Origin of the sequence: Mesorhizobium sp. M0051, assembly GCF_040323235.1 — a bacterium.
Lineage (GTDB): Bacteria > Pseudomonadota > Alphaproteobacteria > Rhizobiales > Rhizobiaceae > Mesorhizobium.
The window spans coordinates 1-46,256 of the sequence record NZ_JAMYUT010000041.1; the positions used below are offsets into that span (position 1 = coordinate 1).

The 46,256-nt window shown below is 61.1% G+C and carries 42 protein-coding genes and 3 pseudogenes; 35 read left to right on the forward strand and 10 right to left on the reverse strand.

Annotated elements, in window-relative coordinates; translation table 11 throughout:
• The 5 genes from bioB to NKJ90_RS29740 form a co-directional block, all read right to left on the reverse strand.
• Positions 1–814 (reverse strand): biotin synthase BioB (bioB, locus tag NKJ90_RS29720; RefSeq protein WP_352487493.1); only part of this gene is annotated, 814 nt, incomplete at its 3' end.
• A 94-nt stretch (positions 815–908) separates the two neighbouring features.
• Positions 909–1,763, reverse strand: coding sequence for a carboxylating nicotinate-nucleotide diphosphorylase (gene nadC / locus NKJ90_RS29725; protein WP_352487469.1), 855 nt, complete (start codon positions 1,761–1,763; stop codon positions 909–911).
• A complete protein-coding gene (locus NKJ90_RS29730; RefSeq protein ID WP_352487470.1) occupies positions 1,763–3,304 on the reverse strand; it encodes an L-aspartate oxidase in 1,542 nt (513 codons plus the stop codon). The genes nadC and NKJ90_RS29730 overlap by 1 nt, the downstream gene beginning before the upstream one ends.
• Entirely contained in the window at positions 3,301–4,275 is a 975-nt protein-coding gene (gene nadA, locus NKJ90_RS29735; protein WP_352487471.1) for a quinolinate synthase NadA, read from the reverse strand. The genes NKJ90_RS29730 and nadA overlap by 4 nt, the downstream gene beginning before the upstream one ends.
• A gap of 67 nt (positions 4,276–4,342) precedes the next feature.
• On the reverse strand, positions 4,343–5,311 hold the full coding sequence (locus NKJ90_RS29740; RefSeq protein ID WP_023762816.1) for an NUDIX hydrolase: 969 nt from the start codon (positions 5,309–5,311) through the stop codon (positions 4,343–4,345).
• Positions 5,312–5,481: 170 nt separating this feature from the next.
• Here NKJ90_RS29740 and panB point away from each other — a divergent pair, with 170 nt between their 5' ends.
• The 7 genes and pseudogenes from panB to NKJ90_RS29775 all read left to right on the forward strand — a co-directional run bounded on the left by panB (position 5,482) and on the right by NKJ90_RS29775 (position 10,728).
• Positions 5,482–6,342, forward strand: a complete 861-nt coding sequence (gene panB, locus NKJ90_RS29745; protein WP_352487472.1) for a 3-methyl-2-oxobutanoate hydroxymethyltransferase — start codon at positions 5,482–5,484, stop codon at positions 6,340–6,342.
• A complete protein-coding gene (gene panC, locus NKJ90_RS29750) occupies positions 6,339–7,202 on the forward strand; it encodes a pantoate--beta-alanine ligase (RefSeq protein ID WP_023795254.1) in 864 nt (287 codons plus the stop codon). Before panB ends, panC begins: the two co-directional genes overlap by 4 nt.
• Before the next feature lie 92 nt (positions 7,203–7,294).
• Positions 7,295–8,020: a LuxR family transcriptional regulator gene (locus NKJ90_RS29755; RefSeq protein WP_023776416.1), complete on the forward strand. Its 726-nt coding sequence runs from the start codon at positions 7,295–7,297 to the stop codon at positions 8,018–8,020.
• A 93-nt stretch (positions 8,021–8,113) separates the two neighbouring features.
• Positions 8,114–8,746, forward strand: coding sequence for an acyl-homoserine-lactone synthase (locus NKJ90_RS29760; protein ID WP_352487473.1), 633 nt, complete (start codon positions 8,114–8,116; stop codon positions 8,744–8,746).
• Positions 8,747–8,768: 22 nt separating this feature from the next.
• Positions 8,769–9,143 carry a transcriptional regulator domain-containing protein gene (locus NKJ90_RS29765; protein WP_352487474.1) on the forward strand — a complete coding sequence of 125 codons (375 nt, stop codon included), beginning with the start codon at positions 8,769–8,771 and terminating at the stop codon, positions 9,141–9,143.
• 67 nt (positions 9,144–9,210) lie between these two features.
• Entirely contained in the window at positions 9,211–9,612 is a 402-nt protein-coding gene (locus NKJ90_RS29770) for a DUF2285 domain-containing protein (protein WP_352487475.1), read from the forward strand.
• Positions 9,613–9,784: 172 nt separating this feature from the next.
• A pseudogene (locus NKJ90_RS29775) lies at positions 9,785–10,728 on the forward strand (hypothetical protein).
• A 491-nt stretch (positions 10,729–11,219) separates the two neighbouring features.
• Here the strand turns inward: NKJ90_RS29775 and NKJ90_RS29780 are convergent.
• Positions 11,220–11,999, reverse strand: coding sequence for a Crp/Fnr family transcriptional regulator (locus NKJ90_RS29780; RefSeq protein WP_352487476.1), 780 nt, complete (start codon positions 11,997–11,999; stop codon positions 11,220–11,222).
• A 1,180-nt stretch (positions 12,000–13,179) separates the two neighbouring features.
• Between NKJ90_RS29780 and bluB the strand changes: the two are divergent.
• The 4 genes and pseudogenes from bluB to NKJ90_RS29800 all read left to right on the forward strand — a co-directional run bounded on the left by bluB (position 13,180) and on the right by NKJ90_RS29800 (position 17,322).
• Positions 13,180–13,813, forward strand: a pseudogene (bluB, locus tag NKJ90_RS29785) (5,6-dimethylbenzimidazole synthase).
• Positions 13,814–14,129: 316 nt separating this feature from the next.
• Positions 14,130–14,306 carry a methyltransferase domain-containing protein gene (locus NKJ90_RS29790; RefSeq protein ID WP_352487477.1) on the forward strand — a complete coding sequence of 59 codons (177 nt, stop codon included), beginning with the start codon at positions 14,130–14,132 and terminating at the stop codon, positions 14,304–14,306.
• Between the two features lie 421 nt (positions 14,307–14,727).
• Positions 14,728–16,548 carry a glutamine--fructose-6-phosphate transaminase (isomerizing) gene (gene glmS, locus NKJ90_RS29795; protein ID WP_352487478.1) on the forward strand — a complete coding sequence of 607 codons (1,821 nt, stop codon included), beginning with the start codon at positions 14,728–14,730 and terminating at the stop codon, positions 16,546–16,548.
• A gap of 519 nt (positions 16,549–17,067) precedes the next feature.
• Entirely contained in the window at positions 17,068–17,322 is a 255-nt protein-coding gene (locus tag NKJ90_RS29800) for a helix-turn-helix domain-containing protein (RefSeq protein ID WP_023735822.1), read from the forward strand.
• A gap of 926 nt (positions 17,323–18,248) precedes the next feature.
• Here NKJ90_RS29800 and NKJ90_RS29805 read toward each other — a convergent pair.
• Positions 18,249–18,638 (reverse strand): hypothetical protein, encoded by a 390-nt coding sequence (locus NKJ90_RS29805; RefSeq protein ID WP_352487479.1) that lies wholly within the window; start codon positions 18,636–18,638, stop codon positions 18,249–18,251.
• 403 nt (positions 18,639–19,041) lie between these two features.
• Between NKJ90_RS29805 and queC the strand changes: the two genes are divergently transcribed.
• The 4 genes and pseudogenes from queC (at position 19,042) to NKJ90_RS29825 (ending at position 21,633) form a co-directional block, all read left to right on the forward strand.
• The gene (gene queC, locus NKJ90_RS29810) at positions 19,042–19,740 is read left to right on the forward strand and encodes a 7-cyano-7-deazaguanine synthase QueC (protein WP_023809316.1); all 699 of its coding nucleotides are present in this window, start codon (positions 19,042–19,044) and stop codon (positions 19,738–19,740) included.
• The gene (gene queD / locus NKJ90_RS29815) at positions 19,740–20,096 is read left to right on the forward strand and encodes a 6-carboxytetrahydropterin synthase QueD (protein WP_023673552.1); all 357 of its coding nucleotides are present in this window, start codon (positions 19,740–19,742) and stop codon (positions 20,094–20,096) included. The genes queC and queD overlap by 1 nt, the downstream gene beginning before the upstream one ends.
• The gene (queE, locus tag NKJ90_RS29820) at positions 20,093–20,827 is read left to right on the forward strand and encodes a 7-carboxy-7-deazaguanine synthase QueE (RefSeq protein WP_023735817.1); all 735 of its coding nucleotides are present in this window, start codon (positions 20,093–20,095) and stop codon (positions 20,825–20,827) included. The genes queD and queE overlap by 4 nt, the downstream gene beginning before the upstream one ends.
• Before the next feature lie 93 nt (positions 20,828–20,920).
• Positions 20,921–21,633: pseudogene (locus NKJ90_RS29825) on the forward strand (IS5 family transposase).
• Positions 21,634–21,986: 353 nt separating this feature from the next.
• Here the strand turns inward: NKJ90_RS29825 and hemN are convergent.
• Complete coding sequence (gene hemN / locus NKJ90_RS29830; protein ID WP_352487494.1) at positions 21,987–23,336, reverse strand: oxygen-independent coproporphyrinogen III oxidase; 1,350 nt, start codon at positions 23,334–23,336, stop codon at positions 21,987–21,989.
• A 154-nt stretch (positions 23,337–23,490) separates the two neighbouring features.
• On the opposite strand from hemN, the gene NKJ90_RS29835 reads away from it, so the two are divergent.
• From NKJ90_RS29835 to NKJ90_RS29895, 13 genes are all read left to right on the forward strand, one after another.
• A complete protein-coding gene (locus NKJ90_RS29835) occupies positions 23,491–24,237 on the forward strand; it encodes a Crp/Fnr family transcriptional regulator (protein WP_023766606.1) in 747 nt (248 codons plus the stop codon).
• 548 nt (positions 24,238–24,785) lie between these two features.
• The gene (ccoN, locus tag NKJ90_RS29840; RefSeq protein WP_352487480.1) at positions 24,786–26,396 is read left to right on the forward strand and encodes a cytochrome-c oxidase, cbb3-type subunit I; all 1,611 of its coding nucleotides are present in this window, start codon (positions 24,786–24,788) and stop codon (positions 26,394–26,396) included.
• 11 nt (positions 26,397–26,407) lie between these two features.
• Positions 26,408–27,139: a cytochrome-c oxidase, cbb3-type subunit II gene (ccoO, locus tag NKJ90_RS29845; protein WP_023766609.1), complete on the forward strand. Its 732-nt coding sequence runs from the start codon at positions 26,408–26,410 to the stop codon at positions 27,137–27,139.
• 11 nt (positions 27,140–27,150) lie between these two features.
• A complete protein-coding gene (locus NKJ90_RS29850; RefSeq protein WP_023766610.1) occupies positions 27,151–27,300 on the forward strand; it encodes a CcoQ/FixQ family Cbb3-type cytochrome c oxidase assembly chaperone in 150 nt (49 codons plus the stop codon).
• Positions 27,301–27,302: 2 nt separating this feature from the next.
• A complete protein-coding gene (ccoP, locus tag NKJ90_RS29855; RefSeq protein ID WP_352487481.1) occupies positions 27,303–28,166 on the forward strand; it encodes a cytochrome-c oxidase, cbb3-type subunit III in 864 nt (287 codons plus the stop codon).
• A gap of 129 nt (positions 28,167–28,295) precedes the next feature.
• Positions 28,296–29,855 (forward strand): cytochrome c oxidase accessory protein CcoG, encoded by a 1,560-nt coding sequence (ccoG, locus tag NKJ90_RS29860; RefSeq protein ID WP_352487482.1) that lies wholly within the window; start codon positions 28,296–28,298, stop codon positions 29,853–29,855.
• A complete protein-coding gene (locus NKJ90_RS29865; RefSeq protein WP_352487483.1) occupies positions 29,852–30,349 on the forward strand; it encodes a FixH family protein in 498 nt (165 codons plus the stop codon). Before ccoG ends, NKJ90_RS29865 begins: the two co-directional genes overlap by 4 nt.
• Positions 30,346–32,628, forward strand: a complete 2,283-nt coding sequence (locus NKJ90_RS29870) for a cation-translocating P-type ATPase (RefSeq protein ID WP_352487484.1) — start codon at positions 30,346–30,348, stop codon at positions 32,626–32,628. The genes NKJ90_RS29865 and NKJ90_RS29870 overlap by 4 nt, the downstream gene beginning before the upstream one ends.
• Entirely contained in the window at positions 32,625–32,795 is a 171-nt protein-coding gene (ccoS, locus tag NKJ90_RS29875) for a cbb3-type cytochrome oxidase assembly protein CcoS (protein ID WP_023762793.1), read from the forward strand. Before NKJ90_RS29870 ends, ccoS (NKJ90_RS29875) begins: the two co-directional genes overlap by 4 nt.
• Positions 32,796–32,861: 66 nt before the next feature.
• Complete coding sequence (locus NKJ90_RS29880; RefSeq protein ID WP_352487485.1) at positions 32,862–33,560, forward strand: CBS domain-containing protein; 699 nt, start codon at positions 32,862–32,864, stop codon at positions 33,558–33,560.
• A 170-nt stretch (positions 33,561–33,730) separates the two neighbouring features.
• Complete coding sequence (gene ccoS, locus NKJ90_RS29885; RefSeq protein WP_352487495.1) at positions 33,731–33,847, forward strand: cbb3-type cytochrome oxidase assembly protein CcoS; 117 nt, start codon at positions 33,731–33,733, stop codon at positions 33,845–33,847.
• A gap of 418 nt (positions 33,848–34,265) precedes the next feature.
• Entirely contained in the window at positions 34,266–35,447 is a 1,182-nt protein-coding gene (gene ubiM / locus NKJ90_RS29890; RefSeq protein WP_352487496.1) for a 5-demethoxyubiquinol-8 5-hydroxylase UbiM, read from the forward strand.
• 293 nt (positions 35,448–35,740) lie between these two features.
• Positions 35,741–37,651 (forward strand): putative bifunctional diguanylate cyclase/phosphodiesterase, encoded by a 1,911-nt coding sequence (locus NKJ90_RS29895; protein WP_352487486.1) that lies wholly within the window; start codon positions 35,741–35,743, stop codon positions 37,649–37,651.
• Positions 37,652–37,745: 94 nt separating this feature from the next.
• On the opposite strand, the gene NKJ90_RS29900 is transcribed toward NKJ90_RS29895, so the two are convergent.
• Positions 37,746–38,027, reverse strand: coding sequence for a DNA -binding domain-containing protein (locus tag NKJ90_RS29900; RefSeq protein WP_081731037.1), 282 nt, complete (start codon positions 38,025–38,027; stop codon positions 37,746–37,748).
• A gap of 104 nt (positions 38,028–38,131) precedes the next feature.
• On the opposite strand from NKJ90_RS29900, the gene NKJ90_RS29905 reads away from it, so the two are divergent.
• From NKJ90_RS29905 to rlxS, 7 genes are all read left to right on the forward strand, one after another.
• Positions 38,132–38,365 carry a helix-turn-helix domain-containing protein gene (locus NKJ90_RS29905; protein ID WP_023735803.1) on the forward strand — a complete coding sequence of 78 codons (234 nt, stop codon included), beginning with the start codon at positions 38,132–38,134 and terminating at the stop codon, positions 38,363–38,365.
• Positions 38,366–38,882: 517 nt separating this feature from the next.
• Positions 38,883–39,845, forward strand: coding sequence for an ArdC family protein (locus tag NKJ90_RS29910; RefSeq protein ID WP_352487487.1), 963 nt, complete (start codon positions 38,883–38,885; stop codon positions 39,843–39,845).
• Positions 39,846–41,022: 1,177 nt separating this feature from the next.
• Positions 41,023–41,346, forward strand: a complete 324-nt coding sequence (locus tag NKJ90_RS29915; RefSeq protein ID WP_023735798.1) for a DUF736 domain-containing protein — start codon at positions 41,023–41,025, stop codon at positions 41,344–41,346.
• Between the two features lie 169 nt (positions 41,347–41,515).
• Positions 41,516–41,785: a helix-turn-helix transcriptional regulator gene (locus tag NKJ90_RS29920; protein ID WP_023735797.1), complete on the forward strand. Its 270-nt coding sequence runs from the start codon at positions 41,516–41,518 to the stop codon at positions 41,783–41,785.
• The gene (locus tag NKJ90_RS29925) at positions 41,782–42,330 is read left to right on the forward strand and encodes a S26 family signal peptidase (RefSeq protein WP_352487488.1); all 549 of its coding nucleotides are present in this window, start codon (positions 41,782–41,784) and stop codon (positions 42,328–42,330) included. The genes NKJ90_RS29920 and NKJ90_RS29925 overlap by 4 nt, the downstream gene beginning before the upstream one ends.
• Positions 42,331–42,347: 17 nt before the next feature.
• Positions 42,348–43,004, forward strand: coding sequence for a lytic transglycosylase domain-containing protein (locus NKJ90_RS29930; RefSeq protein WP_502904954.1), 657 nt, complete (start codon positions 42,348–42,350; stop codon positions 43,002–43,004).
• A 187-nt stretch (positions 43,005–43,191) separates the two neighbouring features.
• Entirely contained in the window at positions 43,192–45,162 is a 1,971-nt protein-coding gene (gene rlxS, locus NKJ90_RS29935; RefSeq protein ID WP_352487490.1) for a relaxase/mobilization nuclease RlxS, read from the forward strand.
• A gap of 749 nt (positions 45,163–45,911) precedes the next feature.
• Here rlxS and NKJ90_RS29940 read toward each other — a convergent pair.
• The coding region (locus NKJ90_RS29940; RefSeq protein WP_352487492.1) for an MFS transporter at positions 45,912–46,256 on the reverse strand (345 nt) is incomplete at its 5' end.

The following is a 46,256-nucleotide window of genomic DNA, read 5'->3' on the forward strand; positions in this document are numbered from 1 at the left end:
GCGATTTCGGCATCATGATGCGCGCCAGTGCGATCACGCGCACGAATTCGATCGGCTCGATCGGCCTGGCGTCGGCAAGCGGGGTGCCGGCGATCGGGATCAGCATGTTGATCGGAACGCTCTGCGGATGTTCCGGCAGATTGGCCAGCGTCACCAGCATGTCGATCCGGTCCACCGGCTCCTCGCCCATGCCGACAATGCCGCCGCAGCAGACCTTGATGCCGGATTGGCGAACTTGTTCGAGCGTATCGAGCCGGTCGGCAAAGCTGCGCGTGCTGATGATCTCGCTGTAGTAGCGCTCCGACGTATCGATGTTGTGGTTGTAGTAGTCGAGACCAGCCTGTTTCAGTTGAGCGGTCTGCTCAAGATCGAGCATGCCGAGCGTCATGCAGGTCTCCATGCCCAGCGCCTTGACGCCTTCGACCATCGCCACGACCGCATCCATGTCGCGCGCCTTGGGATTGCGCCACGCGGCTCCCATGCAGTAGCGGGTGGCGCCGGCGTCACGCGCCTTGGTCGCTTCGGCGATGACGCGCCGGACCTCCATCAGCTTCGACGCCTTCAGGCCGGTTTCGTGACGCGCCGACTGGCTGCAATAGCCACAATCCTCCGGGCATCCTCCCGTCTTGATGCTGAGCAGCCGGCTGAGCTGGACCTTGTTTGGATCGAAATTCTGGCGGTGCACGGTTTGCGCCAGGAAGAGGAGATTGTTGAAGGGGGCATGGTAAAGTGCCTGAGCCTTCTCCAGGGTCCACGCTCCGGGGTCAGGGGATTGAGCCTGTGGCGATGTCTGCGTTGAACTTGCCGTTTGCATGTCCATGCTGTTCCTCCGGTCTGTCTTGCGGGGTCTTTGCTATCTGACTGTTGACGATCGGAGAGGACAGTTGACCCAATCCTGACTCAGACAATCATGAGCCCCGATGGTCGAGGCCGATATCCAGGATCGGCGCGCTGTGGATGAGTCGGCCGACCGAAATCAGATCAACGCCGGTCGCGGCAATCGCTCGCGCTGTATCGGATGTGATCCCGCCAGAAGCCTCGGTGATAGCACGGCCGCCAACGATTGCGACGGCGCGGCGAAGATCGGCGAGGGACATGTTGTCGAGCAGAACCGCATCGGGAGCGAAGCCAAGCACCTCCTCCAACTGGGCCAGAGTATCGACCTCGACTTCGATCTTGACGAGATGACCGGCCCCTCTTCGTGCGCGCTCGAGCGCCGGGCGAACGCCGCCTGCGATGGCGATGTGGTTGTCCTTGATCAGAATTGCGTCGTCGAGGCCGAAGCGGTGATTGGATCCGCCACCCGCGCGCACCGCATACTTTTCGACTGCCCGCAATCCAGGCGTCGTCTTGCGCGTGCAGACGATCTTCGCGCCATATCCACGAACCGCAGCGACGATCGATGCCGTTGCTGTCGCGATGCCGCTCAGATGGCACAAAAAATTGAGTGCCGTCCTTTCGGCTGTGAGAATGGCCCGGGCCGGGCCAACCACTGATGCAATGATCTCTCCATCCACGACATTGCAGCCGTCTGCGCGCTCCACCGAGATTTCGACAGCAGGATCAATCAAGCCGAAAGCGAGCATCGCCAGATCGAGGCCGGCGACAACTCCGGACTGTCGCGCCACCAGCACGGTTCCCGCTTGGTATTCCTTCGGGACGATGGCCTGCGTGGTCAAGTCGCCGGCTCTGCCAAGATCTTCAAGAAGAGCTGCCCGTACAAGCGGCTCAAGCACGACCGTGGGTAGCGGTGAAAGTGTCATCACTTTGCCCCTTCCAAGTTTGGCGAGTGTCCGAGTTCGCGCGCAGCGTCCAAGGCGGCTTCGAGCGTGATTTCGGACCGTCGGGCGGCAGTCGCATGATGGGGAAAATCTGTCCGGTAATGAGCGCCGCGGCTTTCTTCGCGCAACAAGGCGGCAACCGCGATCATTAGCCCGACAGCCGCCGGATCCGAGACCGCATCCTTGCTCTCGGCGAGCGGCAATAAGGCACGCGCGGCTGCTTTCAACCCTTCACCGTCCCGGACGATGCCGAGTGCGCGCGACAGGAAAACACGCACGGGTATCGGGGCGGGCGGTGGGTAAACGTTCGCAAACGCAGGTCTTGTTCTGCGAGCAGGCGTTCCGGCGACACTTTCAGCGACCCAGCGGGCGCACACGATTGCCTCGGTCAAGGAATTGCTGGCGAGCCTGTTGGCGCCATGCAGTCCTGTCGAAGCGACTTCGCCGCAGGCCCACAGCCCCTCGACGGAGGTCCTGCCAAAGCTGTCCACGGCAACGCCACCCATGTGGTAGTGTTGGGCCGGACGAATGGGGATGAGATCGCGCGCGGGATTGATGCCCGCTCCACGACAGGCTGATGCGATTGTCGGGAAATGTCGAGCGAATGCCGGGCCAGGCCGTTGTCGGGCGTCGAGAAAAACACGGTGGCCGTTCGCAAGATGGTTCCACACGGCGCGGGCCAAGACATCGCGAGGCGCAAGTTCCGCCCCCGGCACGCTTTGAAGAAAAGCCTGGCCGGTTTCATCGATCAGGGCAGCACCTTCGCCTCGGACAGCCTCGCTGACCAGGGCCATAGGGCGTTCTGGGCCGTCAAGCGCGGTCGGGTGGAACTGGATGAATTCGAGGTCGGCTAGGACAGCTCCAGCGCGGGCCGCAAGTGCAAGGCCTTGTCCGCAACTGCCACAAGGGTTCGTGGTGTCGAGAAACAGTCCCCCGATGCCACCGGTGGCGAGGACGACCCGCCGTGAGCCGAAGAAGAAAGGTCCGATCGAACAGCTCGCCCAGACGCCCCGGATCGCATTCTCTCGCACGGCCAGCCGGCGCGCTTCCACGCCCTCCACGACAACTATCGACGGAGTGGAACGCACAGCCGCGATCAGGGCACGCATGATCTCACGCCCGGTGCCGTCCCCATGCGCATGAACGATGCGACGTCGACTGTGTGCGGCCTCCAATCCGAGGCACAGTGATCCTTTCGGCGTGCGGTCAAAGGGAACCCCAAAGGCCGCAAGCCCCTCTATGGCCTTGGGCGCGGCTTGGAGGATGCGGCTCGCCACTTCTCTGTCGCAGAGACCATCCCCGGCAGCAAGCGTATCGGCCAGGTGCATTGCCGGATCGTCGTCTTCGCCGAAACTTGCAGCCAGACCCCCCTGTGCCCAGGTGCTCGAATTGTCAGCTCCCAGCAGCGACCTTGACAGAAGAAGCACCGGCTCCGGCGACAGTTGAAGCGCGGTCATCAGTCCGGCGATGCCGCCGCCGATGATGATGGGCCGCCCGAAGAAGCTGCGGAGGTCGGCGCTCAAACTGCCAGCATCCGTTCGACCGCAAGCCGCGCGCGCCCGGCGATCCCGGGTTCGATGGTTACGACATGGTGGTTCTGCTCGAGCGCCGTGCGGATGTTGGCAAGCGTGATCCGCTTCATGTGCGGGCACAAATTGCAGGGCCGGATGAACTCGACCTCTGGGTGCGCTAACGCGACGTTGTCGCTCATCGAGCATTCCGTCATCAGCACGACACGTGGCGGCCTTTGCCTGTCGACATAGTCGGACATGGCAGCCGTCGAGCCGGAAAAATCTGCTTCAGCCACGACGCCGGGCGGGCATTCGGGATGGGCGAGCACGACCACGCCGGGATGGCTTTCGCGCAACTCGCGGATGTCGGCCGGTGTAAAGCGCTCATGCACCTCGCAATGCCCTTTCCAGGCGACGATCTGCACATCTGTCTGGGCGGCGATATTCTGGGCCAGATATTCGTCCGGCAACATGATCACCCGGAGAACCCCCAGGGATTCGACGACCGCCTTGGCGTTGCCGGATGTACAGCAGATATCCGACTCGGCTTTCACTTCGGCCGACGTGTTTACATAAGTAATGATCGGAACGCCGGGATAACGCTGGCGCATCAGGCGCACGTCTTCTGCCGTGACTGATTCCGCCAACGAGCAACCGGCGCTGAGATCCGGAATGAGCACCGTCTTGTCCGGATTAAGGAGCTTGGCCGTTTCGGCCATGAAATGGACGCCGGCCAGCACGATGACTTGCGCCTCGATCGTCGCAGCCGTGCGGGCTAATGCCAAGCTGTCGCCGACGATGTCGGCCACGCCATGGAAAATCTCGGGCGTCTGATAGTTGTGCGCCAGGATGATGGCGTTGCGCTCGCGCTTCAGTGCAAGGATCGCCTCGATATCGTCGACGAAAGCCGGCCATTCGATCGGCGGGATCACTCGCCGGACGCGCTCGTAGAGCAACGCGGCCGCAGGCAGCATGGCGCTCATCAACCCCCTCCCGCTTATACTCTAATTGAAAATAACCAGCATATACTTGCTGTGAGTATAAGGGATGTCAACCCCGCGCCAGCGGCAATTTTGTCCCGGAGATGAGCCTATCGTCGAGAACGGCGTGGCGGAAACGGAAAAGCTTCGCTGGCCGGCCGCCGGTCTCAGCGGTGGCCTCTCCGGTTTCCTCGACCAGCTCCTGCTGTTCGATCAGTCGGCGAAAGTTCGGCTTGTGGATGAGCCTGCCGGCGAGCGCCTCGACGGTTCGCTGCAGCTGCAAAAGCGTGAAGACCGGCGGCATCAGCTCAAAGACGACCGGCCGGTATTTGATCTTGGAGCGCAGCCGCGCAATGCCGGTCGCCACGATGCGGCGATGATCGGCGACCATGGACTTGCTGGGCACCAGCGGAGGGGGCGCCGCGTCCCGCCCTCTTACGGCCTCTTGGACCAGGCCTGCTTCGTAGACTAACTCATAGCGTTGAAGCGTGAGTTCCTCGTTCCAAAGGCGGTCGTCGAAGCCGAAGGCTATCGTCGCCCGCTGCCAGCGTTCACGTCGCGTGGCCGCATCGCGGACGCCGTTTGCCCATTCAATCAAGCGTGGTCGCAGAACGTCCAGCACGACCGGAGGCGTGCCGGAGCGGTGGTCCTCCCATGGAAAATATTCATACCAACTCTGCCATCCGCACTTGGGCGAGCCCGCTGCCTGTTCCTTGCGGGTCAATGCAAGATAGCTGATGGAGATGACGCGCTGCTGGCGCTCGGCACCGATGCGATCCCGATCAGCGAACGTGTAAAGTTGCTCAATGTACCCCAGCCGATGGCCGGTCTGCTGCTCGACCCACCCCCTCAAGCCGGATTGCAGCGATCGGTGCTCAAGCGCAAAGGGACCGGAGGGCAAGGTGTCTGCCTGGCCGATGGTGAGGACACAGGGTTCACTGTCGTTTACGGCGACGACAAGGGCGATCAGGTCCACTTTGACGTCGTCGGCCTTGAAGGCGGCTCTGTCTTTCCTGAGTCGTATTGCCTGATCGTCCATGTTCGCGAATTACTTGGCCAGCTCGGGGGACCTTAATCGATTTAGTGTAAGCGCGCCTGTCGGCACGTCAACACCCCACAGCTGCACGGGCATTTTTAGCTCTTCGCACCTGCACAAAAATGTGCCAAAGGCGACACCCGCGGTTGGTAACGTAGGGGAAGGAGGATCCATTGAGCGCGTTTGGTGACACCAAGGCGATCACACCGCCGGATATTCGTTCGCGCAAAGGTGGGACGCCGCTCGTCTGCCTTACCGCCTACACCACCCCAGTCGCCCGGCTTGTCGATCCCCATTGTGATGTGGTGCTCGTCGGCGACAGCGTCGGCATGGTTCTCCACGGCCTGCCCTCGACGCTCGGTGTCACGCTGGAGATGATGATCACGCACGGCCAGGCGGTGCGCCGTGGCATCAAGCAGGCGCTGATGGTGGTCGACCTGCCGTTCGGTTCCTACGAGGAAAGCCCAGAGCAGGCTTTCCGAAATGCTGCGCGCGTCATGTCGGAGACCGGCTGCACGGCCGTCAAGCTCGAAGGCGGCGAAACGATGGCAGAGACGATCGGCTTCCTCGCCGCACGCGGCGTGCCCGTCATGGCTCATGTCGGCTTGACGCCGCAGGCCATCAACGCCATCGGTGGCTACCGCGTGCAGGGCAGGGGCGGGGATGCCGAGCGCATCAGGCGCGACGCAATTGCGGTGAGCGAAGCGGGCGCCTTTGCGGTCGTCCTGGAAAAGGTTCCTGAAGCGCTCGCCCGCCGGATCACCGGGGAGGTGGCGGCCCCGACCATTGGCATCGGTGCCTCGGCAGCCTGTGACGGCCAGATTCTCGTCGTCGACGACATGCTGGGCCTCTTCGGCGACTTCCGACCCAAATTCGTCAAGCGCTATGCTGAACTGGGGGAGGCGGCTGCGGCTGCGATCGCTTCCTATGCGCACGAGGTGAAGGAGCGCCAGTTTCCGGCCGCCAAGCACGTGTTTGCCGATGCGCCCAAGCCCGCCGACACGGACGCCACCAAGAGCGGAGAAGCAGCGTGAGCGTGCCGATCGTCAGGAGCGTTGACCAGCTTCGCGAAATCGTCGCCGCATGGCGCCGCGAGGGCGTGAGGATTGCCGTGGTGCCAACCATGGGCGTCCTGCATGAGGGCCATCTCAGCCTGGTGCGCGCTGCACTCGAGAAGGCAGACCGTGTGATCGTGACGCTCTTCGTCAACCCGAAGCAATTCAACAGCCAGGCCGATCTTGCCGCGTATCCGCGCACCGAGGACGAGGATGCCGCCAAGCTGGCACCGGTTGGCGCGCACCTGCTTTATGCGCCAGATGCAGAGGAGATGTATCCGGCGGGCTTCGCCACCACCGTTTCGGTGTCCGGTGTCAGCGAGGGCCTGTGCGGTGCCTTCCGGCCGGGACATTTCGATGGCGTGGCGACCGTCGTCGCCAAGCTCTTCCTGCAGACTAGCGCTGACTTCGGCTTCTTTGGCGAAAAGGACTTTCAGCAAATTCACCTGGTCAGGCGCATGGCCCGGGATCTGGATATTCCAATCACCATTGTTGCCTGTCCGACAGTCCGCGAAGCCGACGGTCTTGCGCTATCATCGCGCAATGTGCGGCTCTCGCCAGCGCAACGCGCTGTTGCTCCCAAGCTATCATCGGTCCTGCTCAAGACGGCTGAGCGGCTTGGGCGCGGCTCACCCGTCCTGCCAACGCTTGCAGAATCTCGCGCAGCAATTCTGGCTGCAGGCTATCGCGAGGTCGAATACCTGGAACTTCGCGAAGAGGCAGATCTGCACCCGATGACAAGCCTTGATCGACCGGCACGGTTGCTTGCCGCGGCCTGGCTCGGCGGCACACGTCTCATAGACAACGTCAGACTATTTCGGATTGGTTCAACAGATTAGCCACGTTCTCGGCACGCGCTGTATCCGTCCGGGATCGTTTAAAACAAGGTCTCTGCCTGGCATTGAGCGAACGGAGGTTACGCACAGGGCAAATGCATCGCGTGTTTGAGAACTTCGTCGAGCAACTGTCTGCAAGTGTTGATGCTGCCGATCTCTGTGAGGCAATGGCCTCCGCTGCAGCCGGCTTCGACTTCCCGCTATTCGCCTATTTCACTTACCCGTCGGCCTCCGGCGACGCCCCCCAATTGATTTCAAACTATCCTTCATCCTGGACATCACGTTATCTGCAACAGCGGTACCACAGTCTTGATCCGGTCATCCTGCGCGGGCTGCAAGGCTGGGATACATTCGATTGGGGTGTGGACCGCGCTCGACACTGTCTGCCGAATTCGCAGCAACAAATTCTGGAGAGTGCGGCTGAGTTTGGCATCTGCGGCGGCCTGACGATGTCCATGCATGATCATCTCGGCCGGTTTGCAGCCCTGACCTTTGCTTCCGACGAGTCCCGTCCGCCTCTTTTACGGTCACTGGCACGTTACGAAAAAGCATTGCAGCTGGTGGCCATCAACTTTCATATCCATGTCCGGCGCAGGCTCGCCGATGATCGCGTGGTGGATGGTGTAACGCTCACCCCGCGGGAGTTCGAGTGCCTGAAATGGGCGGCGCGCGGCAAGTCGGCTTGGGATATCAGCCAGCTTCTCGGCGTCTCAAAGCGCACCGTGACTTTTCACTTGGAAAACGCCAAGGCAAAGTTCGGCGTCCGAACGATCAACCAGGCCGTTGCACGAATGGCTGCCTCCGGCCAGACGAGATCCTGATTCTTCAGCCACGATACCTGTAAACCTCTACAGGCTGCATCGCTGTCAGCTTTGCCCTTCGATGGCGGGAACACATCCCACATGGAGGCGACCATGATGCAACTGATAACACCAGACTTTTACAACGAGTTTGCAGGCGAACTCAAAGAGATGCACGGGCTCAGGTTTCGGGTGTTCAAGGAAAGGCTCGATTGGGAAGTTGATACCGAAGACCAGATGGAATCCGATCCGTTTGATGCTCTGAACCCCGTCTATCTGCTCCTCAAAGGATCCGACTGGCGAATTCGCGGTTGCGTGCGTCTTCTGCCCAGCACCGGACCCACAATGTTGCGCGACACCTTCCCGGTGCTGCTGGGTGCTGACGTCGTGCCCTCGACCACCGACATATGGGAGAGCAGTCGTTTCGCGCTCGATCTTCCTCCGTCGGCGCCCAAGGCTGCGGGCGGGCTGGCCCAGGCGACCTACGAGCTCTTCGCGGGCATGATCGAATTCGGCTTGGCCAAGGATCTGACCCGGATAGTAACGGTGACGGATACGCGCATGGAGCGGATCCTCCGCCTGGCTACGTGGCCATTGTCGCGCATCGGAGAACCCAAATGCGTCGGCAAAACGGAGGCGGTGGCTGGGTTTCTCGAGATTTCCCACGCGAGCCTTTTGCGCATCCGCAGCAGGGGACGTCTGATTGGACCGGTACTGTGGCAACCGGTTCTAGGCCCGTCGGCATAGCGCCATAGTGGACACCTGAGCCATGAAGGATGCTGGTCTGTCCAAGGAAGCGACGGTCGGCCTTGTATGCTGGCCGGACTGGCGTCGCCACGACGCTTACCACTATGCCAGACGATTGCCACGCACCGGCTGGGCCTGGGAGTTTCTTCGGCGCAATCCACAATTCCAGCGCGACCACGCCAAGATGGCACCGTCCGCCTGCATTGTCGGACCCCAAGGCGACATGCAGATAATCGAGTTGACGACAGGATCAGCTCTCCTAAGACAATGGAGCCTTCTTTTTCGCCGACGCGCCACTTTCGGACGCTACATCGGCAAGGGTCTTTTGGGATCCGCGCGATTGCGCCTGTATTCTACGAGCGGCCGCGGAGCCGCTTGGGCTCGACCACGATTTTGAACCGCTTCACCTTTCTTCGCTCTCATGCTGCAAGGACATCCTGCTGACAGCTGCGGGCGTGCAGCACGTGCTGCTGAGGGAGAACTGCCGGAGTCTGCAGATCGCCGTTTCCGGTGCGTCCGTCCTCCGCCCGTTGCGGCTATATGTCGACGCGATCGTTCAGCCGCAGCACCTCAAGTTCCATGTCGCTGCCCTTCAGTTCTTGAACCACGTCAATGGTTGCGCCCGCCTGTCAGCTGCTTGCTTTCCGCCGGAACACCGCGGAGCGCGTCTGCGTATCGTACTCCAGGCTTTGGATGGCTCGCTCGCGGGAGCATCTCATCAGGAGGTCGCCATTGCCTTGTTCGGCAGACGCCGTGTCGAAGAAGATTGGCGTCATCCAGGTGGCCATCTTCGCGATCAGGTACGTCGCGCCATCCAACGTGGCCGCTACCTGATGGGCGGCGGCTACAGACAGTTCCTGAGGTAATTGGGGTGGTTGTGATTGTCTTATTCGAACGCGCAACCTCCATTTTCTCACTGCAATTGTGCGTTGCGCAAAACGTGGCAAGCGCCTAGTTCTTCCCGCGGCGAATCCGGTTTCGGCGAAGCACTGAGACCCAACCTTCGTCGATAAGTGCCTTCATGCCCTGAGAATCCCGATGACCGTTAGGAACCCCGACAAAGCCGGCGCTGCAAGCCTTGAGACAATCGCGCGAAACGGCAGCATGCTGCGTCGCATAGCCGTACGCATTCCGACCTACCTGTCGGATATTCGCGAGAACCCGGCGTGGCTGCCCATGTTCATGTTGGCGCGCACCATGCCGGCACGGAGAATGCACTGGCGTGGTGCAAAGCCGGTCCGAAGGTCAAAGAGCCCAGGACACAATGTTTGCCGGTGTCAATTGCCACGACGTCGTCGACGCGCTGCAGATGGATGGGCTTTTTCCCGGCCTAGTCCTGCCAACAATGGTGGCTGAAAATGTAGCCGCATTCGCCAGGTGCACACCTTGTTTCGGCAATTTCGACCGCCGACTCGAATTCATGCCGGCGGAGCATGTGGAGGCTGAGGCGCGGTTTGGCCGTCCGTTGCTCAGCGGCCATTATTTCGAGCGCATTCTGGGCTGTAACTCGGCCGTTGCCATCCAAAACGATCCGCTGCTCGTGGATATCGGGGCGCACTATCTCGGCGGCCAGGCGACGCTGATCACAACGCGCGTCTGGTGGAGCTTCCCGACCGGCCAGGCGTCGGACGCCGACAAGAACCTGGCTTCGCTCGGCAAATACCACTTCGACCTGGATGATTGGCGGATGCTGAAGTTCTTTTTCTATCTGGTGCCTGTCGACGAGGGGACCGGTCCGCATGTCTATGTCCGCGGCAGCCATAATCGTCGTCGGCCATCCCGCGCAAGAGATTCTGGGCGTCTACGGCAAGCAGAGCCCGGTCACGCTGACCGGCGAGGCCGGTTTCGGTTTCGTCGAGGATCCGTTCGGGTTCCATATGGGCACCGTGCCGGCGCACAGGCCACGGCTAATGATGGAAGTTGGCTTCGGGGTTTCTCCTCCATCACGCCGCCGCTTCCATGGCGAGCCTGTGATCCGCTGATTTCGAAAAGTCCCGAAACAGCCTTCCCGGACCACAAGTCTTGTGAGGCAAGATAAGGCTATGCCGCCAATCGATCTGTTCGGCGCCCAAAGCGGTTGTCCGCACATGCCTTGAACTGGGCTGGTGCAACGAGTCTCGCCATTGCTCCAACCAGCGCATGAATGCCTGCTTAATCGAAGTTAGATGGCAGTGCGCCCCAAGATCCTCCTCGATATCGCCTCAGATGCTCTTCGAAAACCTCCTCTACGGACCGAGTCATCTCCGGTCCCCTTTGCAGTGGCCGGAAGGTGGTGCACAGCCGTATCGTGCTTCGGAATCCTGAATGGATGCGAGGGGCGGTTTTCCTCGGGCGGCGCATGCAACGGTGCCGGCATGACAGCTTCGTCTTGGATCTGATGCTCGGCAACGTCGGCGGTGAAGGCTCTGTTTAGGCGGCTTACCCGGACATGGCCTCAATGCAGGAGATCGGCCATCTCCCTGTTCGAGCACATTCATTGGGGATCGGGCGCCTGCGGCCAAGGCAGTTGGCTGATTAGCCGAGCGTATTCGGCTTCAGCCCTGCCATACGACCCGTCAGCCAGCGCAATCAGACGCGTGCGATCAAGGATAACGACCTCTCCTCGCATCGATCGTATCAGACCTTGCCCCTCTAACATTTGCAGCGCTATGGTGACGCCGGGCCGCCTGACACCGAGCATGACTGATAAGAACTCGTGCGTAATCGCCAAGCGGTTTCCGTCGACGCGATCATCACACATCACCAGCCATCTTGAGAGCCTATCGACGATGTTCATCCGGGCATTGCTGAGCGCGGTGAAGCTTGCCTGGAGGTGAAAGTAGTGAACGTAGCGGAGCAGAAAAGTTCGCAGGGTTGGGCTTGTCAAAAGCGCCTTGGTGAAGAGGCCCGCGTCGATAACAAAGGCGCGGGCTTCTAATTGCACGTAACAATCGTGCGTTGATCGGTCATCGCCCATGATAAGCGCTGAGCCGGTCATGCCCTCACAACCAATGATTCCGATCTCAGCTTCAATACCAGGCCGCAGTTCGCCCACCACTGACCCGAGACCGCTCTCGAAGAAGTACACGGTTCTGATTGGTGACCCCGCCACTTCGAGATGCGTCTTCAGTCCAAGGGAGACGCTTTCCAAGTGAGGTTGCAGCAATGCCAAATCTGCCGAGCACATTCGAAGCAGCAGCGAATTGCGATAGATGGAATTTTGGCGGGTGTCGCGTTGCGCGGCAGTGTGAGTTTGTGAACTGGAGTCTGTCATAGCTCCCTCTCCCTATTGGGGCGGAAGCATGTTGATCGCTCACAGCCGACGGACGCCCTTAGAGTTGCCGTCGATGGCACACTGTATGCCTGCGAACCCCGGATGTCCCATTTTTTTGATTAACTGCGTTGATCGGCGCGAGCCAAGGTTTGGCGCGCCCGCGCTAACACGGCATTCAGATACTCCAGGAATTCGTCATCGCTTTTCGTTGACAAGCCGACTTGTCGACTTGTCGAGCGCGAGTCACAATGCGCTCCTGGAGTGAACCGCTGCCTCATAGTGGTCCACGACCAGCTGATATGAAGCGCCTACTGATCCGATACCATTCTTTGGACCGCCGGAAGGTGGAGTTTTCCGGCTGTTTCACGATGGCGGTGACGACCCGCTGGCGTGTGCCGGCGTATTGCGGGAGAGCGTCCTTTCCGAAGATCATTCCCTCTACAAGCCGCCGCGATAGCCGCAGAGGTTCGCTGTTCTCCGGGAACATGTAGTGACGACTGGACACCCGGCTTCGCTCCTTCGATCGCCGAAACGCGATGGCACATTCATGGTAGGCGGCTGTCTAAAGATTGCAGTATCAAAACTCATTGGCAGCATTTGATCAACTATCGCTCACGCTGCTGGATACGAGCAGCTGTCGCACTTCGCCGGAGACAAATAAGTCAACCGCGAATTGACTGTGAGAGGGATGAGTCCCAATTGGGTGATGCCTGACACTGGTGGAAGGCGAAACTGCGGGCGACTGGAAGCTCAGCAATGCCCATGAAATTGGGCAGCTGGTGCTGGTCCGGCGCTATGACGTCAGACGATGGTATCTGCCGAATGACCTGGGGAATCTTCGGGGACGTCGAGGCCGACGTGGTCGGAAGCAAAATGAGTTACAGGCGGTGCGGCAGGAACGAGTATATGCAAGCTGAGAGGCCTGGTGAGCGATACGGGTGCGCCTGAGTGTCAATGGCGCATTTAGCAAAGGCCCTGGCACATGATTCACCGCCGTGCGAGCTGATCGAAACTGGTTTGCTGGATTGCATCGTAATAGCGCCGCCCACCAGGTTTCTATCGTTTGCGGTTAGGGCCGCATGGCGCGCTTGTCGGACGCAACAAGCCAGCTTGGGCAATAGGCAGCAGGCAGTCCACACTGTACTCCCTACTGCAATCCCTAGCCCCGAACGAGACCGCCATGCCGTCACCTCCCGATTTCACCGACGATTTTCGCGCCGGGCTGATCACGCTGCTGCGCTGGCGCAGGAATGTGCGGCGCTTCGAGCCGACGGCTCTGCCGGAGGGCAAGCTGGAACGGCTGCTCGAGCTCGCCAGCATTGCGCCCTCCGTTGGCCTCAGCCAGCCCTAGCGCTTCGTAGTGGTCGACAACCTCGAGCGGCGCACCGCCGGTGAGAGACTGCTTCGAACGCTGCAATGCCGAGGCGCTCACGTGCTTTTCGGGAGAGCGCGCTGCACTCTATGCCCGGCTGAAGCTTGCGGTCTCAACGAGGCGCCCTGTCAGTTCGCGGTTTTCGCCGACCGCACGACCGGACAAGGCCTTGGGCTCGGTCGCATAACAATGCCGGCGACCATCGACTATCGGCCGTCATGGCGGTGCACACACTGTGGCTAGCGGCGCGGGCGGAAGGCATCGGCATGGGCAGGGTGTCGATCCTCGATGCGACCGAGATGGCCGAGATTCTCGACACGCCGCCCGAGTGGACGCCGATCGGTTATTTCTGCCTCGGCTAGCCTGCGAGGAGCACGACATGCCCACCTTGGAACGCGAAGGCTGGGAACATCGGCGGCCGCCGGTGGTGATCAGGCGGTAGGGCGGGTGCCCATCACTTCGTCTCTTCCCCGGCGATGAGCTTGACGCAGATCGGGTCGCCCTTCGCCATCGGGGTACATTGCCATTCCGGACCGAAGCCGAAGTTCGTGTTCTTGCCAAGGCCAGGAAAGAGCACTGACAAACCGGACCGCAGCGAAGATGGCGCTGGCGGCAACCGGGCTGAAGCCGGGCATGGAGGTGGTCGACCTCTGCTGCGGCGACGGCTGTGCCGATCGCCACGGTCGCCCGCCATGTCGTCGCCATAGACATCGACGCCGACCAGCTGGAGGCCACGCAGCGCCGCTACCGGCGCCGGCGTGACCAATTGCGAATTCGTCGCCGGCGACGCCTATGAACTCGCTACTCTGGTGTCACGCCCAGTCGACCTCGTCTTCATGGCCAACGCTTTCCATGGCGTCCTGGACCGACCGCGGCTGGCACGTGCCGTGCGCGAGGCGCTCGCCCCCGGCGGGCATTATGCCATCGTCAACTGACACCGGCGCCGCGCGAGACGACGACGGTCCTGGGCGAGCCGCGCGGCCCGCGAAGCAAACTCAGGCTGTCGCCGAGACAGACCATCGCCGATGCCGAAGTCGGCGGCACAATGCTTCTACATGCCGGACTGCCTGACTAGGGCTCGCAGGCCGGTCGTCCGTCCACTGTCCAAGGCCTGCTGGCCTTTCTGAGGCCATGATCCTGCCGCGGGTGAGTCTGCGATTCTCATAAGAGCGTCAGGCGCGAATAGAACTTTAGGTCCCCACAGCAGCCGACCTATCCATGGGGTGGATGGTAGTGATCACTACAATCAATTGTACCAATATCATGGAATACTACTACAAGGCCGCCACTTAAAGCGGCCGGATGGGTATCCGTCTCGTGTGGGCTGATGCTGCCCGCAAAAATGCGGAGACGAACATGTGCGGGATTGTTGGCATCGTTGGGCAACAGCCGGTGTCGGATCGGTTGATCGGCGCGTTGAAGGGTTTGGAATATCGCGGCTATGATTCCGCCGGCGTTGCGACGATCATCGACGGTGCCTTGCACCGCCGGCGCGCCGAGGGCAAGCTCGTCAATCTCGAGAGGCGACTGAAGGAAGAGCCGCTGAGCGGCAAAGTCGGCATCGGCCACACGCGTTGGGCAACCCACGGGGCCTCGACGGAACGCAATGCGCACCCGCACTTTGCCGACGGTGTCGCCGTCGTCCATAACGGCATCATCGAGAATTTCACCGAGCTGAAGGACGAATTGGCGGCGGATGGCGCCGAGTTCCAGACCGACACCGACACCGAGGTCGTTGGGCATCTCTTGGCAAGATACCGCCGCGAGGGCATGAGGCCGCAAGAGGCCACGCGTGCCATGCTGAAACGCGTCAGGGGCGCCTATGCGCTTGCCATCCTCTTCGAAGATGAACCGTCGACCATCACGGCGGCGCGCAACGGACCACCGCTGGCGATCGGTCACGGCGACGGCGAGATGTTCCTGGGCTCCGACGCGATCGCTCTTGCGCCCTTCACCAATGAAATTACCTATCTCATGGACGGCGACTGGGCCATTGTCGGCAATTCGGGCGCCCATATCTTCGATATCGACGGCCATCCCGTCGAGCGTCCGCGCCATATCTCCACGGCCGCGGCCGATCTGGCCAACAAGGGCAGCCATCGCCACTTCATGGAGAAGGAAATATACGAGCAGCCCGAGGTCATCGCCCATGCTCTTCGTCATTACATCAACATCATAGAGGGTCGCGACATGGTTCCTGGCATCGATTTCGCCAAGGTTCCGAGCTTGGCGATCTCTGCCTGCGGGACCGCCTATCTCGCCGGACTGATCGGAAAATACTGGTTCGAGCGCTATGCGCGCCTGACGGTTGAAATCGACGTTGCGTCTGAATTCCGTTACCGCGAGATCCCTTTGCCGCCGCAGTCCGCGGCTCTTTTCATTTCGCAGTCCGGCGAAACCGCCGATACGCTTGCATCGTTGAGGTACTGCAAGGAGCGTGGGCTGAAAATTGGCGCTATCGTCAATGCCTGCGAATCGACCATCGCTCGGGAGGCCGATACGGTCTTCCCGATCCTTGCCGGACCGGAGATCGGCGTCGCCTCTACCAAGGCTTTTACCTGCCAGCTTGCCGTTCTAGCCGCACTCGCCATCAGCGCCGCCAGAGCCCGCGGGACCGTCCCCGAAGGCGAGCTGCAGGCACTCGTCAGGAGCCTCGCCGAATTGCCGCGCGTCATGGGCCAGGTACTCAACAGCATCCAGCCGGAGATCGAGTTCTTGTCGCGCGAACTGTCAAAGTGTCGTGACGTCCTGTATCTCGGCCGTGGCACCAGTTTCCCGCTAGCGATGGAAGGAGCGCTGAAGCTCAAGGAGATTTCCTACATCCATGCCGAAGGCTATGCAGCGGGTGAATTGAAGCACGGGCCAATCGCATTGATAGACGAGAACATGCCGGTGATCGTCATCGCGCCCCATGACCGCTTTTTCGACAAGACCGTCTCCAACATGCAGGAAGTGGCTGCCCGTGGAGGGCGGATTATCCTCATCACCGATAGAAATGGGGCAGCCGCATCGAAACTCGACACCATGCACACGCTCGTGCTGCCGGTAGTCGACGAGATTATCGCGCCAATGATCTTCTCGCTGCCGATACAGCTTCTTGCCTACCACACGGCGCTCTTCATGGGGACAGATGTAGACCAGCCGCGCAATCTCGCAAAATCGGTCACGGTCGAATGATTGTGAACCTGTACAGATGGCGAAGCTCTCGATGGAAAGCTACCCTTTGTCCGGATCCGGATGAAAACCAGATGACCAGTGTTTGCTGGAATTTGGAATCCCTTTTTTCGGCCGGTCGATCGGGGCACAGGGCGATCGAGCTTCCTAGAGCCGACGTCAGCACGCAGCCGGGGGCTTTCAAGAGTGGGTCTTTCGCTCCCCCGCCGGTGGAGATTGGCCGAAGGAAGCAGTGTCCGTACCGGGAGTTCGAGTTGGTGTTCAGAGTTCCAGGGCCCCCTCCTGAGATGGCCTGATCGGCTGTAGCGCATCGGACCTGCGATCCTTCGCGAATAATTCTCGCCGTTGGCTTTCTTGATTAGAAGGAGGTGAGCCGCCATATTCCGACCCAGCTCCTAATTCAGGCGGCCCATTCCATGGATGAGGCCGGTCCGACTGAATGGACGTCCATTTTTTGATTTGCTTGGTCTGCGCCGCCGGGGGGTATCTCCCGAGGGAGCTCCCATGTTCTTGGAGATGTTTATGAACGATTCGCGCATTCCCGAACCAGTCTTGACGGCTATGTCGCAGGGGACCCACATCGTCCGCGCTTATCGTGAGCACCTTGGGTATTCGATCGAGGACCTGACGGTCGCGAGCGGGCTTGCCGCTGAGGAAATTCAAAACATCGAGCGAGGTCTGAGGTACAACAAGGGATATCGGGATCGGATTGCGAGATCGCTTTCCATACCTGTGGGAATCCTTGAGGCAGAGTCGCACATTTCGGACGCCGCCTGATCAGTCGGATGATCCGCAATGGGTGGACTACCGCTCTTGTGATGTGAAGCTTGCGGCTGATTGTAGACGCTGATTCCGTTGGGATGCCTCTGGCGCAGTACCGCCAAGAGAATCTCGTCAACTTTCCGATGCAGGAACCCTTCACATGGGCTCGCGAACAACAAGGCGATATAGCCGCCCGGAGTGCTACGAAACGTGCACGAGGGCATCGGCTCGCGACGAAGGATTGTAACGGCGAACTCTTGGTAGTTCGGCGAGGCGATGCTGGCGCTTGAGCATCAACTCGGCCTACGAGAGTGGCTACTCCTAGGCTGAATCGGCCAACATGGCCGGCATCGCGCCGCTCTGAAAATAACATGGCGGGCATCCTGACGTTTCCGGGTTGACTATGGGTGTTCGAACCACGAAAAGGGGCCGCTCTTCGTGAGTGGCGTGCGCCGGCAGTCTAACCCCAAGCCCCCCGCCCAGGCTGCCGGCGCGCTTCTAGAAAGATCGAGGTAGGCACTCGCTGCGCTCTGCCCGCCGACACCTTGTGCTTCCTCCAGCGAGTCCAGCGGACCACCATGGGTGGTGCCAGTTCTGGTGCTTACCCACGTCCATTTGCGATCTCGGGTCATTGAGAGTACCGCAAGCACCCTCTCTGCTGGATGGCAACGCGGCTCGCGCCGCCCGTATGCAGCGCAAGCTCCATGCATGAGGTCGTCCCTTCAAAATACTTGATGCAGTTGCGCTTGCGTAGCTCCTTGCATGCGCTCGATGCCAGGAGGAGACCTCTGTCTAAACGCTCGCATCGATGCAACGCCGTTGATCACCATCATCGCGGCGACCGCTTCGCGGGGGCCGCAGCCGTTTTGGAGCATGACGATCATGCCGGCGCCATCGCAGTGACGCACATGCAAAATTCACAGTTGCATTCTCGCCCAATGCTAGGTGCCCAGCATATGTCCGGCATCCCGCAACGCGGCTACGAAGAGACGGGCATTGCCGTTGGCATCCATCTTGGCCTGCATTGACAGGGGCGTCCTGTGCCAGCTCTCCAAGGACGCAATGTAATGTGAGAACATACCGTTAACGATGCAATAGTGGGTAACTAGGCCGTGTACATCCAACGCCAGCACGCCGAATTGGCCGCCGTGATATCGGATGGCTGCGACCCGCTGGACCTGCGCGTCACCGTCGATCCGCACGTCGAAAAGCAGGATGCCGCGGCTCCTGGTGGCTATCTCGGCGGCTTTTTCAGCGAAGCTCAACGAGAGCGAGCGGACGCTTTCGACTGCCATCTGTAAAACCATCAAGTTCAGTTCATCCACTGACATAAGGTACCTGTGCGCAAGACATGGGTGATTGCAATCGACCACACCGCTTGTTCACAGATGTCGGCTCATCACCGGTTATTCAGGGTTTGCCGGTCATCTTTGCGGCAAGCCATCCGGGCTCCTTGTACCCTGCAACCGTTGCAGTGGCGTCCCTCGGCGCTCGGAACCGCCAGGCTCTGCTCGTCGAGAACTTTGTCCGCGAGCAGCGTTCGCTTGAGCATTCCGCTGAAGCGTGACGTCTCACCAGTCCGTGTCCTTCCAGCTCACCGCGAGGGCGTTTTGCGCACCGCACGCAAGCGCACGAAACTGGTCTCCGTTCACTTCACAAAATGGTTTTCCTGAAGTACTGGAGCGCAGAGAAATCTCCGGTCGCAGCCTACCCGGTTAAAACAAGGACCCAACGATGAAGACTCTCGTCGTCTGCTCCGGCGGATTGGATTCCGTTACTCTTGCTCACAAGGTGGCAGCGGAGCACCAGCTTACCGGCCTGCTATCGTTCGATTACGGCCAACGGCATAGGAAGGAATTGGGCTTCGCCACCCTTTGCGCGGAGCGCCTGGGCGTCCCGCAGCGAATCATCGATATCCACGAGATCGGCGGCGGCCTTTCCGGCTCCGCGCTGACCGACAATGTGGACGTGCCCGACGGGCACTATGCCGAAGATACGATGAAGGTAACGGTGGTGCCCAACCGGAACGCCATCATGTTGGCCATTGCCTTCGGCCTCGCCGCAGCGCAAGACGCTGACGCGGTGGCGACGGCCGTGCATGGTGGGGATCATATTGTCTATCCCGATTGCCGTCCGGCCTTCATCGATGCTTTCCAGATGATGCAGGACCACGCGCTCGACGGCTACGCGCAGATTCGCCTTTATGCACCCTATGTGAACCTGACGAAGGCGGACATTGTTAGGGATGGAGCCACATACGGCACGCCGTTTGCGCAGACCTGGTCCTGTTACAGGGGCGCCGAGCGTCATTGCGGGAGGTGCGGGACCTGCGTCGAGCGGCGTGAGGCGTTTCACATCGCCGGGCACCCGGACCCAACCGAGTACGAGGACTCCGACTTCTGGCTCGGAGCGCTGCGAAGGACCACCGCGTAATGTTCCGCATCACCAAGGAATTCCACTTCTCAGCCTCGCATCAGCTCACCTCATTGCCACCCGATCACCAATGCGCGCGCCTGCACGGACATAACTACATCGTCGAAGTGGAGCTTTCAGCGGATGGACTGGACGATCACGGCTTCGTGCGCGACTACCACGATTTGGCGCCATTCAAACGCTACATCGACGAGAGCTTCGACCACCGACATCTCAACGACGTGCTGGGACACGAGCAAGTCACGGCGGAATATCTGGCCAGACATTTCTACGACTGGTGCAAGGCACGCCTGAGCGAAACCGCGGCCGTGCGGGTGAGCGAAACGCCGAAAACCTGGGCGGAATACCGGCCATGACCAATACTCATCCCGCAATCCGCGTTAGCGAGATTTTCGGGCCGACGATCCAGGGCGAGGGCGTGCTCATAGGTTTGCCGACGATCTTCGTCAGAACCGGCGGGTGTGACTTTCGCTGTTCCTGGTGCGACAGCCTGCATGCTGTGGACAATCAATTCCGCCATGAATGGGAGATGATGTCCGTCGGCGCGGTGTGGAAAAATGTGCTTGCGCTTTCCGGTGGCCGCCCGCTTATGGTGTCGCTGTCAGGCGGCAATCCGGCCATCCAGCCGCTCGGCGCGCTCATCGACCGAGGCCATGGTGACGGTTACCGTTTTGCGCTCGAAACCCAAGGTTCGCTTGCCAGGGACTGGTTTGCGCACCTTGACGTGCTGATCCTCAGCCCAAAGCCGCCGTCAAGCCAAATGACGACAGATTGGGCCGCTGTCGAGGCGTGCCTCCAGGCGGCACAAGGCAAGCCCCAAATCGTGCTCAAGCTCATTGTTTTCGACGAAAGGGACTACGCCTACGCGAAAGACGCCGCTGCGCAATTTCCGCAACTTCCGATCTATCTGCAACCCGGCAATCACACGCCGCCACACCCGGCAAATGATGACGCGCCCGTCGACCTTGACGGAATATTGAAGCGCATGGAGTGGCTGGTTGACAGCGTGACCCGCGACAAATGGTTCGAAGCCCGCGTGCTACCGCAGCTGCACGTTATGCTCTGGGGTAACAAGAGAGCCGTCTAGGGCCTGTTGAGATTCAGGATTCCACTTTGAGCCTGATTATGATTCAAGCTTTGAATGGCGCGATTTGTACTGACGGACGCCCAGTGGGCGAAGATGGAACCGCATTGTCTGGGCAAGCCGACGGACCCCGGACGAAGCGGAAGCGACAACCGCCGCTTCATCGAGGCGGTGCTTTGGATCGTGCGGACAGGAAGCCCTTGGCGTGATCTTCCGGCCTTTTTCGGCAACTGGAACACCGTCTTCAAGCGATACCGCGACTGGGTCAAAGCCGATGTTTTCATTCGGCTTTTCGAAGCCTGCTCGGACCATCCGGATATGGAATACGCCATGGTCGACGCCACCATCGTCAAGGTCCACCGCCACGGACAGGGCGCAAAAGGGGGACTCAAAGCCAGGCCATAGGCCGCTCCAAGGGAGGTATGACGACCAAGATTCTTGCTCTCACCGACGCGCTCGGCAATCTCGTGCGCTTCGTCCTGCTGCCCGGCCAGAGGTTCGACACGGTGGGCGTCGCCCCGCTTATCGACGGTCTCTCTTTCGATGCGCTGCTCGCCGATAAGGCCTTCGACAGCAACGCTATCATCGCTGACCTCAACGAGCGCGGCACCAAGATCGTTATCTCCCAGCATCCCCGTCGCACCGTTCCCCTTCTGGTCGACGAAGAGATGTACAAATGGCGTCATCTGATCGAAAACTTCTTCTGCAAACTCAAAGAGTTCAAACGTATCGCCATGCGCGCCGACAAAACCGACCAGAGCTTCAACGCCATCATCCATCTCGCCGCCGCCGTGATAAACTCCAGATGAATCTCAACAGACCCTAGGCCAGGCCCTTTCCACCTGAACTGCACCGGCATATTCGGGTGAACGGGTGGTTCAACGTTGACCGCGCTGCCGGGGTGCTTGCGGACTTCTGCCACGGGCCCGAGTGTTGTCAGCCGCTTGCACGACACCTTGCATTCTCCTTGCAAGGTCGAAGGGAGCTGTCGCCGACAACCATGATCTGACAGGCAGGGCATGAGCGGGCGAGATCGTCGCTATGCCAAGACGCGTCTGGTCCGCTCCGAACCGTCTCGGCAGGACGGTCGCCGGTCGACAGTGGAAAACGATCGCAATCGGTTCACGATCGAGTGAGAGCCATGACCGTTCCTCTGCGGTGCTCACACTGCCGCCGAGTGCCTGGCCGTTCCAGTTTCGAAATATTTGTCGAACCTGGCCGCGATGCTTCGGACGAAAGGGCGACTTTCAGCCGGCACAACGAATCTGTCGCCATCAAGTTCAAGCAATCGAACCGGATCGTGTAGGGCCATGGAACTCGACTGAAGGAGGAGCCTCTGGCCGGCTTCGCCGAAGCGTTCCACCAGATCGATGGCCGAGAAGGCGAAGTCGCACATCAGCCGCTCGATGATCCAGCCGCGAACGCGGTCGTCGTCGGAAAGTGCGATACCGCGGACGGCGGCCAGCCCGCCATCATCAACCATGCGTCGATATTCGCTGGTCGAAGGCATGTTCTGCGCATAGCCCCGCCGAAACTGACTGATGGATGACGGACCGAGACCGATCAATGTCTCGCAGCGATCCTCTGTATAGCCCTGGAAATTGCGATGCAAAGCCCCCGCGCGAGCCGCTACTGCCAACGCATCGCCCGGTTTGGCGAAATGATCGAGCCCGATTGCTTCGTATCCTCGGTCAAGAATAGCGTGGGCTGCCAGTTGTGATTGGGCAAACCGCTCCTCCGGCCCTGGCAACCAGGCCTCATCAATCATGGTCTGATGTTTCTTGAACCACGGCACATGGGCGTAGCCAAAAAGCGCTATCCTGTCGGGTTCCAAGGTCAGCGCCTGCGCGACGGTGGAGGAGACGCTCTCCCTCGTCTGGTGCGGCAAGCCGTAGAGCAGGTCTAGATTGACCGATTCGACGCCGCGCGAACGAACACCGTCGACTACCGCTTTGGTCTGCAAAAAGCTCTGCTCGCGGTTGATTGCCTTCTGCACCTTCGGATCGAAATCCTGGACGCCGAGGCTCGCGCGGGTCATGCCGATTTCGGCAAGCGCGTCGAGGCGGGCATCGTCCATATCGTTGGGTTCGATTTCCACGCTGATTTTGGCGTCGGGAAGAAATTCGAAGCTGTTGCGCAGGACGCTTCCCAGCGCCACTATATCCTCAGGTTCCAGCATCGTCGGGGAACCGCCGCCGAAATGAACCGTGCGAACTCGGCCCTTGCCGGTAACAAGGCCGCCAACCGTGGCGATCTCCGCATACAGCGAGCGCAGATAAGCGGCCACCGGCTCGTAGTGGCGCGTCTGTTTGGTATGGCACGCGCAGAACCAGCAGAGCCTGTCGCAATAGGGAATATGCAGGTAAAGCGATATCTCGTCACCACCTTCGAGCGCCTCCAACCAGCCTCGGTAAACGACGGCATCGACGCCCGCATGGAAATGGGGCGCAGTCGGATAACTGGTATAGCGCGGGACGTTCTCGCCAAGTCTGGCAGCTAGGTTTTGTCGCATGTCGTGGTCCACCGTGTTTGCGTCGCCCGAACTGTGGATGCTTGGATGAGCCTAAGCCCTGATTTCGATCAACCTTCAGCACGGACAAACTGCCGCAAGGATTTTTCTACCGTGGATTGCTATCCTGCCCGCACTGGACCGGTAGAGCGATCGAATGACATTACGGCAGGATATTCACAGTTCCGGCATTCCCGTTCTTTGCCTGCCTTGCGAGGCACGGCGCCGCGGTGTCTGTGGCGCGCTCGAGCCAGACGATTTGGCTCAGCTCGCCAAGACGTCGTCGCGGCACAATATCGAGCCGGGGGTCGAACTGATCGGCGACGCCGAGGCGGTCGACTGTTATTCAAACGTGCTTTCAGGCGTGGTGAAGCTCACGAAGAGCCTTTCGGACGGCCGCCAGCAGATCGTCGGTCTCCAGTTCGCGCCGGATTTTCTGGGACGGCCCTTCAAGATGAAAAGTGCGATCAATGCGGAAGCGGCAACAGCTGTCTCGCTATGCTCGTTTCCGAGAGCGGCCATCGAACGGATGATGAAGCAGTCACCCGAATTTGTGCATCGCCTGCTCAAGCAGGCGCTGAACGAACTTGACGAGGCCCGCGAATGGATGGTGACTCTGGGGCGCAAGACCGCACCAGAGAAGGTGGCGAGCTTTCTCCTCATGATTGCCCGGAACATCGACTCCAATGTTGACCCGGCGGCTAGGTCGGCGTGCTTCGAGCTGCCGATGACGCGTGCCGACATCTCTGATTTCCTTGGAATCACAAACGAGACCGTGAGCCGTCAGCTGACCAGCCTGAGAATGGACGGCGTGATTCGGATCGAGAACAACCGCCGCGTCACCGTGGACAGCATGAGCCGGCTGGAACGGCGCTGCGGCGGCCGAGGCGCAATAGCCGTTTGAATGACACGAAGCTGCATGGCCCACGCCACTTACTTCATTCGGGGCAGGGCATGCTCGCGTTGGGGTCAGAAGACATCGCGTAGCGACAGCCCGTTCTAATTCCGATCGTATACGCCAGTTGCGTTTGGGCTCGTCGGCGAAGCATCCACACTTGGCCGAAGTCAATATGCCTCATACGCAGGCGAAAATCGCCGTCCAAACCATAAATGTAACGAAGGCAGCGCAACGCTGGCGCTGGCTGTTCCAAGGCATTGAAACGATCGACGTTCGGTAAGGCATCGGCCTGCTTACCAGCGTCACAGAAGGTGCGCTTGCCCACACGCCCGCGATCGCCTCCATACCCGGGCCCCAACTGGGGACGCCGGGCCTGTCCATAAACCGGCGGCCGCTGCTGCACTTCCACATTCGACACAGTCTGATCGCACCGAACTCGATGCTGCTCGAAGCAAAATGGTGCGGCTCTGACATGGATCAGGGCGAGCGGGCGACGGCTGCGCAATAAGGCACCGCGGTTTGGCATCCGCCGGAATTGGAAATCGGGGCTTGCGATGAAATTCGGCAAAGAAATCGTGCTTCTAAGCCTGTTCGCATTCGCGGCTTTGGTGGCCGCTGGCGCTGGGGTGGATGAACCCTTTCGCCAGCATATGTGGGTCTTGTTCTTCGCCTTGGCTGGCTTCACTGCGATCCTGTTGCGCAACACTGAGTTCAAGCCTGCCGCGCCGATCGACCCGTCCGCTTACATGGACGGGCCAATCCGCTATGGCGCCATCGCCACCATGTTCTGGGGTGTCATCGGCATGCTTGTCGGCGTGGTCATCGCGCTGCAGCTTGCCTATCCCGATCTCAACATCCAGCCCTGGTTCAACTTTGGCCGTTTACGGCCACTGCATACGTCGGGAGTCGTCTTCGCCTTCGGCGGCAACGCGCTGCTTTGCACGTCTCTCTATGTCGTGCAACGCACCTGCCGCGCCCGGCTGTTCGGTGGCGATCTCGCCTGGTTCGTGTTCTGGGGTTACCAGCTCTTCATCGTGATGGCAGCGACAGGCTATCTGCTCGGCATCACCGAGAGCCGCGAATATGCGGAACCCGAATGGTATGTGGACATTTGGCTGACCATCGTCTGGGTCGCCTATCTCATCCTGTTCCTCGGCACGATCCTGAAGCGCAAGGAACCCCACATCTACGTCGCCAACTGGTTCTACCTGTCCTTCATCGTCACCATCGCGATGCTGCATGTGGTCAACAACCTCTCCATGCCCGCCTCCTTCCTGGGCTCGAAGAGCTATTCGGCTTTCTCCGGGGTCCAGGACGCTCTGACGCAATGGTGGTATGGCCACAACGCCGTGGGCTTCTTTCTGACCGCCGGCTTTCTCGGCATGATGTATTATTTCGTACCCAAGCAGGCGAACCGGCCGGTCTATTCCTACCGGCTGTCGATCGTCCATTTCTGGGCAATCATCTTTCTCTACATCTGGGCTGGACCCCATCACCTGCACTACACCGCCTTGCCCGATTGGGCGCAGACGCTCGGCATGGTGTTCTCGATCATGCTGTGGATGCCGTCATGGGGCGGCATGATCAATGGCCTGATGACGCTGTCGGGCGCCTGGGACAAGCTCCGCACCGATCCGATCATCCGCATGATGGTGATGGCCATTGCCTTCTACGGCATGTCCACCTTCGAGGGTCCGATGATGTCGATCAAGACGGTCAACTCGCTGTCGCACTATACCGACTGGACCATAGGACACGTCCATTCGGGCGCACTCGGCTGGGTCGGCATGATCTCGTTCGGCGCGATCTACTTTATGGTGCCGAAGCTGTGGAACCGTGAACGACTCTATTCGCTGCGCCTCGTTACCTGGCACTTCTGGCTGGCGACGCTTGGCATCGTTGTCTACGCCGCGGTCATGTGGGTGTCCGGCATCATGCAGGGCTTGATGTGGCGCGAATACGACGAGCAGGGCTTCCTGGTCTATTCCTTCGCCGAAACCGTGGCCGCCATGCACCCCTACTATGTGATGCGCGCCATCGGTGGGGCCATGTACCTCTCCGGCGCCCTGATCATGGCCTGGAACATCGCCATGACCATCCTGGGCTACCGGCGCGAGGAGGATCCGATGCCGCGCTCGACCCCCGCCCTCCAGCTTGCGCGATGATGAGACAGAAAATGAGGTTGATGAACAGACACGCGGTCATCGAGAAGAACGCTACACTTCTTCTCCTCGGGTCGCTGCTGGTCGTGACAATCGGCGGCATCGTCGAGATCGCGCCGCTCTTCTACCTCGACAACACGATCGAGAAAGTCGAAGGCATGCGCCCCTACTCGCCGCTCGAACTTGCCGGGCGCAACATCTATGTGCGCGAGGGCTGCTATCTCTGCCACAGCCAGATGATCCGCCCGTTCCGTGACGAGGTTGAGCGCTACGGCCATTACAGCCTGGCGGCCGAGTCGATGTATGACCACCCCTTCCAGTGGGGATCGAAGCGCACCGGACCGGACCTCGCCCGGGTGGGCGACCGCTATTCGAATCTGTGGCAGGTCGAACACCTGACGGATCCACGGAACGTGGTGCCGGAATCGATCATGCCGAGCTATGGCTTTCTGAAGGACACGCCGATCGCGGTGAAGGACTTCTCGACGCATCTGGTCGCAAACAGGCGTGTCGGTGTCCCTTACACCGATGACATGATCGCTAACGCCAATGCCGATCTGATGGCGCAGGCCGATCCCAACGCTGACACGTCCGGCCTCGAGGCCCGCTACCCCAAGGCCAGGATAGGCGATTTCGACGGTGATCCGCAGCAAGTCACCGAAATGGACGCCCTGGTTTCTTATCTCCAGATGCTCGGCACGCTTGTCGATTTCAAGAACTACGATGAGACCGCCGGCTACCGCTGAGGACAATGGCGATGACGTACAATTTCATGCGGGAGTTTGCCGACAGCTGGGGCCTGCTTGCCATGGCTCTTTTCTTCATCGGATCCGTTGCCTTTGCACTTCGCCCCGGCAGCCGCAGGCAAGCCGGCGAAGCAGCTCAAATTCCTCTGAAGGAGGACTGATCATGAGCAGCGATCACATTGACGAGGTTTCCGGCATCTCGACGACCGGCCATGAATGGGATGGTATCCGCGAGCTGAACAATCCGCTCCCGCGCTGGTGGGTCATCACCTTCTACATCACCATTGTCTGGGCGATCGGTTACACAATTGCCTACCCGGCATGGCCGCTGTTGCACTCCGCGACAAAGGGCGTACTTGGCTATTCCAGCCGCAACGAAGTCAAGAACGAGTTGTCCGCGGCCGAAGCGGCAAAGGGCAAATATGTCGCCGCAATAGAGTCGAAAAGTGTTTCGGAGATTGCTGCGGATAACACGCTGCGCGAATTCGCCGTCGCTGCCGGCGCCGCCGCGTTCAAGGTCAATTGCGTGCAGTGCCACGGTTCCGGCGCCCAGGGGTCCAAGGGCTTCCCCAACCTCAACGATGACGACTGGCTGTGGGGCGGCGAGGTGGACCAGATCCAGCAGACAATCACGCATGGCATCCGCTTCGCCTCCGACCCGGCTACGCGCCTGTCGGAAATGCCGGCCTTTGGCGACATCATCACCGCCGATCAGATCAAACAGGTCAGCACCTACGTTGCCAGCCTGTCCGGCACTGTCGGCGATCAATCGTTGGTCGCGCCCGGCGCCAAGGTCTTCGCCGAAAATTGCGTGGCCTGTCACGGCGACAATGCAAAAGGCAACAAGGAACTCGGCGCTCCAGATCTGACCGACGCCATCTGGCTCTACGGGTCAGGCGAAGCGGCCATCGCCGCCCAGGTCACCGCGCCGAAACAGGGCGTGATGCCGGCCTGGGGCGCGCGCCTCGGCGAGACCAAGGTCAAGGAACTGGCGGTCTACATCCATTCGCTTGGCGGCGGAGAATAGGAGCAGAAGCCTATTCTCGTCCTCCCCCTCCCGCCAAGCGACGAGGCCCGGCGCAAGCCGGGCCTCGGCATCATCCAGAACCGATGAGTCGGCTTCCGGCGAAATCGTCGCTGGTGACTGGAGCTTCTCGTGCTCGATAACACGCAAATAGAAAGGATCGAACCCACGCCGGTCAACTCCGCCAAGGTGCGTCAGCCAATGTACGCCGCGCGCAAGAAGATCTTCCCGAAGCGGGCCTCGGGCAGCTTTCGCCAGTTCAAATGGCTGGTGATGGCGGTCACGCTCGGCATCTACTATCTGACGCCGTGGCTGCGCTGGGATCGGGGCTCGTTTAGCCCGGACCAGGCCGTGCTGCTCGATGTCGCCAACCGGCGTTTCTATTTCTTCTTCATCGAGATATGGCCGCAGGAATTCTACTATGTCGCCGGCCTTCTGGTCATGGCCGGCGTCGGTCTTTTCCTGATCACGTCGACTGTCGGCCGTGCCTGGTGTGGCTACACATGCCCGCAGACCGTATGGGTCGATCTGTTCCTGGTCGTCGAGCGCGCGATCGAGGGTGACCGCAATGCGCGCATAAAGCTCGACGCCGGTCCCTGGACCAGCCGCAAGCTCGTGCTGCGGGCATCGAAACACGTCATCTGGCTGGTCATAGGGGTGCTGACCGGCGGCGCCTGGATCTTCTATTTCGCCGATGCACCGACGCTGCTCGGCGAACTCTTCACCGGCACGGCAGCGCCTGTCGCCTACATCACCGTCGCGGTTCTGACGGCGACGACCTACACGTTTGGCGGGCTGATGCGCGAACAGGTCTGCACCTATATGTGCCCATGGCCGCGCATCCAGGCAGCCATGCTCGATGAAAGTTCGCTCACCGTCACCTACAATGACTGGCGCGGCGAACCGCGCACGCGTCACGCCAAGAAGGTTCTTGCCGCAGGGCATCCCGTCGGCGATTGCGTCGACTGCAATGCCTGTGTCGCTGTCTGTCCGATGGGGATCGACATTCGCGATGGCCAGCAGCTCGAATGCATAACCTGCGCGCTCTGCATCGACGCCTGCGACGGCGTCATGGATAAGCTCGGCAAAGAGCGCGGGTTGATCTCCTACGCGACACTCTCGGACTACAACGCCAACATGATGCTGGCGACCGCGGGCGGCGCCGGCTCGGTCAATCCGGCGCTGGTCAGGACGGATGACGGCCTGTTTTCGGACAGAGTGGCGCATTTCCACATCCGCAAGATCTTTCGGCCACGCACCTATGTCTACATGGCTATGTGGTCGCTGATCGGCCTGGGCCTCCTCTACTCGCTGCTGACGCGCGACCGGCTCGAAATCAATGTCCTGCACGACCGCAATCCACAATTCGTCACGCTCTCCGACGGCTCGATCCGCAACGGCTACACCGTCAAGCTGCTGAACATGATCCCCGAACCAAGAACCGTTATCGTCACACTTGGGGGGTTGCCGGGCGCAGAGATGAGGATTGTCGGGGTCGACCTCCCCGCCGGTCGCTCTTTTGCGGTCCAGGTCGAACCAGACCGGCTCAAGGTGTTGAAGGTTTTTGTGCGCCTGCCTGCCGAGCAGATCCATGGCGAAGCGCAGACCTTCACCTTTCAGGTCGAGGACAAAGTGAGTTTCGAGTCGAACGAATACACCGCCACCTTCAACGCGCCGGAGATCGCCAGATGAACGCCACCACGCGAAAATCCCGCGAATTCACCGGCAGGCACGTGTTGGCGATTATCCTTGCCTTCTTCGGGGTGGTCATCGCGGTCAATCTGACGATGGCGACGCTTGCCAACACGAGCTGGACCGGCCTGGTCGTCGAAAACACCTATGTGGCGAGTCAGGAATTCAACAGGAAGGCCGAGCAAGGACGCGTGCAGGCAGCCCTCGGCTGGACCGGCAAGCTGACCATGGCATCGGGTGAAGTCCGCTACGGCCTCATCGACGCCGCCGGCACGCCGGTTCCCTTGCACGGCGTCAAGGTGCTGTTTCGCCATCCGGCTTACGAGAAAGAGGATGAGTCCATCCAGCTCGCCCTCGCCTCGGGTCAGGAATTCGCCGCCCAGCATATGCCGAAGGACGGTGTCTGGATCGTCGAAATCGACGCCGATGCCGGCCTGAAGGAACCTTTTCGCGACGTGCGCAGGATCATGATTTCCCATGGAGCGCTGAAATGAGCTGCTGCGCGCCGGGCGCCGAAATGGCGCTGGATCTGGTCGGCGCCACCTCGGTCCTGCCATCCAGCCAGGAAATCAGGCTGGCGAGCCGATCGCTTGGCGATGATCTTCGTCAGACCGACCTTTCCGTACCGACTGTTCACTGCGGCGCCTGCATCCAGACCATAGAGACGGCGTTGGGGAAACTCGATCACGTCGAGGCCGCTCGCGTCAACCTGTCGACGAAGCGCGTGTCGATCCGGTGGCGCGGGGACGAGGTTCCACCGTTCGTCACCGTGCTGGAGCGGCTAGGTTATCAGGCTCATCTGTTCGAAGCCGAGATCGATGCAAAGGACAAGACGCTCTCGGAGCTCATCCGGGCCGTCGCTGTTGCGGGCTTTGCGGCGGGTAACATCATGCTGCTTTCGGTCTCGGTCTGGTCCGGTGCCGAAGGCGCGACACGCGACCTGTTCCACTGGGTCTCAGCGCTGATTGCCATCCCCGCGCTCGCGTTTGCCGGCGGCATCTTCTTCCGGTCGGCCTGGAATGCGTTGCGCCATGGCCGCATGAACATGGACGTGCCGATCGCGGTCGGCGTCTCGCTCGCTTACGCAATGAGCCTCTACGAGACGATCACCCATGGCGACCACGCCTATTTCGACGCGTCGGTGTCGCTGCTGTTCTTCCTGTTGATCGGCCGGACGCTGGATCACGTCATGCGGGAGCGCGCCCGCACCGCCGTGAAGGGCCTGTCGCAGCTGGCCGCGCGTGGGGCCATGGTGCTGCGCGCCGACGGCGCGCGCGACTACCTGCCGGTTGGCGAGATCGAACCGGAAATGCTCCTGCTGATCGCGGCAGGCGATAGGATACCCGTCGACGGCGAGATCATCCAAGGGGCGTCGGATCTCGACTGCTCGCTGGTTTCCGGCGAGAGCACGCCCCGAAGCGTAGCGCCAGGCGAACCCGTGCAGGCTGGCGTACTCAACCTTACCGGCTCGCTGACGATCAGGGCGACAGCCGCCGCGAAGGATTCGTTCCTGGCGGAAATGGTTCGGCTGATGGAAGCTGCCGAGGGCGGCCGGGCACATTATCGCCGGATCGCCGATCGCGTTTCAGCGCTTTATGCCCCGGTGGTTCATCTTACCGCCTTCGTGACGTTCCTCGGCTGGATGGCGGCGACTGGCGACTGGCATCGGGCGATGACCATCGCCATTGCCGTTCTCATCATCACATGCCCATGCGCGCTCGGCCTCGCCGTGCCGATCGTTCAAGTGGTCGCCGCGCGACGCCTGTTCGAGCACGGCATCATGGTCAAGGACGGTTCGGCCATGGAGCGCCTGGCGACGATCGATGCCGCGGTCTTCGACAAGACCGGAACGCTCACGCTCGGACAGCCTCGGCTGGTCAATGCGCCCTCGATCGATCCGGCCGTGCTGGCAATCGCTGCAGACATGGCCGTGCATTCCCGCCATCCGTTTTCAAAGGCCATAGCCGGCTTTGCCGCGCCTGGCGGGCAGCATAAATTCGATGCGGTAACCGAGCAGCCGGGATTCGGCATCGAAGCCGCTGCCGCCGGTAGCACCTGGCGGCTGGGTCGACGCGGAGGATGGAAAGCCCGCACCGGCCGCGAAGGCAGACATGGCTATGGCGGGACGGTTCTGACGAAAGACGGGATCATTGTCGCGACCTTCGATTTCGAGGATGCGCTGCGCGTCGACGCCAGGGCAGCCATCGATCAACTGCACAACGCTGGTATGTGCGTGGAGATGCTGTCGGGCGACACCGCGAAAGCCTGCGCCGAGGTTGCGGACGGGCTTGGTGTCGATGATTTCGTTCCCTGCCTGCTGCCGTCCGGCAAGGTTGAACGCATCGAGAGGCTGGCGAGGGACGGGCACAAGGTTCTGATGGTTGGCGACGGGCTCAACGATACGCCGGCGCTGAGCGCTGCGCATGTCTCGATCGCACCCGCCACCGCCGCCGACATTGGCCGCAATGCAGCCGACTTCGTTTTCCTGCGCGAAAGCCTCTTGGCGGTCCCGCTGGCTGTTGACGTATCGCGCAAGGCGGGAAGCCTGATCCGACAGAACATAACAATTGCGATCGTTTATAATGCTGTTGCCGTGCCGATCGCCATTCTGGGCCATGTTACACCTCTTATCGCCGCGGTCGCGATGTCAGCCTCGTCATTGCTCGTGGTTGGAAATGCCATGCGTCTGCAAGGCTTCGCAACGGGTGCGTCGTCCGCAATTGCGCGGCAAGACAGGCCCGCGCGGGCCGGCGCCTTGGCTCAATCGTCATGACGACGCTCGTCTACCTCATCCCCGTAGCGCTATTCCTTGGCGCACTCGGCCTGTCCGGCTTCCTTTGGGCGTTGAGAAGCGGCCAGTACGAGGATCTCGATGGCGCGGCGGAGCGCATTCTCATCGACAGCGACGACGGCGCGGAGAATGCCACTCGTTCCAAGTGACTCAGATCAACGCGCCGCGGGTCGGGATGTCCTATCGTCGTCCGAGGAAAAATCAGGAGGGTGAGGATGCAAGCCCAATCCATAATGACAAAGCCAGTCATCACAACGGATGCGAACGCAACAATCGCCGAAGCGGTCGAGCTCATGCTTTCAAACAAAGTCAGCTGCCTGCCGATAACGAACAGCGACGGCACCCTGGTTGGCATTGTAAGCAAAAGCGACTTCTTGCGCCGAGAGGAACTCGGAACCCAGCGTGTGCGTCCGCGCTGGCTGGAGCTTGATCTTGGCCCGGGCACAACCGCCCATGACTATGTGCGCTCGAACGGACGGATCATCCATCAGGTGATGAGCCCACAGGTCATCTCGGCGCCTCCTGGCGCCTCGATTGCAGATGTTGTCGACCTGATGATGCAACACCGCATCAACAATGTCCCGATTGTCGATCGGGAAAGGGTCGTCGGCATCATCACGCGAACTGATTTGCTGCTTGTCCTGATCCGCGCCATGTCAAAACAGGGCACTACGCCACCCAATGACGACCTGATCCGCAAGGCTATCCTTGCCGAGCTGCAGGGACAAACCTGGAGCGGTGGTGACTTGATCGATGTGAGGGTCAGCGACGGCGTTGTCGAACTGAAGGGGACGATTGTCGACGAGCGTCAACGGAAGGCAGCGATCGTTGCGGCTGAGAAGGTTGCCGGCGTCGGGCAAGTCAAGGACGGCCTCCTCCTCAGTACGGATCCGTTCTCGGTGATGGTTTCATAGCTGCGAAAAAAGCGGGGACGCCAAGCAGAGTCCCTTTGGTTCTGCTCCCTTCCCACATCACTTGGACATGAGGCCGTCGGCGAGTTCCTTCGGCGTCTAGCGCGTTATGGTCGGAGAGCACGCTGTCGGCAGCAAGACGCCCGTCCTGCCGGAAATGCGATGGCCGCTGCCTGTTTTGGTGGGGCTTGGACCGGGGCTTCCTGTGGATCTTGAAGAGCGGCCAATACAAAGATCTCGACGGCTCCGCTGAGCGGGTCCTTATCGATCGGGAAGAGCCGCGAGGCTGAACCGGTTGGCGGCGCCAACGACTGTGCGGATGCTGGTCGTCAGTCGACCGAATCTTTGCTGGCGATTGCCCGCGTCATGACGATATCGGCGCGCGTGCGAAGAACTGATCAGCCACAATACGTTGCCGAACCTTTGGCCAGGAGGGGCACGCGATTGGGAAGCCGACCATTCAGAATGCCCAGACATGCAGACGTTTTCACGGCAATCGACCACTCGACCGTGAACCCGCCGCTGCCGGGTTTGTCGAGCCTGGTTGATCCAGATCAGCGTTATCTCTTCATCGGCATGGTTTCATTGACCAGGCTTCCAACGGAGAACGCATGTCTATCGAGTTGGGGAGATGAGCGGCAAACCGTGGGTGATTGCAATGCTTCAAGAGCGCTTCGTATCGAAGATAGCCGCTATGGCGGCACGCTGATGGCCGGCTATGTCGACACATTCGACATCATTGTCGTCGGAGCTGGGCCGGTCGGACTTGCCTTCGCAGCATCGCTCGCCTGGAGCCGACTCAAGGTGGCAGTGGTTGAACGGCAGTCGCTCGACAGCCTGGCGAATCCGGCTTTCGACGGTCGCGAGATCGCGCTGACCCACGCATCAGTGAGAATCCTTCGCGAGCTCGGCGCCTGGGATGCCATCCCCGCATCGGACAAATCACCGCTTCATGGCGCGCGCGTGCTCAACGGATCCAGCCCTTTCGCCCTGAGCTTCGATGCTCCCAGCGGATCTGGGGAACCACTCGGATTTCTGGTCCCAAATTGTCGGATCCGCGATGCCCTGTTCAAAATTGTCCACTTCCAGGATCATGCCCGGCTGCTGTGCGGCAACTCGGTCGTCAATGCAACAAATAGCGAAGACGAGGCGGTCATAACGCTTTCTGATGGCAGGCAATTGGCCGCTCGGCTGCTCGTAGCAGCGGATTCGCGTTTGTCCGCGATGCGCGACCTGCTCGGCATTGGCGCCAACATCCATCCGCTTGGCCACTCCATGCTGATTTGCCGAGTGAGGCACGAGCGCGTCCATCACCAGATCGCGGTCGAATGGTTCGACCACCATCAGACCATAGCGATGTTGCCGCTCATGGAAGGCGTGTCGTCGCTGCTTCTGACTTTGCGCTCAAGCGAGGCCGACAGACTGTCTGCTCTCGATGACGAATTGTTCCTCATGGAATTGATGAACAGGTATCGAGGACGCCTCGGGCAGATGACCCTGGCAAGCACCCGCCATGCCTATCCGCTGGTCACGACCTGGGCGCACAAGTTCTCGGCTCCGAGTGCGGCACTGATCGGCGATGCTGCCATCGGCATGCACCCGGTGACCGCGCATGGCTTCAACATCGGCCTCAGCGGCCAGAAGCAACTCGCTCATAAAATACTGACAGCATGTCGCGCCCGCCGCGACATTGCCGATCCCGACATGCTCGGCAGATACGAAAGCCGGCTGCGGCTGTCGGCGGGGCCGCTCTATCATGCCACCAACATGCTTGTCGGTCTCTACTCAAGCGAGCACCCGGCGGCACGGCTTGCAAGACATGCTGCGCTCCGCTTTGCCCAACATCTTCCCTTTGTCCGCCATGGCATTTCGGCCATGCTCAGGCGGTGAATCGCACAGAGCGCTGCCGCTCTGGAACGCTGTCTCGGCGAGGCTTCCTTGTCTTGCTGGCGCGCGTCGTCGCGGGCACGGCTGCTTCCTGGTGACGTTGCCGATCATGGCATGATTCGGATCAAGGCACGCGCGCGGGCGAAGCCTTGATGATTCGGCAATGCTAAGCCAAAGGTGTGACCCGAAGCATGGTGAGCGCACTGGTTACCCTCGCTGGGTAGTTAACCCGTCCTTCAGTGGGCTTGCATAGGTTTGGTCCTCGCGAACAACGACGCAAGCAAGCTGGTCCATTCATGGCACCCCTAAAGGAAGAAGAATCGCTGGAGGCCAAAATCCGTCAGGATCAGCTTGCTGACCTGAGGGCCGGGCTCTTCGTGTCGATGCCGATAAGCGCGATCCTGTCAGGCCTGATTTGCGCGGTGCAGGCCCTTTCTGGCGGCGGCTTTGCCGCTGCAAGCTGGTTCCTGGTCGTCAATGCGCTAAATGCCGCCCGGCTTGCACTCGCCCGTTTTCAGCTAAAGGAAACGGGGCGCCATCAGGATTTGCTTGGCGTTTTGCCGCGCCTTCGCATGTTTGGCGTCCTTGCCCTTCTGGCAGGGTTTGCCTGGTCCTTCCCGGCCGTCCTGACTGTTGGATACACAACACCACAAGCACCGATGCATCTGGTCATACTGGCGGGCATTTCAGCTGGTGCGGTTACATATGGCAGTTCGTATGCCGCGGCGGCGACCAGCTTCATCACACCTCCACTCCTCATCACGGTGGCGTGCCTTTTGGCGAAAGGCAATTTTGAACGCTACATTCTGGCTTTCACCGTTCTGCTCTTCATGGGCGGCTTGGTCCGAGCTTCGTTTGTTGGGCAGGCGCGCTTCCGCGAAGCAAGCCGCCTGAGACATGAGGCAGAGCGATTTGCGTCGGAAATGGAGCGCAACTCCAGGGAGGACCATCTGACCGCCCTTCTCAACAGGCGGGGCCTTGAACACGCCATCGGTCGGTTCAAGACCGCGGATGGGCCCTTCGTGGCAATGCTGATTGATCTGGACGGCTTTAAATCTGTCAACGACACCTACGGTCACAGGACCGGTGATGAACTGCTTGTCATGATCGCCCGCCGCATAGAGCAGGAAGCACCCGAAGGCTCAACGCTCGCTCGTATCGGCGGCGATGAATTCGTGCTGGTTTTTCCATCAACGAGAGCTTCGCTTTCTGCCAGTGATCTCGCCTCCAATATCATAGCCAAAATTGCTCGCCCCTATATCGAGGTCGCGTCCGTGCGGGTCGGGGCATCGATAGGGATATACTTGGCGCAGACGCCGAGCCTGACTGAAATGTTGTTGCGGGCGGATATCGCCCTATATACGGCCAAGCGCCATGGCAGGAACGAATTTTGCCTGTTCGATGCCGAACTCGACAGGGAACTGCAACGTCGCCAGTCCATCGAACGGGATCTTCATTCGGCGATAAAGACGGGAAGATTGCAACCTTGGTTCCAGCCGATCGTGAAACTCGAAACCGAGACCGTGGTCGGTTTTGAAGCCTTGCTGAGATGGTCCCATCCGACGCATGGTGCCATCTCTCCACCCGAAATCATCACGGCCGCACGCGAAACCGGAATGCTTCAGCTGCTGACGCAAACCGTATTCGCCGACTGTTGTGCTTTTATCGACGGCTTGGTGAAAGCTGACTGTCGTAACATTCGTGTGGCGATGAATGTTTCCCCTCGCGAACTGGAAGCCGGCGATATCGACGACATGGTTCTGGAGGGTCTGGCGGCAAGAGGCCTGCCTGCGACGATGTTCGAAATCGAGATTACCGAAGAATCGCCGGTGGACCCGGACAGAGTGGATGAAAAGCTCGGACGGCTTTCACATGCCGGTATTTCCATCGCGCTCGATGACTTCGGCACCGGCTTTTCTACCTTGGCATCTCTCAAGGACCGTCGGATACGTAAGGTGAAAATAGACCAGGGCTTCATTCGCGGCCTGGCCAAGTCCCGAGAGGACCGACTGCTTGTCAAATCGGTCATCGAACTCGGTGACATGCTCGGGATCGAGGTCATGGCCGAGGGCGTCGAAACAGAGGCGGATCGGCAAACCCTGCACAAGCTTGGCTGCCGAACCGCTCAGGGCTTCCTCTTCTCCAAGGCTGTGCCTTTGATGCAAGCACTGGAAATGGCAGTCAAACAGCCCGCGAACCAGTTGTGACCGCTCCCGCCGCGCCGGCTGTCGCGGCCGTGCGCTGCCGAATTTGGCTACAGAGACTTGCCTGCTCGAAACACGTGGCAGTGGGCGTTGTGCATCAGCCGGCGAACAGTTCCTTGTAGCCGGTCGTCACCATCCAGTTCGCACGGTCGATATGGCTGCGAAGAGCTTTGCGGGCGCGGACCGGGTCAATGGACGGGTCGATGCCGAGAATGCGCTCGGCCATCTCCTTTTCGCTGGCATTGTCGGCGCAGGCATCCAGGATCCGCAGGTAGATCGTGAAATGCTCCCTGTCGTAGCTCGTGAGGTTCTCCGACCAGGGGACTTCATCGCTCAAAGTTGAGCTTCGAGTCTCATCTGTTCCCATTGGTCCATTCATGCCTGCGAACCTCGCCTGTGAGCGCACGCAGTATATCCCAAAATGGGATAATCCGAAACCGGGATTAGTCGCTGATCCGGTCTTTACCCGACCGGTTCGCCTCCATGCCCAAATCCCTTCGATCGCCCCGCCACCAGCGGTTTCTGGCCCAGCTGGTTTCGCTGCGCAAGGCCAAAGGCCTGACCCAGGAGCAGCTGGCTGACAAGCTTGGTCGTCCCCAATCCTTCGTGGCCAAGTACGAGGGCGCAGAGCGGCGTCTCGACGTCATCGAGTTTCTCGACATAACTGCGGCCATTGACGCTGATCCGTGCGAGATTCTGTCCAGCCTCCGGTCCTAGCGGGCGCGCCGCATCTATCATGATCCGGACAGGAATATTGTCTAGGACAATGCCTCAATTTGTTGAAAGGCGAGCGCTGGTTTTCGGAGGAAGCCGCGCGCACGGCGGCGGCGCCTTTGGGTTCTCGACGGCCGCCTGACCATGTGCGAAAAAACTTGGCGCGCGCCCGCGCACCAGGTGCTCGTGAACCGAGCCCGCTTTTCTTCGGCAAGCTCAGGCGGTCTCGGCCATTCGGCTTCGCCCCTTGGCGTGGGCAGCCCTTCGGGCTGTGACGGCCGCCGCCCTTGCGGGCGGCGCGGTTTGTCTGTTGGCCTTTCCCGGTGGCGCGGCGCGGGCGGCACTCCCTTCTAGACCCGCCGCGGCAGCCCGCAACCCTTCGCGTGCCGCTCAGGGTCCTCCTCTTCGTTCCGGTCCTTCGGATGCGGTCCGCCTACCACGGCGGGCCTTTCCGGTCGCGACTCGCCGCCCACCCCGCTTCCGGGGAAAGGCGCGGCGATTGGTGAGCGGAGGATAACACATGCGTGCAAACAGCAAGCGTACCACCAGCGGAGAGGCTGGCGCAGGCAAGGGCAGGCGCCCGGGCGCCAGCCTCTATCAGGAGATCACCGACCGCATCATTGCCGAGCTGGAGCGCGGTACCGTGCCATGGGTCAAGCCATGGGGCAGCGCAAAAGCAGGCCTCGGCCTGCCGAGGAATGCGTCCACGGGGCGCAGCTATTCCGGCATCAATATCCTCATCCTGTGGGGCGCCGTCATCGAGCGCAGCTATCCCAGCCAGAATTGGCTGACCTTCCGGCAGGCGCTTGCCCTGGGCGGCAATGTCAGGAAAGGCGAGCGCGGCGCTACCATCGTGCATGCCGACCGCTTTGTCCCCAAGGACGAGAAGGAGCGCGCACGCCACGAGGGCGATGCACCACAGGCCGTGCCTTTTCTGAAGCGCTTTACCGTCTTCAATGTCGCGCAGTGCGACAATCTTCCGGAACACCTCCATGCCTCCGCCGAGCCGCTCCCTCAGTGCGAGATCGTGCCGCAGGCCGAAACGCTGATTCGCGCCAGTGGTGCGGATTTCAGGGTCGGCGGCGATCGCGCTTTCTACATGCCGGGCAGCGACCACATTCAGGTGCCGCCGCAGCCGGCGTTCCATCAGCAGATCGACTATTACCGGACCTGCTTTCACGAGCTTGGCCACTGGACCGGCCACCCGACGCGGCTTGCTCGCGACCTCTCCGGCTCCTTCGGCTCCAAGGCTTACGCGCGTGAAGAATTGGTCGCCGAAATCACTGCCGCCTTCGTCTGCAGCAATCTCGGCATCGAGCCGACCGTGCGTCACGCCGATTACATCGGCTCATGGCTGAAGGTGCTGCGCGAGGACAACCGCGCCATTTTCCGTGCCGCCAGCCTCGCTTCGAAGGCCGCCGATTTCCTGCTTGGCCTTCAGGCCGATGCGGAAGGCGAGGCGCAAGAAGGGACTGCGGCATGACGATGCCCGATGCTCAAGTGGCCACGACCGAGCCGACGCCGGATAGCGAGGAGATGCCCATTCCCGACGGCGCCCGGGACTCACCCGCCCCGATGCAGAACTATGCCGATCTGCATCGCCAAGGTGCGCCCCGGGTCGCAGCGCGCAGCCAACGAGACGGTGACTGCCATCCTTGCCGGCTGCAAGGCTGACGCCGCATTCGGCAAATGCGGCACAAGCTGTTGGCCCTGCTCGGATCACCGGACCGAGAATAGCGTGGTGGCCGGCGGCAATCGCGACCCCTTGCTGCCGCCGGCATGTTCGCGCGCAAGGTGGGCGCTCGGCGACGATAATCTCGTGCGCGTCGTGGGCATATGGTGGCAACCGGACGATGCCTTTTCGATCGCTTGCGCGACAAGGAAATCGCCGATTCGATGCTCACCGAGATCGGCTTCAAGCATGTCGCCGACAGCAATTTCGCCTGGAAGGTCGAGTCCCAAACCGAGACTACCCTGGCGTCGAGAATGGCCGCTTCAGGTTGAGGCCTGGCTGCCGCGCTGGATCAAATTCCCGGCCGAAAGCTGCCCAGCCGCGAGGCCTTCCTATTCGCCGATCTGTGCGCAAGGAAGCAGTCGCTGTTCGTGCGCGAATAGTCGATCAGGGCCCGAGCGGCGTTTTCTCGAGTACTGCCGCTAAGGACGCGCGCGCCGCTCCGGGCCGCGCCGGCTCCGATTGATCGTCTTGCCGAGCCAGTGCCGCGTGCGATAAATTCCAACGCCAATTCGCCCCCATTTCGGCAGCCCCGCACCGCCCCGGATTGCTTGCTGAGGCGCCAGGCGCATGGGGCCAATTGTACATCCGGTTGCCGAGAGAGCCCGCGCCGCCGGCCCCCCGCATATTGCCGCCTGCTCGTTGTGCCCCCGATCGCGCAACCTGTCTCCATTGTGTCTCAGGGACCATTCCCCTGCGCCTGGCTTGACGACCTATGGGCGGATCCGGCCCGCTCGAAACCCTCGCCGGCAGCTTTTTTCCCCGCCGCCTGCGGCGGCTTCCTCGCGCCGCTTCGCTTCAAAAAAACTCCCCGCTCGGGTCCTCCGCTATCGCTGCGGCCGTGCCGGTTCCGGCGGTCCGGACGCGCCCATCACGGTCCGCCATCGCAGGGGAATGGTCCCCTGCGAGCACCAAGAGGAGACTGAAAATGACCGCAATCGGATACGTCACCAAACAGGAAAACGGCGGCTACAAGGGCCAGCTCAAGACGCTCAGCGTCCGCGCCGACATCGACATCGTGCCCAATCAGGCAAAGAGCGCCGACACCCATCCGGACTACCGGGTGCTGACGCAAGGGGTCGAAGTGGGTGCGGCCTGGATCCGCACCGGCGAGACCTCCGGCAAGGACTATGTGAGCCTGTCGATTGCGGCCCCCGAGTTTGGTCCGCGCAAGCTCTACGCCAATCTGGGCCGCGCCGCCGGCCAGGATGACGACGACACTTACGCCATCATCTGGAACCCGGTCGACTGACCGGCCGACCCGCAAAGCCCTGCGCCGCCCACCGGCGCAGGGCCTCTCTCAGGACCCGTGAGGCCGCCGAAGGGGCGGCGAAAACTCGCCCCCCACTCTTCGCCCGTCCCCAAAACGATCTCGCTCGCCGATCCTCGCCTCGCTTGCCCGTAACGAACCGAGGATCATCATGGACGACGAAAACGAACGCGCAGCCCGCGCCAAGAAGGGCAGTCCGTTTCTCAACACCGCGCAGGCGGCCTTCTATATCGGGCTGTCCCAGCGCACGCTGGAGAAGATGCGCCTCAAAGGCGGTGGCCCACAATTCCGCAAGCACGGCCGCTATGTCCGCTATCACATCGACGAACTCGACGACTGGTCGAAAGGGCACGCGCAGGAGACCGCGCCCGAGGATGGCGCGCACGAATCCGGCTCGGCCGGTGAGGGAGGCCGCTCATGAGCCGGCGTCCCACCATCCGTCTGATCGGCAGCCATCTGCGGCGCATTCGAGCCCGCAAGACGATCGTCGTTGCCACAATCGGCCTTGGCCTGATCGGCTTCGCCGCCTTCGGCAAACCATCGCCCTGGCTGGTCTGGAACGCCTCGGCGAGTGCGCCGGTCGGCCTCTATCGCGCCGCATCCGGATCGCCCGCTCGTGGTGATCTCGTACTCGTCCACCCGCCAAGACCGGTCGCCGATCTCGCCGCCGAACGCTTCTATCTGCCCAGCAACGTGCCGCTGGTCAAGCGCCTTGCGGCGCTGCCCGGCGAGCATGTCTGCACCTTCGGCGACGCCATCATCATCGGCGGCGAGATAGCCGCGCGCCGGCTTGCAACCGACACGCAGCACCGTCCGCTGCCTTGGTGGAATGCATGCCGAAAACTCGCCGCCGACGAGGTTTTCCTGCTCGGCAGCGATAAAGATCGCTCGTTCGACAGCCGCTATTTCGGGCCGGTGCCGACCGAAAACATCATCGGGAGGCTCGTGCCGCTATGGACCGAGTGACCCTCCTTATGCTGAGCATGGCGTGTCTCGCACCATGCTCCTGTTCCGCCGCGACCAACACGAAGCCGGTCGTCATCTCCCATAGTCCGCAGCTTGCAAGATGGCAGCCCTTCGTAGCCGAAGCAAGCCGGCGTTTCAGCATTCCACAGACCTGGATTTATGCCGTCATGGATGCCGAAAGCCGGGGGCAGACGACGCTCAATGGGCGGCCGGTCACGTCGAGCGCCGGCGCCATTGGCCTCATGCAGGTGATGCCAGGCACCTACGAGGAGTTGCGCGCAGAGCTCGGCCTCGGAGCCGCCCCGCACGACCCTCGCGACAACATTCTGGCAGGCACTGCCTATCTGCGCGCCATGTATGACCGCTTCGGATTTCCAGGCCTGTTTGCAGCCTATAACGCCGGGCCGGAGCGCTACGAGCAGCATTTGCAGCGCGGGCGACCGCTGCCCAGCGAGACGGTTTCGTATCTGGAAGAGATCAAGGCGGCGGGCATTTCGGCCGCCGATATGGACGCGCTCACCGGCAAATCCCATTCCAAAAGCGCGCCGGGAATCCCGTCCGGGCAGTCGCTGTTTTTTCTCCGAAACGGTGTTTCCGTGACCGGCCCGAATGGCCAACTCCTGGTGCCGCTCGGATCGGAGCGAGCAAGATCAGGCCGGCCGGATCGCAGGTGAGGGCAGCGGCTAGCGTGGTTCGGGCGGGGGCCAGGGGGGCATGTGCGCGGAAGGCAAGATAAAGGCAGCGCCTCCTGGAGGCGGCCAAGTCTTTGTCTGCACATCGTTTTCCCAGGAGGTTGCCTCCGGGTCCAGGAGGGTCTGGCGCGCAAGCCTCTGAAATTGCTGCTCGTTCATCGGAGGCCGCATGCAGGATGACGAATTCACGCCGAAGCTCGGCAAAATTGGCTGGCGCGGCTCGAAGGCGGGCAAACGCTACGCTGGCCAGGTGCAGGCCGCGGTCAACCGAGCAGGCGGCAGGAGCGGACGCGGCAGCCGCTTCATCGGAAGCCGGGTGGGGCGCGGCGGGGCCGCTGCCGCCGTTCTTAGAGCGCGCGACCGCCACGCGGCGTTTCGGCAGCGGCGCGCAGTCGTCAAGGCACGCATCGTCAAGCTGGCCGGCAAGGGAGTCGACGGGGCTCGTGCGCACCTCCGCTACCTCCAGCGCGACTGCGTCACCCGGGAAGGCGAGCGTGGCGAGCTCTACGCTGCCGACAATGACCGCGCGGACGGCAGGGCCTTTCTCGATCGCGCGAACGGTGACCGTCATCAGTTCCGCTTCATCGTCGCCCCTGAAGACGGTATCGAGTATGATGACCTGAAGCCGCTCACCCGGCGCCTCATGGCGCAAATGGAAGAAGACCTCGGCACCAGGCTAGACTGGGTGGCCGTCGACCATTTCAACACCGGCCATCCTCACACCCACATCATCGTGCGCGGCAGGGACAACCACGGCGAAAACCTCGTCATAGCGCGGGACTACATCTCCTCTGGCTTGCGCGAGCGCGCAGCCGAACTGGTTAGCCTCGACCTTGGCCGGCGCACCGACCGCGCGATCGAGCAGCGCTTGCGCCAGGAGATGGAGCAGGAACGCTTCACCAGCATCGACCGGCAGCTGATGCGCATGCGCGACGATGAGGGGTGTGTCTCACTGGCCAGCCGAGACACCTTTCGCCAGACGCTGCACCAGGGCCGCCTGCGCAAGCTCGAGCGGATGGGCCTCGCCGAGGAGATGCCTGCGGGTCGCTGGCGCCTGGAGGATGAGCTCGAAGCCACGCTACGCCGCATCGGCGCGCGCGGCGACATCGTCAAGACCATCCATCGCGAGCTGACGGGCAAGGGGCTCGTCCGCAGTGCCGCCGACCATCTTATCCACGATCGATGCGACGGGTCAGCTCAAACCGTGGTCGGACGTGTCGTCGGGCGCGGGCTGGCCGACGAAATCACTGACCGCCATTACCTCGTCGTCGACGGCGTGGACGGCAAAAGCCACTATTTTGATATCGGCAAAGGCGAGGCCACCCAACCGACACCAGAGGGCTGCATAGTGCGGGTCAGGCCGAGGGACACCGGGCCAAGAAAAGTGGACCGCACAATTGCCGGCATCGCCACGGTCAACGACGGGCGCTACAGCATCGATATCCATCTCAAGCATGACCCCTCGGCCACTGAACGCTTTGCCGAAACGCACGTGCGGCGACTGGAGGCGATCCGCCGTGCGACCGGTGGCGTCGAGCGCGAGCCGGACGGCACATGGACAGTCGCGCCCGACCATCTCAACCGCGTCGCGGATTACGAGCGTCAGCGAGCGAGGGCCCAGCCTGTTGTCGTCGACAAGCTCTCATCAATGCCGCTGGAGAGCCAAGTAGGCTTCGACGGCGCCACCTGGATCGACCAGGAGCTGGTATCAGCCCACCCTGAGTCCTTGCGCGACTCTGGCTTCGGTCGCGAAGTACGTCAGGTCCAGGCCCGCCGACAGCAGTGGCTGATCGCGCAAGGTCTTGCCCATGATGCGCAGGATCGGGTCATCTATCGCGCCAACATGGTTTCGATGCTGCGCCAACGAGAGCTGAACCGTGTTGCCAGTCAGCTCTCGGACGAACTCGGGCTCTCGTATTCTGAAGCGCGGCATGGCAATCGAATAGACGGTACGCTGCGCTGCTGCGTCGAGCTCGCCGGCGGAAAATACGGTGTCATCGAGAAATCGCGCGAGTTCACGCTGGTGCCTTGGCGGCCGGTGCTTGAGCATCATATCGGCAAGGAGGTGTCTGGCGTGGTGCGCGCCGAGGGGATTTCCTGGACGATCGGACGCCAGAGGAGCGGGCCCGGCGTTTCGTGAACTGGCTATAATTTATTTGTCCGCGTTGAAACACATACTCAGCCCAGACGGAGTTCCTCCGCCTGCTGCTTGCTCGCAGCATTCATTTGGCGGAGAGCCAGTGTTCTGCATTTTGTAGTTCGCTCTGTCAAAAAGCGCTGGGAATATGCATCATGTTCTGCGTTGACACGGAAGGCGCGCCGACAGGTGCTGCGGATCGGCTCCCGATGGGCTGCCAGCTAGAAAGGTGGGCTGACTCGTGACAGCGCAAGGGGCTCTGGCGGCCGCGATACGGCGACGCGAGTTCGGCATCGAGGATGAAGCCGCACTTCCCGATCTTATTCTACTCGCAGGACCGGCAGACGCGGCGGTCGCCCGTGCGAGCATGCTGTTGGCCCTGGCGTGAACTGGCAGTCCGTCCCGGGGGAACTTTGTAACGGAGAAAACTAGACGGAAAGAGGCGCGCGGCCCGTCTCCCCAGCAACCCGCCTTGCGGATTCCTCCTCTGCCCGCTTCGCAGACGGGGATACCCTCCGCCCCCTTGCTATTCGTTGCCCGCCGCTATGCAAAGGACAGGCGACCTGCATCCGTGCTCAAGCCGATCTGGCGGCAGAGAGGGGGGTGTCGGGCTGAACATGGGCGTGATGGACATAATTGCCACGCGAATCCTCATGCTCGCCTAACCGGCCGGAACGATTTGCAATCCGGCAGGCTCAACAAATCAAGGAGTAGCTCGTTCCGTGTCCAAGCCCAGACAAGTCTTGGTTTTCTCACGGGCGCGATACAAAAGGCACAGGCTGGACTTGGCTGCCGGGGGCGGGGCTTGTCGACCGCTCGATTGAAAGTGAGATGCGAGGCGGAGAATCACCCATGTGCAGAGCGGCAAGGCGCTCGCCTATGTCCCTGTCATTCACCGTTAGTCGATGGTTTAGACGAAGATAGTCCGTCCATGTCGGCGTGCGGAATGTCTCGGTCCAAAGCGTCGACTTCTGAAGGTCGCGCTGGAGGGTCCAGTCCCGCGCACCGGCGCGGGGGACTGTCAGGAATTTTGTGCATGAGGCCATGATGATGGAAAGGAGAATCATCGCATGGCTATTGAGAAGGAACTTTTGGAC

Excerpts from the sequence above, each read along its gene's own strand:
- nadC (WP_352487469.1), bottom strand. The coding sequence starts at position 1,763 with ATGACACTTTCACCGCTACCCACGGTCGTGCTTGAGCCGCTTGTACGG.
- nadA (WP_352487471.1), bottom strand. The coding sequence starts at position 4,275 with ATGAGCGCCATGCTGCCTGCGGCCGCGTTGCTCTACGAGCGCGTCCGG.
- NKJ90_RS29740 (WP_023762816.1), bottom strand. The coding sequence starts at position 5,311 with ATGGACGATCAGGCAATACGACTCAGGAAAGACAGAGCCGCCTTCAAG.
- NKJ90_RS29755 (WP_023776416.1), top strand. The coding sequence starts at position 7,295 with ATGCATCGCGTGTTTGAGAACTTCGTCGAGCAACTGTCTGCAAGTGTT.
- NKJ90_RS29760 (WP_352487473.1), top strand. The coding sequence starts at position 8,114 with ATGATGCAACTGATAACACCAGACTTTTACAACGAGTTTGCAGGCGAA.
- NKJ90_RS29765 (WP_352487474.1), top strand. The coding sequence starts at position 8,769 with ATGAAGGATGCTGGTCTGTCCAAGGAAGCGACGGTCGGCCTTGTATGC.
- NKJ90_RS29780 (WP_352487476.1), bottom strand. The coding sequence starts at position 11,999 with ATGACAGACTCCAGTTCACAAACTCACACTGCCGCGCAACGCGACACC.
- glmS (WP_352487478.1), top strand. The coding sequence starts at position 14,728 with ATGTGCGGGATTGTTGGCATCGTTGGGCAACAGCCGGTGTCGGATCGG.
- NKJ90_RS29800 (WP_023735822.1), top strand. The coding sequence starts at position 17,068 with ATGAACGATTCGCGCATTCCCGAACCAGTCTTGACGGCTATGTCGCAG.
- NKJ90_RS29805 (WP_352487479.1), bottom strand. The coding sequence starts at position 18,638 with ATGTCAGTGGATGAACTGAACTTGATGGTTTTACAGATGGCAGTCGAA.
- queC (WP_023809316.1), top strand. The coding sequence starts at position 19,042 with ATGAAGACTCTCGTCGTCTGCTCCGGCGGATTGGATTCCGTTACTCTT.
- queD (WP_023673552.1), top strand. The coding sequence starts at position 19,740 with ATGTTCCGCATCACCAAGGAATTCCACTTCTCAGCCTCGCATCAGCTC.
- queE (WP_023735817.1), top strand. The coding sequence starts at position 20,093 with ATGACCAATACTCATCCCGCAATCCGCGTTAGCGAGATTTTCGGGCCG.
- hemN (WP_352487494.1), bottom strand. The coding sequence starts at position 23,336 with ATGCGACAAAACCTAGCTGCCAGACTTGGCGAGAACGTCCCGCGCTAT.
- NKJ90_RS29835 (WP_023766606.1), top strand. The coding sequence starts at position 23,491 with ATGACATTACGGCAGGATATTCACAGTTCCGGCATTCCCGTTCTTTGC.
- ccoN (WP_352487480.1), top strand. The coding sequence starts at position 24,786 with ATGAAATTCGGCAAAGAAATCGTGCTTCTAAGCCTGTTCGCATTCGCG.
- ccoO (WP_023766609.1), top strand. The coding sequence starts at position 26,408 with ATGAGGTTGATGAACAGACACGCGGTCATCGAGAAGAACGCTACACTT.
- NKJ90_RS29850 (WP_023766610.1), top strand. The coding sequence starts at position 27,151 with ATGACGTACAATTTCATGCGGGAGTTTGCCGACAGCTGGGGCCTGCTT.
- ccoP (WP_352487481.1), top strand. The coding sequence starts at position 27,303 with ATGAGCAGCGATCACATTGACGAGGTTTCCGGCATCTCGACGACCGGC.
- NKJ90_RS29865 (WP_352487483.1), top strand. The coding sequence starts at position 29,852 with ATGAACGCCACCACGCGAAAATCCCGCGAATTCACCGGCAGGCACGTG.
- NKJ90_RS29870 (WP_352487484.1), top strand. The coding sequence starts at position 30,346 with ATGAGCTGCTGCGCGCCGGGCGCCGAAATGGCGCTGGATCTGGTCGGC.
- ccoS (WP_023762793.1), top strand. The coding sequence starts at position 32,625 with ATGACGACGCTCGTCTACCTCATCCCCGTAGCGCTATTCCTTGGCGCA.
- NKJ90_RS29880 (WP_352487485.1), top strand. The coding sequence starts at position 32,862 with ATGCAAGCCCAATCCATAATGACAAAGCCAGTCATCACAACGGATGCG.
- ubiM (WP_352487496.1), top strand. The coding sequence starts at position 34,266 with ATGGCCGGCTATGTCGACACATTCGACATCATTGTCGTCGGAGCTGGG.
- NKJ90_RS29895 (WP_352487486.1), top strand. The coding sequence starts at position 35,741 with ATGGCACCCCTAAAGGAAGAAGAATCGCTGGAGGCCAAAATCCGTCAG.
- NKJ90_RS29900 (WP_081731037.1), bottom strand. The coding sequence starts at position 38,027 with ATGAATGGACCAATGGGAACAGATGAGACTCGAAGCTCAACTTTGAGC.
- NKJ90_RS29905 (WP_023735803.1), top strand. The coding sequence starts at position 38,132 with ATGCCCAAATCCCTTCGATCGCCCCGCCACCAGCGGTTTCTGGCCCAG.
- NKJ90_RS29910 (WP_352487487.1), top strand. The coding sequence starts at position 38,883 with ATGCGTGCAAACAGCAAGCGTACCACCAGCGGAGAGGCTGGCGCAGGC.
- NKJ90_RS29915 (WP_023735798.1), top strand. The coding sequence starts at position 41,023 with ATGACCGCAATCGGATACGTCACCAAACAGGAAAACGGCGGCTACAAG.
- NKJ90_RS29920 (WP_023735797.1), top strand. The coding sequence starts at position 41,516 with ATGGACGACGAAAACGAACGCGCAGCCCGCGCCAAGAAGGGCAGTCCG.
- NKJ90_RS29925 (WP_352487488.1), top strand. The coding sequence starts at position 41,782 with ATGAGCCGGCGTCCCACCATCCGTCTGATCGGCAGCCATCTGCGGCGC.
- NKJ90_RS29930 (WP_502904954.1), top strand. The coding sequence starts at position 42,348 with ATGGCGTGTCTCGCACCATGCTCCTGTTCCGCCGCGACCAACACGAAG.
- rlxS (WP_352487490.1), top strand. The coding sequence starts at position 43,192 with ATGCAGGATGACGAATTCACGCCGAAGCTCGGCAAAATTGGCTGGCGC.